The organism is Streptomyces sp. NPDC006476, from assembly GCF_040612015.1.
Lineage (GTDB): Bacteria > Actinomycetota > Actinomycetes > Streptomycetales > Streptomycetaceae > Streptomyces > Streptomyces griseorubiginosus_B.
In genome coordinates, this window is the sequence record NZ_JBEXPK010000029.1 from 56,230 (window position 1) to 113,900 (window position 57,671).

Sequence of the window (57,671 nt, forward strand, 5' to 3'; positions counted from 1 at the left end):
GACGGCGGCGGACCGGACCCTGATCGCCGTGGTGTCCGGCGACCACGAAGGGGTCGTGCTCGGTGAGCAGATCTCCACCGCGGGGGAGCGGCTGGGCGAGCTGCGGCTGGAGTCGGTGAGGATCGCGGCCCGGGACGTGATCGACGCGGACGGGGCCTGGGAGTGGCTGCGGGAGGTGCTGACGACCGGGACCTGTGCGCTCGCGCTCGGACTGGGTGAGCGGGTGCTGGAGATGACCAGCGACTACGCCGGCAAGCGGGAGCAGTTCGGACATCCGATCGCCACGTTCCAGGCGGTGGCGGTACAGGCCGCCGACCGCTACATCGACCTCCGCGCCATGGAGGCCACGCTCTGGCAGGCCGCGTGGCGGATGGCCTCCGGGGCGTCCGGCGCGCTGCCCGCCTCCGGTGACGTCGCCGTCGCCAAGATCTGGGCGTCGGAGGGGGTGCGGCGGATCGTTCAGACGGCACAGCATCTGCACGGCGGGTTCGGCGCGGACGTCGAGTACCCGCTCCACCGGTACCACGCCTGGGCCAAGCACCTGGAACTGTCGCTCGGCCCGGCGGCGGCACACGAGGAGGCACTGGGCGATCTGCTGGCGGCGCACCCCCTGGGCTGACGGCCGCTGGTCCCCTGGGGCTAAAGCACGAACCCGGGTCGGCCCTCGTCCGTCACCACCGGTCGGCCCGCGGCGGCCCACACCTGCATGCCGCCGTCGACGTTCACCGCGTCGATGCCCTGCTGAACCAGATACATCGTGACCTGGGCCGAACGGCCGCCCGAGCGGCAGATCACATGCACGCGGCCGTCCTGCGGCGCGGCCTCCGTCAGCTCGCCGTAGCGGGCCACGAACTCGCTGATGGGGATGTGCAGGGCGCCTTCGGCATGGCCCGCCTGCCACTCGTCGTCCTCGCGGACGTCCACCAGGAAGTCGCTGTCCTTGAGGTCCGAGACCCCGACCGTGGGCACACCAGCTCCGAAACTCATACCCCGACGCTACCCGACGCCGCCCGAGGCCCCCGCCCGGCTACTGCTCGAGCAGCGTCGCCAGCTCCTGTTCCCGCAGGGCGACGTCCGCCAGGAGCTGTTCGGCGATCTCGTCGAGGAGACGGTCCGGGTCGTCGGGAGCGAGCCGGAGCATCGATCCGATCGCGCCCTCTTCCAGCTCCTTGGCCACCAGCGTCAGCAGCTCCTTGCGCTGGGCGAGCCACTCGAGGCGGGCGTACAGCTCCTCGCTGCGGCTCGGGCCGCGCTCCACCGGCGCCGGTCCCTTGGCCCACTCCTCCGCCAGCTCGCGCAGCAGGGCCTCGTCGCCACGGGCGTAGGCACCGTTGACCCGGGTGATGAACTCCTCACGGCGCGCCCGCTCGGCGTCGTCCTGGGCCAGGTCGGGGTGGGCCTTGCGGGCGAGTTCGCGGTAGAGCTTGCGGGCCTCGGCGCTGGGGCGCACCCGCTGCGGAGGGCGTACGGGCTGCTCGGTGAGCATCGCCGCGGCCTCCGGGAACAGGCCGTCGCCGTCCATCCAGCCGTGGAACAGCTCCTCCACGGCCGGCATCGGCAGCACCCGGGCACGCGCCTCGTCCGCCTTGCGACGGTCCTCGGGGTCGCCGGTGCGGGCGGCCCTGGCCTCGGCTATCTGCGCGTCCAGCTCGTCGAGGCGGGCGTACATCGGACCGAGCTTCTGGTGGTGCAGCCGGGAGAAGTTCTCGACCTCGATACGGAAGGTCTCGACCGCGATCTCGTACTCGATCAGCGCCTGCTCGGCGGCCCGCACGGCCCGCTCCAGCCGCTCCTCGGGGCGCGGCGCACCGTCCTCGGGCGTCGGCTGCGTCTCACCGGCGACCCCACCCTGCTCAGCTTCCGGGCTCGTCACCCGACCAGCGTAGGCCACGCCGGGAGCAGCCCGGCCTGCCCTCCGACGGCGACGCCGCGGGGGACGCCGGTGCGACCGGAGAGGAGCACCTCACGGGCACCGCTCACGCGGCCACCACCTCGCCGGACATCACGGCCTCACGCACCCCGCTGGACACGACGCTCCCACACACCCGCCGGACGTCAGTCCCTCCAGACATCACACCCTCACACCCCCATCTCCGCCGCCACTCTCCCGGCCCGAACCGCCGTCACGAAATCGGCGTGGTCGGACTCCGTGCGGTCGGCGTAGGCGACGGCGAAGTCGGCGATCGCCTCGTCCAGTTCCTCGTTCTTGCCGCAGTAGCCGGCGACCAGGCGCGGGTCGGCGCTGTGGGAGTGGGCCCGGGCCAGCAGGGCGCCGGTCATCCGGCCGTAGTCGTCGATCTGGTCGGCGGCCAGTGCCGCGGGGTCGACACTCCCCTTGCGGTTGCGGAACTGCCGTACCTGGTAGGGCCGTCCGTCCACCGAGGTCCAGCCCAGCAGGATGTCGCTGACGACCTGCATCCGCTTCTGGCCGAGCACCACCCGGCGCCCCTCGTGCTCGACGACCGGCGCCTCGAAACCGGCGGTCACCAGGTGCGGCACCAGCGCAGAGGGGCGGGCCTCCTTCACCTGCAGCACCAGCGGCTCACCGCGGTGGTCCAGCAGGAGCACCACATAGGACCGGGTGCCCACGCTTCCCGTGCCGACGACCCGGAAGGCGACGTCGTGCACCGCGTGCCGGGCGAGGAGCGGGAGGCGGTCCTCGGACAGCGTGTCCACGTAACTCTCCAGGGACGCGGCGACGGCGGCCGCCTCCTCGTCCCCCACCCGTCGCAGTACCGGCGCCGCGTCCACGAACCGGCGGCCGCCGTCCTCGTGCTGCTGCGTCGCCTTCGCCGCGAACCGCCCACTGGTGTTGGCCCGCGCCTTCTCGGAGACCCGCTCCAGCGTGCCGAGCAGATCATGGGCGTCGGTGTGCGAGACCAGTTCCTCGTCCGCGATCGCGTTCCACGCGTCCAGCACCGGCAGCTTGGCCAGCAACCGCATCGTGCGGCGATAGGCGCCGGTCGCGTCATAGGCCGCCTTGCGGCACTGGGTCTCGTCGGCGCCGGCCTCCCGGCCCGCGAGCACCAGCGAGGTGGCGAGCCGCTTCAGGTCCCACTCCCAGGGGCCGTACACCGTCTCGTCGAAGTCGTTCAGGTCGATCACGAGGTCGCCGCGCGCGTCGCCGTACAGGCCGAAGTTGGCGGCGTGGGCGTCCCCGCAGATCTGGGCGCGGATCCTGGTCATGGGCGTGCGCGCGAGGTCGTACGCCATCAGGCCCGCCGAGCCGCGCAGGAACGCGAAGGGGGTGGCCGCCATCCGGCCCGCCCTTATCGGGGTGAGGTCGGGGATGCGGCCGAGGTTGGACTCCTCCACCGCGGCGACCGCGGCGGGCCGCCCCGCGTCGAGGTCGAGCTCGGCGTGCGCCCGGCGCGGGACCAGCTTGCGCAGCGCCTTGCCCTCCTCCTTGGGCGAGCCCTCCACCGGCCACTCGGCGAATCCGCGCACCCGCGGCAACCGCCGCGCACCCGACGCCGCTGTCACAGGCGGCACGGTCGCCGACGCCGCTGTCGCCTCCGCCGCTGCCACCGCTCCGCTTTCGGTCACACCGACCGCCTCCCCCGCACTCGCACGACGCACGCCCACCACCGGGCGCCGACGGACATCTAGACGAACCTCAGGACGAACCTCAGGACGAACATCAACTCGTGCCGACCGTACCGCCGGCGACGAGAACGCGTCAGACCCTGTGGACAACTCCGAACCTGTGGAAAACCCCGCCCGGCGACGGCCCGACCGACCCGTGTGATTGTCCTCACCAGGTAATACGCCTCACACCGATCCGGACAACGCGAAGGCCCCCAGGTCTGGAACCTGGGGGCCTTCGGCTGGTGCGCGAGGGGGGAGTTGAACCCCCACGCCCTTGCGGGCACTGGAACCTGAATCCAGCGCGTCTGCCTATTCCGCCACCCGCGCATTGGGTGTGTCCTCCGGCTCCTTGCCCTTGTGGGCTGGCGCCTTCCGACACGCAGAACATTAGCACGCTGGCAGGGGTGGGTTCACATCGCTTTCCCGGGGGCAGCCGCCGACCAGGGAGGTCTTCCGATCCCGGCCGGCGACCGGCCGACGTTCGGAGTCCTTCACTCCGTATCAGGGAGTGCCGGTTCTCGTATCAACCTCGTACCGGTACGGCCCGTCTCCCCAGGAGCCGGACCGGGTCCACAGTCAGGTGCGGGACACTGGTCTGCGGCCGCCTCTACGATCCATGCCAGAACGAGTTCGCGGGAGGAGTTCGAAGGGGAGCCTCGGAGGGAACCTCCGGAGGGAACCGGGGCGGGTGCGACACCCGTCGGCGGGGCCCGCGGGGGGAACCAGCCGATTCACCGGCGCGTGGATACGATCAGTAAGCAGTACCAGGTAAGGCAGCACCCGCCAAGCGGGAAGCAGGACGACAGCGACATCGGAGGAGGTGCCCCATGGGAGTCCTGAAGAAGTTCGAGCAGCGTCTCGAAGGTCTGGTCAACGGCACCTTCGCCAAGGTGTTCAAGTCCGAGGTCCAGCCCGTGGAGATCGCCGGCGCGCTCCAGCGCGAGTGCGACAACAACGCGACCATCTGGAACCGCGACCGGACGGTCGTCCCCAACGACTTCATCGTGGAGCTGAGCACGCCGGACTTCGAGCGGCTCAGCCCCTACTCCGGCCAGCTCGGCGACGAGCTCGCCGGCATGGTGCGCGACTACGCCAAGCAGCAGCGCTACACCTTCATGGGCCCCATCAAGGTCCACCTGGAGAAGGCGGACGACCTCGACACCGGTCTGTACCGGGTGCGCAGCCGTACGCTCGCCTCCTCCACCAGCCAGCAGCCGCCCGCCGGCCCCGCTCCGGCGGCCCCGGCCGCGGGCCGCCCCGGCGGTTACGGCTACCCGCCGGCCGCCGCCCCCGCGGGCGCCCCGCCGATGCCCGCCGCACCGCCGCCCGGCGCCCGCGGCAGCGCTCCCTATCTCCAGCGGCCCGCGACCGCCCCGGCGGCCGGCGGCCGTACCCGCTACTGGATCGAGATCAACGGCGCACGCCATCAGATCTCCCGCCCGACGCTGGTGCTGGGCCGCAGCACCGAAGCCGACGTGCGGATCGACGACCCCGGCGTCTCCCGCCGGCACTGTGAGATCCGGACCGGAACGCCCTCGACGATCCAGGATCTCGGGTCCACCAACGGCATCGTGGTGGACGGGCAGCACACCACCCGCGCTACGCTCCGCGACGGCTCGCGGATCGTCGTGGGCAGCACCACCATCATTTACCGGCAAGCCGAAGGGTGAAGCGGGGGCAATGTCAGAGCTGACCCTCACGGTCATGCGGCTGGGTTTCCTGGCCGTACTGTGGCTGTTCGTGATCGTGGCCGTGCAGGTCATCCGCAGCGACCTGTTCGGTACGCGCGTCACCCAGCGCGGGTCCAGGCGAGAGGCCGGGCGGCAGCAGCAAGCCGCCCGCCAGCAGGCGGCTCCTCCGCAGCAGCGCCAGCAGTCCGGCGGCCGCCAGCGCCGCAACGCGCCCACCAAGCTCGTGGTGAGCGAGGGCACCCTCACCGGCACCACGGTCGCCCTGCAGGGCCAGACCATCACCCTGGGCCGGGCGCACGACAGCACGATCGTGCTGGACGACGACTACGCCTCCAGCCGCCATGCCAGGATCTACCCGGACCGCGACGGCAACTGGATCGTCGAGGACCTCGGCTCCACCAACGGCACGTACCTCGACCGGAGCCGGCTGACGACCCCCACGCCGATTCCGCTGGGCGCGCCGATCCGCATCGGCAAGACAGTCATCGAGCTGCGGAAGTAGTACGACAATGAGCGAGCGGAGCGAGCACGCAGTGGCGGCCCCCACCACGGGCCCCGGCGCGCTCCCGACCGGAGGGTGGGCACCGTGCGGATGTACCCGGAGCCGACGGGCGAGGTGCGCATGAGTCTGTCACTGCGCTTCGCCGCCGGATCGCACAAAGGCATGATCCGGGAGGGCAACGAGGACTCCGGATACGCCGGCCCGCGCCTGCTCGCGATCGCCGACGGCATGGGCGGCGCCGCCGCCGGCGAGGTCGCCTCCTCCGAGGCCATCTCCACCATCGTCGCCCTCGACGACGACGTGCCGGGCTCCGACGTCCTGACCTCGCTCGGCGCCGCCGTACAGCGGGCCAACGACCAGCTGCGCGCCATGGTCGAGGAGGACCCGCAGCTGGAGGGCATGGGCACGACGCTCACCGCCCTGCTGTGGACCGGGCAGCGGCTCGGTCTCGTGCACGTCGGCGACTCGCGCGCGTACCTGCTCCGCGACGGTGTCCTGACCCAGATCACACAGGACCACACCTGGGTGCAGCGGCTGGTCGACGAAGGCCGCATCACCGAGGAAGAGGCCACCACCCACCCCCAACGCTCCCTGCTCATGCGGGCGCTGGGCAGCGGCGAACACGTCGAGCCGGACCTGTCGATCCGCGAGGTCCGGGCCGGTGACCGCTACCTGATCTGCTCCGACGGCCTGTCCGGCGTGGTCTCCCACCAGACCCTCGAGGACACCCTCGCCAGCTACCAGGGCCCCCAGGAGACCGTCCAGGAGCTCATCCAGCTGGCGTTGCGCGGCGGCGGCCCCGACAACATCACTGTGATCGTCGCCGACGTCCTGGACCTGGACACCGGGGACACCCTCGCCGGGCAGCTCTCCGACACCCCGGTCGTGGTCGGCGCCGTCGCCGAGAACCAGAACCACCTGCACCACGACCCCGGGATCATGCAGACGCCCGCGGGGCGCGCCTCCGGTCTCGGCCGCCAGGTGCCTGGGCAGGGCGGAGGAGGCGAGTTCGGGCCGCCCGGATCCGGCGACACCACCGGCTACATCCCGGCCGGCGGCTTCGGCGACTACACCGACGACGACTTCGTCAAACCGCGCAAAAGCCGCAAGTGGCTGAAGAGATCCTTCTACTCGGTGCTCGCGCTCGCCGTCATCGGCGGCGGTCTGTACGGCGGTTACCGCTGGACGCAGACCCAGTACTACGTCGGCACCAACGGCGAGCACGTGGCGCTGTACCGGGGCATCAGCCAGGACCTGGCCTGGGTGTCCCTGTCCAAGGTGGAGAAGGACCACCCCGAGATCGAACTCAAGTACCTGCCGCCGTACCAGCAGAAGCAGGTCAAGAACACGATCGCCGAGGGCGGCCTGACGGACGCCCGGAAGAAGGTCGACGAACTCGCCGTACAGGCCTCCGCGTGCAAGAAGCAGTCCGAGCGGCAGGCGGCCGCGAGCAAGAACAACGCCAAGACCGGTCAGGGGCAGGCCGGTGGCACCACGGGAACCACCAGCACCTCGCTCACGTCCAAGGCCACGTCGTCACCGAGTCCGTCCACGAAGCCGAAGTCCTCCCCGACCCCGAACCCGTCCGCGACCACCGCCACTCCCAGCCCCGGCCCCAGCCTCTCGGAGGAAGAGCAGAAGGTCGTCTCGATGTGCGGTAAGCAGTAGGCAAGCCGTGAGAGGCCCCGTCACACGATGAGCAGTACTACCAACACACCGACGCACCATACGTCCACGATCGGCGCGATCGGAGCGCCCAGCAGACGCAACACCGAGCTCGCGCTCCTGGTGTTCGCCGTCGTCATCCCGGTCTTCGCCTACGCCAACGTGGGCCTCGCCATCGACGACAAGGTGCCGGCCGGCCTGCTGAGCTACGGCCTCGGGCTCGGTCTGCTCGCGGGCGTCGGCCACCTCGCGGTACGGAAGTTCGCCCCGTACGCCGACCCGCTGCTGCTGCCGCTGGCCACGCTGCTCAACGGCCTCGGACTCGTCGTCATCTGGCGCCTGGACCAGTCCAAGCTGCTGCAGTCGCTGCCCAACTACGTGCAGGCCGCGCCCCGCCAGCTGTTGTACACCGCGCTCGGCATCGCGTTGTTCGTCGTCGTGCTGATCTTCCTCAAGGACCACCGTGTCCTGCAGCGCTACACCTACATCTCGATGTTCGGCGCGCTCGTCCTGCTCGTCCTGCCGCTGGTCCCCGGCCTCGGCGCCAACATCTTCGGCGCCAAGATCTGGATCAGGGTCCCGGGTCTCGGCACCCTGCAGCCCGGTGAGTTCGCCAAGATCGTGCTCGCCGTCTTCTTCGCCGGCTACCTGATGGTGAAGCGCGACGCCCTCGCGCTCGCCAGCCGCCGCTTCATGGGCCTGTACCTGCCGCGCGGCCGCGACCTCGGACCCATCCTGGTCGTCTGGCTGATGTCGATCCTCATCCTCGTCTTCGAGACCGACCTCGGCACCTCGCTGCTGTTCTTCGGAATGTTCATCATCATGCTGTACGTCGCCACCGAGCGGACCAGCTGGATCGTCTTCGGTCTGCTGATGTCCGCGGTCGGCGCCGTCGGCGTGGCCAGCTTCGAACCGCACGTCCAGCAGCGCGTGCAGGCCTGGCTCAACCCGCTGCACGAGTACAAGCTCAGCCAGCAGGGCGTGGTCGGCCACTCCGAGCAGTCCATGCAGGCGCTGTGGGCCTTCGGCTCCGGCGGCACCCTCGGCACCGGCCTCGGCCAGGGCCACTCGGATCTGATCCGCTTCGCGGCCAACTCCGACTTCATCCTCGCCACCTTCGGCGAGGAGCTGGGCCTGGCCGGCATCATGGCGATCCTGCTGATCTACGGCCTGATCGTGGAGCGCGGTGTGCGCACCGCCCTCGCCGCCCGCGACCCGTTCGGCAAACTGCTCGCCATCGGCCTCTCCGGCGCGTTCGCCCTCCAGGTCTTCGTGGTGGCCGGCGGTGTCATGGGGCTCATCCCGCTGACCGGTATGACCATGCCGTTCCTGGCCTACGGCGGTTCCTCCGTGCTGGCCAACTGGGCGTTGATCGGCATCCTGATCAGAATCAGCGACACGGCCCGCCGTCCGGCGCCCGCCCCCGCCAGCAACCCCGACGCCGAGATGACCCAGGTGGTCCGCCCGTCATGAACAAGCCCCTGCGCCGGATCGCGATCTTCTGCGGCCTTCTGGTCCTCGCGCTGCTCGCCCGGGACAACTGGCTCCAGTACGTCAAGGCCGACAGCCTGAGGGACGACACGTTGAACCGCCGTGTCACCATCGCCCGCTACTCCACCCCGCGCGGCGACATCATCGTCGACGGCGATCCCATCACCGGGTCCACCACGACGAGCAAGAGCGGCCTGAACGACCTGAAGTACAAGCGCACCTACAAGAACGGCCCCATGTGGGCGCCGGTCACCGGGTTCGCCTCGCAGGCCTTCGGCGCCACCCAGTTGGAGAGCATCGAGGACGGCATCCTCACCGGCAACGACGACCGGCTCTTCTTCCGCAACACGCTCGACATGATCACGGGCAAGCAGCGGCAGGGCGGCAACGTCGTCACCACCCTCAACGCCGCCGCCCAGAAGGCCGCGTACGACGGTCTGAAGGCCCAGGGCGGCAAGGGCGCGGTCGCCGCGCTCGACCCGTCCACCGGCAAGATCCTGGCGCTGGCCTCGTACCCCTCGTACGACCCCTCGAGCTTCGCCGGCAACTCCACGTCCACGGACTCCAAGGCCTGGACCGCGCTGCAGAAGAAGAACAACCCGAACGACCCGATGCTGAACCGGGCACTGCGCGAGACCTACCCGCCGGGCTCCACCTTCAAGGTGGTCACCGCCGCGGCCGCGCTGGAGAACGGGCTGTACACCTCCGCCGACCAGAACACCGACTCGCCGCTGCCCTACATCATGAAGGGCACCACGACCGAGCTGAAGAACGAGGGGAACATCCCCTGCAAGAACGCGACCATGCGCACTGCGCTGCGCGTGTCCTGCAACACCGTCTTCGGCAAGATCGGCGCCGACCTCGGCAACGACAAGATGCTCGCCGAGGCGAAGAAGTTCGGCTTCGACGCGGAGCAGTTCACGCCGGTCCGCTCGGCGGCCTCGGTCTTCTCCGACAACATGAACTCCTCGCAGACCGCGCTGTCCTCGATCGGCCAGTTCAACACCGCCGCGACCCCGCTGCAGATGGCCATGGTCGCCTCCGCGGTCGCCAACGACGGCAAGCTGATGAAGCCGTACATGGTCGACAAGCTGCAGTCCTCCAACCTCGACACCATCGCGCAGACCGACCCGCAGGAGCTCAGCCAGCCCCTGTCGTCGAAGAACGCGCAGATCCTGCAGTCGATGATGGAGACGGTCGTCAAGGAGGGCACCGGCACCAGGGCGCAGATCAACGGCGTCACGGTCGGTGGCAAGACCGGTACCGCCCAGCACGGTGTGGAGAACAGCGAGAACCCGTACGCGTGGTTCATCTCCTACGCCAAGCTCCCCGACGGCAGCGCGCCGGTCGCCGTGGCCGTGGTCATCGAGGACGACCAGGCCAACCGTGACGACATCTCCGGCGGCGGCCTCGCGGCGCCGATCGCGAAGAGCGTGATGGAGGCGGTCATCAACTCCAAGAAGTGACCCCGCTCACGCCCTCCTCACATCGGTGCACGTTGCGATACCGGTCCTGTATCGGGTTACGGGCTTGGCCAGGTCACACAAAGCTAGCCGGGTACGGTAGGCCCGGACGGCAGCCTCCGACCGCACACCCGTGTCGGTCGGGACCGACGGAGAGGGCTGGTAGGAAGCTATGGAAGAGCCGCGTCGCCTCGGCGGCCGGTACGAGCTGGGCCAGGTGCTCGGCCGTGGTGGCATGGCGGAGGTCTACCTCGCGCACGACACCCGGCTCGGCCGCACCGTGGCGGTGAAGACGCTGCGCGCGGACCTCGCGCGGGATCCGTCCTTCCAGGCCCGGTTCCGCCGGGAGGCCCAGTCGGCCGCCTCGCTCAACCATCCCGCGATCGTCGCGGTCTACGACACGGGCGAGGACTACATCGACGGGGTCTCGATCCCGTACATCGTCATGGAGTACGTAGACGGCTCCACGCTCCGCGAACTCCTGCACTCCGGCCGCAAGCTCCTGCCCGAGCGGGCCATGGAGATGACCATCGGCATCCTGCAGGGCCTGGAGTACGCCCACCGCAGCGGCATCGTCCACCGGGACATCAAGCCCGCCAACGTGATGCTCACGCGTAACGGCCAGGTCAAGGTCATGGACTTCGGCATCGCCCGCGCCATGGGCGACTCCGGCATGACGATGACGCAGACGGCGGCGGTCATCGGCACCGCGCAGTACCTGTCGCCTGAGCAGGCGAAGGGCGAGCAGGTGGACGCCCGCTCGGACCTCTACTCGACGGGTTGCCTGCTGTACGAGCTGCTGACGGTACGGCCGCCGTTCGTCGGCGACTCCCCGGTCGCCGTCGCCTATCAGCACGTACGAGAAGAGGCACAGCCGCCTTCCGTCTTCGACCCCGAGATCACGCCCGAGATGGACGCCATCGTCCTGAAGGCGCTGGTCAAGGACCCCAACTACCGCTACCAGTCCGCCGACGAGATGCGCATGGACATCGAGGCGTGCCTCGACGGCCAGCCGGTCGCGGCGACGGCGGCGATGGGTTCCGTGGGCTACGGCGGCTACCCCGACGACCAGCCGACGACGGCCCTGCGCTCCGACGCGGGCGCCGGCGCCACATCGATGCTGCCGCCCATGAACCCGGACGACGGCGGCTTCGGCTACGACGACCGGCCCGACCGGCGGCGCCAGAAGAAGAACAACACCTCGACGATCCTGCTGGTCGTCGCGGGCATCCTGGTGCTGGTGGGCGCGATCCTGATCGGCAGGTGGGTGGTCAGCGGACACGGCACCGGCAACGACACGGTGGCCGTGCCGAGCATCGTCGGCCAGCCGAAGGCGGACGCCGAGAAGCAGCTGACCAACAGCGACCTCAAGGTCGGCACGGTCAAGGAACAGCCCTGCGAGAACCAGTCCAAGGGCAACATCTGCTCCACCGACCCGACACCGGGCAGCAAGGTCAAGAAGAACACCGCGGTCAACCTGGTGGTCTCCACCGGGGCGCCCAAGGTCCAGGTCCCGGGCGTCGTCGGCCTGAGCCTCGACGACGCGAAGGCGAAGCTCGAGGGCTCCGACTACCAGTTCAAGGTCGAGACCAGGACGCGTGAGTCGACGGAGCCGGCGAACCAGGTCCTCGACCAGGACCCGATCGGCGGCAAGGAGGTGGAGAAGGGATCGACGATCACCCTCACCATCGCCAAGGCCGCGGAGACGGTCGCGGTGCCCGACGTCACCGGCAAGAGCTGCGACGACGCAAAGGCCGAACTCCAGCAGAACGGCCTGACCGGCAACTGCGTCAACACGCCCACGTCCGACGACAACCAGGACGGCAAGGCCATCTCGACCAACCCGTCGATCGGCACCCAGGTCAAGAAGAACACCGCGGTGCAGATCAACATCGGTCAGAAGCAGAACAACCAGGTCCAGGTGCCGAACGGCATCGTGGGGCAGAGGCTGAAGGACGTCAGGAACGCCCTGCAGCAGGTGGGCCTCCAGGTCGGCAACATCAACGGCTCCCAGGACGACAACGCCATCGTCATCAGCTCGGACCCGGGCCAGGGCAGCACGGTCGACCAGGGATCGTCGGTCAACCTGACGACCTTCGGCGGAAACGGGAACAACAACGGCGGGAACAACGGCGGCACCAACGTCTTCGGCGGCGTAGGCGGCTGACGGTGCCCTCGGACACGTAAGGGCCCCTGCCGGGAGCGATCCCGGCAGGGGCCCTTCGCATGGTTCAGCCCGCTCGCCTCAGCGCAGTTCCTTCGGCGGAGTCCGCTTGTTGTCGACCTTGTCGACGCGGACCAGTTCGCCCCAGACCACGTAGCGGTAGCGCGAGGTGTACACCGGGGTGCATGTCGTCAGGGTGATGTAGTGGCCGGCCTTGGTCCTGCCGGACTCCTTCGGGACCTGGGCCAGGACCTTGACGTTGTACTTCGAGGTTTCGTCGAGGACGTCGTAGACCTTGTAGACGTACCACTTGTCCTTGGTCTCGAAGACGATCGGGTCGCCGATCCTCAGCTTGTCGATGTTGTGGAACTTGGCGCCGTGGCCGTCCCGGTGGGCGGCGAGCGTGAAGTTGCCCTTCTTGCCCGTCATCGGGAGCGTCGCCTTCACCGGGTCGGTGTAGTAGCCGGCGACGCCGTCGTTGAGGACGCTCGTCGAGGTGCCCTTCTCCACCAGCACCTCGCCGTTCTTCATGGCGGGCACGTGCAGGAAGCCGATGCCGTTCTTCGTGTCCAGCGCGCCCGGGCCGCTCGGCTCGTGGGCCCAGGTGTCGCGGACCTTGTCGCCCTGCTTGTCCGCCTCGCGGTCGGCGACGACGTTCGTCCACCAGAGCGAGTAGACGACGAACAGGCCCAGCAACAGGCCCGCGGTGATGAGGAGTTCACCGAAGACGCTGACCGCCGTGGCGATCCGGCCGGGACCCCGGCGGCGGGCCGGGGTCCCGGTGTACGCGTCCGCGTCGCCCGTGTCCTCTTGTCTGTCGTCGGTGGTCGCTGCCACGTTCCTCTGTCCTATTCGACGAGCGCATCCGGCTTGCCCTTGCTGCGCGGCCGTTCCTCGACCATCTTGCCCCAGACGATCAACCGGTACTTGCTGGTGAACTCCGGAGTGCAGGTGGTGAGGGTGATGTAGCGGCCGGGCTGGGTGAAACCGGACCCCTTGGGGATGGGGTCGATCACGCTCGTGTTGCTGGGCGAGGTCACCGGCAGCGTCGAGGTCATCTTGTAGACGTAGTAGTCGTCCTGCGTCTCCACGACGACCTCGTCGCCCGGCTTGAGCTTGTTGATGTACCGGAACGGCTCGCCGTGCGTGTTGCGGTGGCCGGCCAGCGCGAAGTTGCCGGTCTTCGCGGAGGGCATCGCCGTCTTCAGCTTGCCCTCGCCGTAGTGGCCGACCATGCCCTTGTCGAGCACCTTCTTGTTGCTGACGCCCTCGGCGATCGGCACCACCACGTCCAGCTTGGGAATGTGGAGGATCGCGAAGCCCTGCCCCGGCTCGAACTCCCCGGGCGCGCGCTTTCCGCTGGCCCAGTCGTTCTGCAGGGTGCTGGTCTCCTTGTCGGCCTGCGCGTGGGCGCGGACGTTGGTCCACCACAGCTGGTAGGAGACGAACAGCAGCATCAGGACACCGGTGGTGATGAACAGCTCACCGATCGCCCGGCTCGCGATCACGCCGGCGCTGGGCTTGCGCGCGCGGGCCTGACGCCGGGCCTCCATCCGGGACAGCGGTGCCTGCGCCTCGGACGTCCTGGAAGCAGAAGTCTCAGAAGCCTCAGCAGTATCAGGAGCCGCCGGAACTCCCCCGTGACGCCCGTGACGGCGCTTGGCGGCCTTTCTGCGGGCCGCTCGGCCTCCCGGGGTGACTCCGCCCGCAGCAGCGGCCGTTGAGGCGCCAGACGGCCGCACAGCCGATATCGACTCGCCGGGCGGCGGATCCGGGATCCGCAGCGCCACGGTCTCCTCGTCGATCGGCGGCTCATAGGCCTGCCGCCCCACCGTCCAGTCCTCGAACGCGCCGGAGGCCTCGTGCGGCTCCTGCCCGTACGAGGTGCCGGACTCGCGCTCGGGGCGCAGCGCGGTCACGCCGTGGCCCTGCCCACCACCGGGGCCAGCCCCGCCGACCTCGCCACCGCGCCCTGGTCGCCGCACTCCACCAGCCAGTTGGCCAGCATCCGGTGCCCGTGCTCCGTCAGCACGGACTCGGGGTGGAACTGCACGCCCTCCACGGGGAGTTCACGGTGCCTGAGGCCCATGATGATCCCGTCGTGGGTGCGTGCGGTGACCTCCAGCTCGGCCGGGACGGTGGGCGGCATCGCCGCCAGCGAGTGGTAGCGGGTCGCGGTGAACGGCGTCGGCAGGCCGGCGAAGACGCCCTTGCCCTCGTGCTCGACCAGCGAGGTCTTGCCGTGCAGCAGCTCCGGGGCACGGTCCACGACACCCCCGTACGCCACCTGCATGGACTGCATGCCGAGGCAGACGCCGAAAACCGGGACGCCGGTCGTGGCACAGTGGCGCACCATCTCGACGCAGACGCCGGCCTCCTCGGGTGTGCCCGGACCCGGCGAGAGCAGGACGCCGTCGAAGCCGTCCTGGGCGTGCGCGGTCGACACCTCGTCGTTGCGCAGCACCTCGCACTCGGCGCCCAGCTGGTACAGGTACTGGACCAGGTTGAAGACGAAGCTGTCGTAGTTGTCCACGACCAGAATGCGCGCGCTCACTGGTTGTCCACCGTCACATCGTTGAAGGGAAGCAGCGGTTCGGCCCACGGGAAGACGTACTGGAACAGGACGTAGACGACCAGCAGGACCAGCGCGAGCGAGATCAGCGCCTTCACCCACACGTTCCCCGGCAGATGCCGCCAGATCCAGCCGTACATGCCGTCCCTTCCGTTCCACCCACGGCACCAGTCCAACGCCGTACCGTCACCAGACTAACGGCGCAGCGCGGCCGGTTTGCCTGCCTCCACAGGCTGTGTGGAGTCCAGGTGCCCCCACACGATCAGGCGGTGGCTGTGTCCCCACTCCGGATCGCACGTGGTCAGCGTGAGATAACGGCCCGGACGCGTGTACCCCGACTTACGTGGCACAGGGTCGATCACCTCAACGTCGGTGGGAACGGTTTTGTAGGGGCCTTTGTCGATCCGATACGTGAACCAGGTGGTCCCGTCGGTGAGCACCACGGCGTCGCCCGGCCGGAGCTTCGGGAAGTCCACGAAGGGGTCGCCGTACGTGCGACGGTGGCCGGCGACCGCGAAGTTGCCGACCTGACCGAGCTGCGCGGTGTCCGCGTAGTGCCCGAGGCCCTTCTTCAGGGTGTTCACGGCGGTGTTCTCCAGCACGGGCTTGTTCCACGTGAAACCAAGCCGCGGGATGTACATGATCCCGAAGGGCTTGCCCGGGCTGTAGGGCGCCGGTTTCTTCAGGGCGGCCGCGGTGCCGGCCGTCGTCGTGGGGTGCGCGGTCTGCTTCGACCACTGGTTGTGCAGCACATCGATCTGGTGGCTCATCGCGCCGTCCGCCCGGACACCCGTCCAGAACAGGACATAGGCAACAAAGAGGACTATCAACGCGCCGACGGTGATGCACAGTTCGCTGACGGTCCTGACGACAACGCGCACCGGCAGCTCCCGAGCGGCTCAGTTCACTTCACGGGCTGGGCGTAGTGCAGATCCACTGTGCCCGAGTAGCCGGGAAGAGTCACCGTCCCGTCCTGGGTGACTTTCCAGCCGAGGCCGTACACGTTGACGTACACCATGTAGTTCTGGATCGCCTTCGAGGCCGACATCGCCTGGTTCAGCTTGTCGGGGTCCCCGATCGCCGTGATCTTGTACGGCGGTGAGTAGACCCGGCCCTGGAGGATCAGGGTGTTGCCCACGCAGCGCACCGCGCTGGTGGAGATCAGCCGCTGGTCCATGACCTTGATCCCCTTGGCCCCGCCCTGCCACAGGGCGTTCACCACGGCCTGCAGGTCCTGCTGGTGGATGACCAGGTAGTCGGGCTGCGGCTCGGGATAGCCGGGGAGCTTGGCGGTGGCGTTCGGCGGGGCGTCGTTGAGCGTGACGGTGATCGCCCTGCCCTTGAGCTTCTGCGTGCCTGCGCTCTTCTCCAGGCCGGCGAGCTTCTCGTCCTGCGCCTTGGTGCTGCCGTCGTCGCGCTCGGCGAGCGCCTCGACGTCCCCGCGCAGGGAGGCGTTGGACTCGTCCAGTTCCTTGTTCTTGCGGCTGCGCTCCTGGATGAGGTCCGAAAGCTTCAACAAGGACGTGTCCGTGCGGATATTGGTGCCCTTGGCCGTATTGAAACTGGTGAAGAAAATGAGCCCCGCGAGGGCGAAGACGGCCACCGTGAGGATCCGCACGGGCCGGAAACGGGGCCCCCGGCCAGGACTGGATCCGGCCTGGGGGGAGTCGGCAGAATTGCTCAACGTACCCTTATCTCCTTCGGCACCGCGGAAGCACTACGCTAACGGACGCCCGGGGGAGCTCTGAGAGTCCCCTTGTACGCTGCCCCGGAGCCAGCCCCAGTTCCCTGCGCGGCCACGCAGCGCATCGACAGGAGAGACCCTCGTGCCGAAGTCACGTATCCGCAAGAAGGCCGACTACACGCCGCCTCCGGCGAAGCAGGCGACCAACCTCAAGCTGAACAGCCGCGGCTGGGTCGCGCCTGTGATGCTGGCCATGTTCGTCATCGGCCTCGCCTGGATCGTCGTCTTCTATGTGACCGACGGTTCGCTGCCCATCGACGCGCTGGACAACTGGAACATCGTGGTGGGCTTCGGCTTCATCGCCGCGGGATTCGGCGTCTCCACGCAGTGGAAGTAGCGGTCGACGCGGTGGCTACGGCCGGGTGAACCCGGCTCTGCCCACGGCTATCCGCAGAGTTATCCACAGGCCGGAGAAAAAATCCACAGAGGCCCTGGGGATAAAGAACGACGATCTGTGGATAACCCGTCGGGCGTTGACGCCGGTACGACCATCCCATGACTCTTCGCAAGCCTGTTCGCCCCCTGCCTGACCTGCGTAAACACGGTCAGTGACAGGGGGCACAGCTGTTCCCGTCCGTCATGCACAAGATCCGCCACCCGCTGTGGACAACCGGGCACTTCAGGTGAGCTGAGCCGTCCTGATCAGGGTCAGGACCACGACAACCACCAGGACGAGCGCACAGGTGCCGTACTGGACGAGGGCGCGGTGCCTGCGGGAGGCATGGACCATTCCGTAGCCGGTGATCACACCGGCGACCAGTCCCCCGATGTGGGCCTGCCAGGAGATACCGCCCCAGCCGAAGGTGATGACCAGGTTGATCGCCAGCAGGGCGAGGATCGGCCGCATGTCGTAGTTGAGCCGGCGCATCAGCACGGCGGTGGCGCCGAAGAGGCCGAAGATGGCGCCGGAGGCGCCGAGGGTCGCGGTGGTCGGGGAACCCACCAGATAGGCCAGGGCACTGCCCGCGAGACCCGAGGCGAAGTACACCGCGAGATAGCGGGCACGGCCCAGGGCCGCTTCCAGGGGCCCGCCGAGCCACCACAGGCTCAGCATGTTGAAGGCGATGTGCCACAGCTCCTGGTGCGCGAACATCGAGGTCACCAGGCGGTACCACTCACCCGCGGCGACGCCCTGCGTCGCGTGGTACGGCGCCGGGGGCCACTCCCCGATGAGGACCAGGTGGTCCAGCAGCGAGGGCCGTACGTGCACGGCGATGAACACCGCCGCGTTGATCCCGACGAGGATCTTGGTGAGCAGACGCGGGTCGGCCGCGACGCTGCCGCCGGCGATCGTACGAGGACGGGCCGCGGCCGGCGGATGCCCGGTGCCGGAGTCGCCGCGGGCGCATTCGGGGCACTGGAAGCCGACCGAGGCGTTGACCATGCACTCGGGGCAGATCGGCCGCTCGCAGCGGGTGCAGCGGATGCCGGTCTCGCGGTCCGGGTGGCGGTAGCAGCCGGGCACGCTCGTGGCGTCCTGCGAGCTGCCTGCCGCGTGGTCCATGACATCCCCTAGGTCGTCGTACGGGTGCGTTGCGCAAAAGCACCGCCCCGCCCATCTTTACGGATGAGCGGGGCGTTTGGTTCCTGCCGTGCGGCGACTCAGCCCTCGCGCGTCTCGACGACGACCGACTCGATGACGACGTCGTTGACCGGACGGTCGGTGCGCGGGTTGGTCTGGGCGGTGGCGATGGCGTCCACGACCTTCTGGCTGGCCGCGTCGGTGACCTCGCCGAAGATGGTGTGCTTGCGGTTCAGCCACGTCGTGGGGGCGACGGTGATGAAGAACTGCGAGCCGTTGGTGCCCGGCCCCGCGTTGGCCATGGCCAGCAGGTAGGGCTTGTTGAAGGACAGGTCCGGGTGGAACTCGTCCTCGAACTGGTAACCGGGACCGCCGGTGCCGTTGCCCAGCGGGTCACCGCCCTGAATCATGAAACCGCTGATCACCCGGTGGAAGACCGTGCCGTCGTAGAGCCTGTCCGTGGACTTGGCGCCGGTGGCGGGGTTGACCCACTCACGCTCGCCCTGGGCGAGCTCGACGAAGTTCCGGACCGTCTTGGGGGCGTGGTTCGGCAGGAGCCGGACGTCGATGTCGCCGTGGTTGGTCTTCAGGGTGGCGTAAAGCTGCTCAGCCACGATCTGCCTTCCGTTGTCTTTCCGTAACCCCCCGATCCTCGCACGGTACCCGCCCCACGTCGTCCGGCGCCCGCTTCTCGGCGCGGATCCCGGGTAACCGGATGCGGAAAACCGGTCTTGTACCCCCCGGTACCGGAGCGAAGGGCAGCGATCCGTGGCATTGTCGACGACAAGCTCTCGTTGCCCCGTATTCATCCTCAGATGACCCGGATGCCCGCCCTCGCATGCCTGAGGGTTCGTTGACAGGCATGATCCGTAAAAGGGTGGAAAGTCGAAATACCGTACGCCACCGAGGAGGAGGAACCCGTGACCCGCATCGACAGCGTGCGCGCCGCGACCGGTTCGGCGAAGGACAGCGTGCTGCACGCCGCGGAAGTGGTGGCGCCCTACGCCGACACGGCCAAGGACAGGGCCGCGCACTACGCACACGAGGCACGCGTACGGCTTGCGCCGAAGGTGTCCCTGGCCGCCGACCAGGCACGCGTCCAGTACGACGCACTTGTCGCGCCACGCCTGGAACAGGCCCGCACCCATGTGCCGCCGAAGGTCGACCAGGCCGCCCATGAGGCCGCCGTCCGTACTCGCAAGGCGGCCCGGCAGGCCGCCGACTACTCACGGCCGAGGATCGAGCAGGCGGTCGCCGTGGCCGGGCCCGTCGCGGACGAGGCCGCCGCGCGCGGTGCCGCGGCACTGGCCGCGCTGCGCGGCCAGGTCTCGGCGAAGGAGATCCAGAAGCTGGTCCGCAGGCAGGAGCGGCGGGCCCGGGCCGGCCGCGCGGCCAGGACGCTGCTGGTGATCAGCGCGGTCGCGGGCGGTGCCTTCGCCGCCTGGAAGTGGTGGGACAAGCAGGCCAACCCGGACTGGCTGGTCGAGCCGCCCGCCGCCACCGAGGTGCCCGAGACGAGTCGGCTGACGTCCGTTGACGGCAGCGGACAGGCGGTGCTCGACCCCGAGGTCCAGGCGAAGGAGGCCGAGGAGGCCGCCAAGCACGACGAGGGCCACTGACCTCCTAGGCGCCCGACCACGCCCGTGGGGCGGGAGACTTGCCGGTCTCCCGCCCCACGACTGTGTCCGCCTGTCTCCGCCGCGGACGATGACGTTTGCAACGCCCCGTATGTGCGGACCCTGTGCGGACTCTCTTTACGGAGTGCGTCCTTCCGGTCACCGCGATCCCCTTCGCGCCAGCTCAGGGCAAGGGCTCTCTACCCGCGTCCACCGCCCTTTGCGCCGCACGGGGCGCCGCGGTGACCGCCCATGGATCTTGACGGATGCTCACCTTTGCGCAAACTTTTGCAATGTTATCGAGGAGGGAGCGCCCCCGTGATGCACGTCACCGGCCGAGGAGAGCCGGGAATCACCCCCTTGAGCCCTGCTGGGGGACGCGATCGCAGGGCGCCGGCGCGGCTTTGGAACGCGGCCGACATCGAGGAAGGGTGTCCGCAGCGACGGCGAGCGGCGAACGGCCGGACGGCAGCCTCCGCCCGGTGACGGCCCCGGAGCGTCCTGCGGGCCGTTGCAACGTCGCGGCCGACGGCATGAAAAGACCCCTCCGACCAGGTTTCTCCAGGTCAGAGGGGTTTCGATGTGGAGCCTAGGGGAGTCGAACCCCTGACATCTGCCATGCAAAGACAGCGCTCTACCAACTGAGCTAAGGCCCCGGAAGTGGTGCGTCCGATCGGAAGAACCGCGTACCGACGGGCGCCGGAGACCAGAGTACCGGGTCATCCCGGGGATCTCGCAAAAAGATTGGGGGTCCCCGCAGACGACCACTCTCCGTAAGATGCTCGGCGTGGTTCGCTACAGCGAACCACCGTACTTGGGGAAGCGATGGGGAGACGCAATGGACGCCGCACAGCAGGAAGCCACCGCAAGAGCGCGGGAACTGCAGCGGAACTGGTACGGGGAGCCACTGGGGGCGCTCTTCCGTAAGCTCATAGACGATCTCGGCCTCAACCAGGCTCGTCTCGCGGGGGTTCTGGGCCTGTCCGCTCCGATGCTGTCACAGCTGATGAGCGGTCAGCGGGCGAAGATCGGCAATCCCGCTGTCGTACAGCGGGTGCAGCTGCTGCAGGACCTGGCGGGGCAGGTCGCGGACGGCAGTGTCAGCGCGGCGGAGGCCACCGACCGCATGGAGGAGATCAAGAAGTCCCAGGGGGGATCTGTGCTCAGCAACACCACGACCACGACCAGCAGTTCGGGAGCGCCGACCGTCAAGCGGGTGGTCCGCGAAATCCAGTCGCTGCTGCGGTCCGTGGCCGCCGCGGGCGACATCATCGAGGCCGCGGACACCCTCGCCCCGAGCCACCCGGAACTGGCAGAGTTCCTCCGGGTGTACGGCGCCGGCCGCACCTCCGACGCCGTCGCGCACTACCAGTCCCACCAGAACTGAGCCCGCGGCCCGGTTCGTCGAAGGGGGTTCGGCGGCCGGGCCACGGCAACGAGGGGGAGTCGTATCGCTCATCGAGGGGGAAGCAAGGGGGGTAGCCGAAGGGGGAGGAGCGACGCACAGCCATGGGTGAGGTCTTCGCCGGCCGGTACGAACTGGTCGACCCGATCGGGCGCGGAGGGGTCGGCGCCGTGTGGCGTGCCTGGGACCACCGCCGGCGCCGCTATGTGGCCGCCAAGGTGCTCCAGCAGAGCGACGCGCACTCCCTGCTGCGGTTCGTCCGTGAGCAGGCTCTGCGGATCGATCACCCCCATGTGCTCGCGCCCGCCAGTTGGGCCGCCGACGACGACAAGGTCCTGTTCACCATGGACCTGGTCGCCGGCGGTTCGCTGGTCCATCTGATAGGCGACTACGGTCCCCTGCCCCCCGCGTTCGTCTGCACGCTGCTCGACCAGCTGCTGTCGGGGCTGGCCGCGGTGCACGCCGAGGACGTGGTGCACCGGGACATCAAACCCGCCAACGTGCTGCTGGAGGCCACCGGTACGGGCCGGCCGCGGCTGCGGCTGTCGGACTTCGGCATCGCCATGCGGCTGGGTGAGCCGCGGCTGACGGAGACCAACCTCGTGGTGGGAACGCCCGGTTATCTCGCGCCCGAGCAGATGATGGGCGCGGAACCGGACTTCCCCGCGGACCTGTTCGCCGTCGGTCTGGTCGCGCTGTATCTGCTGGAGGGCGCCAAGCCGGACACGAAGGCGCTCGTGCAGTACTTCGCGGCGCACGGGACGCCGAGCGCGCCCAAGAGCGTTCCCGAGCCGCTGTGGCAGGTCGTGGCGACGCTGCTGCAGCCCGACCCGCAGGCGCGGTTCAGGACCGCTACGGGGGCGCGCAAGGCGCTTGCCGCGGCCAGGGAGCTGCTGCCGGAGCCCGGTCCCGACGACGAGCTGATCGAGATCTTCGACCAGATCGGGCCGCTGCCACCGGGGTTCGCCGCCGAGGGGCCCCTGAAACCGGCGCCCGGAGTCGAGGTCAGGGCGAGCGCCTCCCTCGGCGATGCGTCGTCCACCTCCGGCACGGGTTCTCGTTCCTCCGAGTCCGGCGCGGGCTCTCGTTCCTCCGGGTCCGGCGCAGGATCCGTACCGCCCCGGCCCAGTGCGGGAACCGTTCCGTCCAGTTCCGGCGCGGGTTCTCTGCCGTTCGGAGCAGGTACCGGTTCCGTGTCGTCCGGCCCCGGTACAGATTCCATGCCGTACGGCTCCGGCGCAGACTCCGGGCCGCCTCCTGCCCATACAACCGCCGTACCGTCCGCGGGCGTTGCTCCACCCGTCGACCCGCGCCGGGACACCGGCTCCCAGCCGCAACCGGCCGTCCCCGCTCAGCCGCCCGGCATGTCGGACACCGGCAGCTTCCATCTGCCGCCGCCCCAGGCCACCGTCACCTCCGCCGCTTCCCCCCGAACTCCCGCTCCGCAGGCGCCAGCCGCCCCGCAGCCACCGCCCCACGTACAGGCGCAGGAACAGGGCCAGACACCTCAGGGCGGTCAGCCCTACCCCGCCTACGTCTCCCCCCACGACCCCACGCACGTCCTGTCCTCCCCCCGTGCCGTGCCTCCGGCTCCGCACCAGCGCGACGATGCCTCTACTGCTTCGTACACCGCTCAAGACCGGCAGGTTCCACCTCCCGCGCGGGAAATCGCTCCGCACCTGGTCAACGGCCTCACGCAGGACACCGCGCGCCCCAGCCACCGGGCCGCACGCCGAGCCCGCCGCCCCGGCGGCCCGCCCGCCAAGGTGGCCCTGCCCCTGCTGCTGTTCGCCCTGGTCAGCTACGCGGTCGGCTTCTGGGCCCTGACCCGCGTCTGACGCCTCACGAGGCCCGAACCCGCCGTCGCCCCACGACCGTCCACACCCCGAGCACCACCAGCACCACTGTCCCCGCGCCGATGCCACCCGCGGCGAGTGCCCTCATCGCGGCGCCGCTCCCGCCGCTCCCGCCGTCCCCGGCGGCCGCGCGGTCCTGGGCCGTGACGCCGAAGACGTTCTGCGGGACGGGCTGCCCGGCGTACCCGGGGCCGTCCTGGGCCGCGCCCGTGACCCGGACCCGCAGTGTCAGTCCGAACGGCCCGGTGCCGAAGTCGTCGGCCACCGCGGTGGAGAGGTGGATCGCAAGGTAGTACCAGCCGGCGAAGCGCATGCCGTTGACCTGGTCGGTGGGCGCGTAGCGGTTGGCGTAGGCGACGGGCGGCACCGGGGCCAGGGAGGCCGTGTTCTGGCTGCCGTCGTAGCCGATCTCGATGGCCTCGACGTCGGCGCGCACGGGGTTGTAGAGGGTCATCTGCAGCGCGCCGACCGCGTAACCGCTGCTGTCGCCGCTGTCGTGGCTGCCCAGCTCCGCCACGGCCGAGGGCTGCTGGCCCCAGTCGACGGGGACCTTGTAGAAGAGCGTCTGCCCGGGCGAAATGCCGGCGCGCCAGACGCCCTGCTGTACGGAGACCGCCCGGGCGAACCCCGCGCCGCCCTGGCGCGTGGTGGCCTCGCCGGTGAGTGGGGAGGGGGTGGCGGAGTTCCAGGTCGTGGGCGCGCTGGTCGCGCCGGTCCGGCCGAGGCGCGGCTCGGTCGCGGTGGCCAGTTCCAGGTCCCAGGTGCCGGAGGTCGACCCGTCGGCGTCGGCGCGCTCGACGACCACGTAGTACGGGCCGCCGCCCTCGCACAGGGGCATGCGCGGGGACGTCGTCCGCGCGCCCCAGGCCGTGATGGGACGCGGGCTGCCGGTGATCCCGAAGTTGGCGCTCTCGTAGGAGCAGGAGTTGCCCTGGGAGTTCTGCACCGAGACCTTGATGCCGTCGTTCACGGAGAGCTTGCCGCTGCCGCGCGGTACGGCGGTGACGGCGACGTAGGCGCTGGTGGGGGCGTCGGGTTCGAGGCGGTAGTAGAGCTTCGCGCCTTTGGGGAGGGAGCTGCGGTAGCTCCTGCCGGGGTCGAGGAGGACGGCGTCCGTGGTGCCCGTCGCGCCCTTGACGGTCCGGGCGTCCGCCGCGAACGCGTAGGAGGAGTCCGCCGCCGAGGCGGGCCCCGCCGTCAGCGCCACCGAGACGCACAGCACCGCTCCGGCGGCCGCCACGCGCGCGCGTACCGGAGTCCGGCCGTGCCCCGGTCTCGCGCGCCACCACCCCGTACGCCGCCCCATCACGCGCCACCCCTCGTCGTTGCCCGGACCGTGGGACCGTCGCCCATCCTGCCCCGGGATGCGGCGCGTCATCCGGGCAACGCAAAACCCCGACCGTTCTGACGGCCGGGGTTTTTCAGAATCGGATGTCGGTGCTCACGAACCCGTGGGCACGGAGTCAGTCGCCTCCGTCCACAGATCCTGCTCGGCGCGATCCGCCTGGATCTGGCGGTACACGAGGAGCCCGCCGATGGCGGCCAGTGCGACCAGGAGAAGCTTCTTCACCGCGCGACCTCGTCTTTCCTTGACGTAGGGGACCTCTGGCGCCCGACTATACACACCGACCGATACCGATCGGTGACCTGCGTCCGGCCTCAACTCCCGGTCCCGATACCGCAGTAGAACCGGAGCCGACCGCTCCGATCTGAGGGTGATCACACCTCCACGGACAGCGACTTTGGTCCCTCTTAGGGGATTCTTCTCCACTTTTCTGGCTGTTTGCACCCATCCGGGTGGTGTTCATCCGAAGATCGACGCGCCACGGGCGTCGGTCCACCACTTCCCGGCCCCCATACACATCATGAGGAAAGTACGCAAATCGCCCAACCCGAAAGTGAGGGGCCATGGCCCGGAACCAGGTCATGAAGCTGTGGACCACCATCGTCACCGTCTTCTTCGCGCTGTGTGCGACGCTCGGACTCGCCACCTCGACCGCCACCGCGGCCGTAGCGCAGACCGAGGCGACCGGCAACAGCACGAGCGGCACCGCGCACCACGTGACGATGCCGACACCGTCCCAGCACAGGTCCTGGTTCTTCGCACGAGCCCTGCCCCCCACGATGAAGCAGCGCATCCGGGCCGAGGCCCACGGCAAGTCCCCGAGCTGCCGCCACCGTCCCCGCACGGACGCCGACGCGAGCGCGGAAGCTCTTCTGTCCGAACAGGCCACCGCCCTCTGCGCCCCGGCGGACCTCGCCACGGTTCCCCTTCAGCGCTGAGACACCGCTCCTCTTCGCTGCCGGCCGATCGTCCTCGATACCGGCCGACCCTCTTCGGAACTGAGAATCAACGCCTCTTCTCCCTCCCCGACGCACCCGACGTAACGGCGAACTTGCGTACACACAACCGCCTGTTGAAGACCTCCAGCCGTATGCCGGCCGGAGGTCCTCACGTCGTGGTGCACCCTTGATCGCCCCCTCTGGGCGGCCCGTAGCCTGGGCCCATGCCCCACATCCTCGTCGTCACCGCCGTCCACCCCCCATCGGCCGAGTTATTGGGGGACGCCTACAAGTCTCTGTACGCCCAGGAGCTCCCCGAGGGCTGGGAGTGGCACTGGGTGGTCCAGGAGGACGGCAGGACGGACGCGGTGCGCCCCTGCGTCCCCGACGACGATCGGGTGACCTTTCTCCAGGGGCGGCCCGGCGGTCCGGGAGTCGCCCGGACCATCGCCCTCGCGCACACCGAGGCCGCGTACGTGAAAGTGCTGGACGCCGACGACCTGCTCACGGCGGGGGCGCTGGCGCGCGACCTGGCGGCTCTCGAGGCCGACCCGACAATCGGCTGGGCGACGTCACGCGCCCTTGACCTGCTGCCGGACGGTTCGACCGTCGGCTTTGCCGACGACCCCGACGAGGGCCCCCTCGAGCGCGGGACCGTGCTCGACTTCTGGCGGGCGAACGATTTCCGCGCCCAGATCCACCCCGCGACCCTCTTCGTCCGACGGGACCTGCTGCTGGCGCTCGGCGGGTGGATGGCCCTGCCCGCCTCCGAGGACACAGGACTGCTGCTGGCGCTGAACGGCGTGAGCCGGGGCTGGTTCACCCGCGAGCCGGGGCTGCTCTACCGGAAGTGGGAGGGACAGGTGACCGGCCAGGCGGCGCATGTGGACCCGGCCGAGCGGGCGGCGCGCATGGCGGTGGTGGAGGAGAGGGCACGGGCTCTCGCCTCCCTCGGCTGGAGCTATTCGGCGTCCTGAGCGCCCTGAGCGCCCTGAGCACGTCCCGCCGCCGCGAGCCACTGGGCGACCCGGCGCACGGTCGTCTCGTCGAGCCGGTCCACGACGGCCTCCACGGCCGCCCAGTCGTCCTGAGTGAGGTCGTAGAGTCCCGCCTTGCCCAGGCCTGCCATGATGACCTGCTGCCGTCGGTCGTCCATGCGCTCCGTGAGCCTGCTCGGCTTCTCCGGGCCCGTGGGAGAAACCTCGGCCGTCGCGGCGGGCGCCGTGGCCGTGGAGACGTCGTAGCGCTGCCAGGCTCCGTTCTTCGGGCCCCACAGGCTGACCGTCAGGTCCTCTCCACGCGCGCGTACCGTGTGCGCCATCTCGCCGAGGGCGTACTGGACGGGGGCGCGGTGGGGTGATTCCGCGCACGTCCGCCAGGAGGCCGAGGAGGGCCGGTAGGAGAGCGCGACCCAGCGCGGGGCGCCGGTCGGCTGCGGACTCTCGGGACGTGTCTCCACGGAATCACCCCTTCGGAGGCTGCACGGCAGGGTGACCATAGCTGACGACCCGTCAGATAACCAGGCCGCCCTTCCGCCTGTTCTCTTCACGCCCGACATGTCACCCTGCCCGCGCCTGCGGCCCCCGCACACGGCGACAGCGGCTTCAGGGGCGACAGGTCGAGTGCACGTCCTGACAGGGAGGCGGAGATGAGCGAAGTCGAAGAGGTGGGTACGACGAGGTCCACGGAGTCGCTCAGCACGGCGCACCGCACCCGCGCGCGGAGCGCGTACGACCGCGCCGTAGCCGCATGCCGGCACGCCGGCACGCCGGAGTGGACCAGTCCGACGCCGAGCTCGTGCCGAAGAGCCCTGTCGGGCGGGCCGCCCACGCCCTGCGCCTCTGTGCCCAGTCGCTCGACGCGCTCACCGTCGCCACCGCCGACCCGGCCGCCGACGCCCGCTGCGCACGGAACGCGGCCGCCACGGCCGCACTGGCCGCTCAGGTGGCCCAGGCGGCGGACGGTGACGGATCCCTCGCCGCGCTGCAAGCCGCTCTCGCCGCCTCGCGGGCCGCGGCGGTCGCGGCCGGTGGAGTAGCGGCGGGCCGAGACATCGCACTCAATGCGGCTGCCGACAAAGCGGAAGAACTCGCGGTGGTCGCGGCTTGCGAGGCGGGGTGGATGTGAAGCGGACACCCAGGACCAGGCCGTGTTTCACGTGAAACCGATGTTTCACGTGAAACATCGGCGGGCGCATCCCCGGATGCCCGCGCCGTTCGGCGCCGGTCCCTCCCCTCGTGGGGACCGGCGCCGAACGCCACGGATCTCTCGGACTCAGCCGGCCGGGTCGGCGCCACCCTCCGGGTCTCCCGATGAAAGCTGGCCGAGAACCGATGGCGCCAGGCGCTGCCCCTCCGAACGCTGAGCCGATGGCCTGCGTGGACGAAGCGTGATGCGTTGGCTACCCGGTCGGGATCCTGCCAGTTCGGCGCGCCGTCGAGGAGATTCCGGTCACCTTCCGCTCTCTTAAGCCGCAGGTCAGCCGTATAAAGTGAGTTTTCCGGTCCGGATGTCAAACGCGGGGGAGGTTAGGGGTGGAGGCCTTTAGTCCCGACTCAGGGGCGCGTACAGCCTTCGCGGAACGGCTCGCGCTGCTGTACAAGGAGGCCGGTAATCCTCCCCTCGCGCGGGTCGCCGAGGCGGTCGTACAGCTGCAGCGGGTCGACGAGCGAGGGCGGCCCGTGCGGGTGTCCGCCCAGCGGATCAGTGACTGGCGACGGGCGAAGAACGTGCCGGCTCAGTTCGCCGCCCTCGCTGCTGTGCTGCACATCCTGATCCCCCAGGCCCGCCGAGCGCGGCCCGCTCCGGTGTCCGCGGGGCTGTACGACATGACTCAGTGGCAGCGCCTGTGGGAGCGCGCCGTGGCCGACCCGGCCGGGGAGCGGCCAGCCACACCGACAGCTGCGGAGGAAGGGCCGCCGACCGAGGCTCCCGCCGTCACCGGGGTGTGTCCGTACCGGGGTCTGGCTTCCTATCGCGAGCAGGACGCCCGCTGGTTCTTCGGCCGGGAACGGAGCACCGATTCTCTCGTCGACCAGCTCCGCACGGTGGAGCGGACGGGCGGCCTGATCATGCTCGTCGGCGCTTCCGGGGCGGGGAAGTCCTCCTTGCTGCACGCCGGCCTGGTGCCCGCGCTGCAGAACGGCGTACTGAGGGACGAGGGCATCGGTACGACGACGGTCGTCCAGTTCGTGCCGGGGGCGGACCCCCTCGGGGAGCTGACCGGACGAATACCCGAACTCGCGGACGTCCTCACCGCGGCGGAGCCGGGAACCGAGGAGTTCACCCGGGACGTGCGCGAGGCAGCCGCGGTCTGGGGCAAGCGAGAGAGCTCCGGCATGAGCCGCCCGGTCGTCATCGTCGACCAGTTCGAGGAGGCTTTCACCCTCTGCTCGGACGAAACGGCCCGCCGCGTCTTCGTGCAGACCCTGGACGCCGCCTGCTCACCCGCGGGCCCCGACGAAGCGGCGCCCGTCCTCGTGGTCCTCGGCATCCGTGCCGACTTCTACGAGCAGTGCCTCTCCCATCCCGAGCTGGCCGACGCACTCCAGCACCGGCACATGGTGCTCGGCCCGCTCACATCCGCGGAGCTGCGCGAGGCGGTCACCGGTCCCGCCAAGGCCGTCGGACTGGAGCTGGAGCCGGGGCTGGCGGAGCTGATCGTGCGCGAGGTGAGCGCCGACGGGCCCCGCGGGGCACATGACGCCGGTGTGCTGCCTCTGCTGTCCCACGCCCTGCTCGCCACCTGGCAGCGGCGCAAGGCGGGGCGGCTGACGCTGGCCGGCTACCGGGCGGCCGGCGGCATCCAGGGCGCGGTGGCGGCGACCGCCGAGCGCGCCTGGTCCGGTCTGGACCCGGCAGCCCGAGCGGCCGCGCGACTGCTGCTGCTGAGGCTGGTTCGGCTGGGCGAGGACACCCAGGCCACCCGGCGGCGCGGGACGCGGCGCCAGCTGGCGCGGGAGTCGACGGACCCCGCAGCGACGGAGGAGTCGCTCGAGGCTCTGGTGCGCGCCCGGCTGGTGACCCTGGACGCGGAGACCGTCGAGATCACCCATGAGGCGCTGCTGCATGCCTGGCCGCGGCTGCGGGACTGGATCGACGAGGACAGGAACGGCAACCTGCTGCGCCAGCAGCTGGAGGAGGACGGCCGGGCCTGGGAGGCCTCCGCCAGGGACTCCTCGCTGCTGTACCGGGGCTCCCGGCTGGAGCAGGCCCGCGGCTGGGCCAGATCGGCGGGCGACACCTTTCTGACCCGCAGCGCGATGGACTTCCTCACCGCCTCCGTGCGACTGCGCAAGCGCACCCTGCTGATCAGCCGCGCCGCCGTCTCGGCGCTGGTCGTGCTCGCCGTCGTCGCCGTCGGCTCCGCCGTCGTCGCCCGGCAGCAGCGCGACGACGCCGTCTTCCAGCAGGTGCTCGCCGAGGCCGACCGCGTCCAGGCCGCGGACCCATCGCTGTCGGCCCAGCTCGACCTGGTCGCCCATCGACTGCGCGGAGATGACAAGGGCACGCGCAATCGTCTGATCTCCATCGTGAACGCGCCCCTGGCCACCCCCCTCCTCGGCCACACCGGCGCCGTCTACCTGACCACGTTCAGCCCGGACGGACGGTTGCTGGCCACCGCCAGCTACGACCACACGGTCCGGTTGTGGGACGTCAGCGACCGGACCCGGCCCAAGCCGCTGGGCAAGCCCCTCACCGGCCACACGAGCTGGGTGAGCAGCGCCGTCTTCAGCCCGGACGGCCGCACACTGGCCAGTGCCGGGGACGACGGCACCGTACGGCTGTGGGACGTCAGCGACCCGCGCCACCCGCACTCCCTGGGCCCTTCGGTGACGGGACACGACGGCACGATCTTCCTGGCCGCCTTCAGCCCCGACGGGCACACGTTGGCCACCGCAGACGAGGACCACACCGTACGGCTGTGGAACGTGACCGACCCTCGCCGCCCGGTCTCGCTCACCACGCTGAAGGGGCACACCGACTCGGTTCGTTCGATCGCGTTCAGCCGGGACGGCAGGACCCTGGCGTCCGGCGGCGACGACAACACGATCCGTCTGTGGGACGTGAGCAACCCGCGGGCTCCGCGCTCCGTGGGCACGCCCCTCACTGGCCACACCCAGACCGTGCACTCCGTCGCCTTCAGCCCCGACGGCAGGACTCTCGCCAGCGGCAGCTCGGACGACACGGTCCGGCTGTGGAACGTCACCGACCGGGAGCACGCGAGCTCCCTCGGTGAGCCTCTGATCGGCCACACCGGCCCTGTGTGGTCCGTGGCCTTCAGTCCGGACGGCTCGATGATCGCGGCGGGCAGCGCGGACAGCACGGCGAGCCTGTGGAACGTCAGCAATCCCGCCTACCCCTCGCAGGTCGGTGAGCCGCTCGCGGGCAGCAGCGGTGAGATGTACGCCGTCGGCTTCAGCCCCGACGGGCGGACACTGGCCACCGGCAGCGGGGACAGCAAGGTCCGTCTGTGGTCGATACCGGCGTCGGACATGATCGGCCGGATCGGGGCGTTCAGCCGGGACGGGAAGGTGCTGGCCACCGCCGCGGAGGACGGCAGGATCCGGCTGTGGAACGTGACCGAGCCGGCGCGCCCCGTTGCGCTGGGCGAGCCCTTCGCGACCAAGGACCGCACCCCCCGCTCGATGGTGTTCTCACCCGACGACCGCACCCTCGTCGCGCTGACGGGAACCACGAACTCGGTCCAGCTGTGGAACGTCGCCGATCCCGCACACCCCGTCCCGTACGGCCCGGCCGTCGAACTGCTGACCCGGTACGCCGGCGCCGACGCGCTGGCCCTCAGCCCCGACGGGCGCACGCTGGCGGTCGACCACGACGACCGGACCATCCAGTTGCTCGACATCGGCGACCCGGCCCACCCCCGCCGGCTGGGCAAGCCCCTCACCGGCCACACCGGCTACGTCAACGCCCTCGCCTACAGCCCCGACGGCCGCACCCTCGCCAGCGGCAGCGCGGACGGCACCGTACGGCTGTGGAACGTCACCGACCCCCGGCGGCCGCGCCTGACGGGCTCTCCGCTCACCGGGCATCTGGGCCCCGTCAACACGCTCGCCTACAGCCTGGACGGCCGCACCCTGGCCAGTGGCAGCGACGACGACACGGTCCGCCTGTGGAACGTCACCGACCCGTCCCGGGCGAGGATCCTGGGCTCCCCGCTCACCGGACACACCGAGGCGGTGGTGTCCCTGACGTTCAGCCGGGACGGCCGCACCCTGGCGAGCGGCGGCAACGACAACACCGTGCGGCTGTGGAACGTCGCCGACCCCTCGGACGCGGCGCCCATCGGCCAGTCGATGAGCCCGAACGCCAAGACCGGCAACTTCCTTGCTTTCAGCCCCAGAAGCCATCTCCTCGGCATCTCCAGCGGCGCCGACACGGTCCGCCTGTGGAACCTCGACGTCGACGCCGCCGTACGCCACATCTGCTCCACCACCCGGGGCGTACTGACGCCGCAGAAGTGGCACGAGTACTTGCCGCGGCTGTCGTACGACCCTCCGTGCGCGGAGGACTGAGAGCGGAACCCGGTGATCCGGATCACAACTCTCGGTTCGCCCCGAGCAGTTGGCTCCCGCCGGACAACCGACCTTGTTACCCTTGGCCATAGCCCGACCGCTGGTGCATCCCCCGTCGCCAGCGGTCGGGCGTTTTCGTACCCGCCCCCGGTCGGTGTCACCCGGGAACGGCTTGGTGTCACCCGGAGACGCGAAAGACCCCCGGCCCGAATGGACTGGGGGTCTTTTGCCTGGTGGGGCTAACAGGATTTGAACCTGTGGCCTCATCCTTATCAGGGATGCGCTCTAACCAACTGAGCTATAGCCCCGCCGCGCTCTGCGGTGTGTGTCCCGCGCGCTGACTCCTGAAGATTAGCGCACGACGTGGGCAGTCCCAAAATCGATAGTCCCGCTCCGCTGAGCGGGGCCCTCACTCGTCCTCGGCGAGCGTCAGCTCGACGCCTCCCACGAAGCCCGCGGACAGGTTGTAGATGAACGCGCCGAGGGTCGCGAGCGCCGTCGCGAGGACGACGTCGATGACCGCGATGATCGACGTGAACATCAGGACATGCGGCAGCGACAGGAAGGACTGCAGGTCGAAGCCGTTGGACTCGTTGGAGCCGGTCGCCTCCGAGATGGTGCCGCCGACGGTCGAGAACACGCCCATCGCGTCCATGACCATCCACAGCACGGCGGACGCCACGATCGTGCAGATGCCGAGCGCGATGGAGAGCAGGAAGCTCACCTTCATCACCGACCACGGATCGGCCTTCGCCACGCGCAGACGTGCCTTGCGGATGCGGGGCGTGGTGCGCGCGCCGGTGCGAGGACGGCGTACGGCGCCGGTGGCCGACTGCGTCTGGCTCGGGTAGGCCTGCGGCGGGTGGTACGGCCCGGCGGGCTGCTGCGGCTGCCGCTCGCCGGGGAGCGGCGAGGCCGACTGCTGCGGCGGAGCCGGCTGGGCCGGAGGCTGGTGCTTGGTCTGGCCCGCTCCGGCCGGCTGCTGAGCCTGCGCGCCCCGGGTGTCCGTCACAGTTCCCCCCTGTGATCCATGCGCGTCGGCGGAGGGCGGACTGGTCGGTTCCACCTCCACCTTGCGCAGTTGAGTCGTGTGCGGATCGGACGCACGCGCGGCGGAGCCACGGCCGCCGCCGTCCGTTTCCGTACCCGTGGGGGTACCGGCCGATCCGGCGCCCGTGGCTCCGCTCACGATGACTCTCTCCTCGTGCTACTCGGCCGAGGGCGCCTCACCCTCGTCCGTGCCGGTGGTCACGGCACCCTCCGCGGTCTCGTCCACGGCCACGTCGCCGTCGACTTCCTCCGCCTCACGTCCCGCCTCGGCGTTACGAGCGATGCCGACGACGGCATCGCGCTTGCCCAGGTTGATCAGTTGGACGCCCATGGTGTCACGGCCCGTCTCCCTGACCTCGTTGACTCGCGTACGAATCACACCGCCCGACAGTGTGATGGCGAGGATCTCGTCGGTCTCCTCGACCACCAGCGCGCCGACGAGCGAGCCGCGGTCCTCGACGATCTTGGCGGCCTTGATACCCAGACCGCCGCGACCCTGGACGCGGTACTCGTCAACGGCGGTCCGCTTCGCGTACCCACCGTCTGTGGCAGTGAACACGAACGTACCGGGTCGAACAACATTCATCGAGAGCAGCTGGTCTCCCTCACGGAAACTCATGCCCTTGACACCCGAGGTGGCACGGCCCATGGGCCGCAGTGCCTCGTCGGTGGCGGTGAACCTGATCGACTGTGCCTTCTTGCTGATCAGAAGCAGATCGTCCTCGGCCGAGACGAGTTCGGCACCGATCAGTTCGTCATCGGAACCGTCCTCCGTCTCCCGGAGGTTGATGGCGATGACACCGCCGGAACGGGGCGAATCGTAATCCTTCAGAGGCGTCTTCTTGACCAGACCGCCCTTGGTGGCCAGCACCAGGTAGGGCGCCGCGTCGTAGTCGCGGATGGCGAGGATCTCGGCGATCGCCTCGTCCGGCTGGAAGGCGAGCAGGTTCGCCACGTGCTGGCCGCGCGCGTCACGGCCGGCGTCGGGAAGCTCGTACGCCTTCGCCCGGTAGACCCGGCCCTTGTTGGTGAAGAACAGCAGCCAGTGGTGCGTGGTGGAGACGAAGAAGTGGTCGACGATGTCGTCTTCCTTCAGCTTCGTGCCGCGCACGCCCTTGCCGCCGCGCTTCTGGGCTCGGTAGTCGTCCGTCTTGGTGCGCTTGACGTAGCCGCCGCGCGAGACGGTGACGACGATGTCCTCCTCGGCGATGAGGTCCTCGATGGACATGTCGCCGTCGTAGGGCACCAGCATGGTCTTGCGGTCGTCGCCGTACTTCTCGACGATCGCGGCGAGTTCCTCGCTGACGATGCCGCGCTGGCGGACCGGGGAGGCCAGGATCTCGTTGTACTCGTTGATCTTCGCCTGGAGTTCGTCGTGCTCCTGGACGATCTTCTGCCGCTCCAGGGCCGCGAGGCGGCGCAGCTGCATCTCGAGGATGGCGTTGGCCTGGATCTCGTCGATCTCCAGGAGGTCCATCAGGCCCGTGCGCGCGATCTCGACGGTCTCACTGCGCCGGATCAGCGCGATGACCTCGTCGATGGCGTCCAGGGCCTTCAGCAGGCCGCGCAGGATGTGCGCCCGCTCCTCGGCCTTGCGCAGCCGGAAGCGCGTACGGCGGACGATGACCTCGATCTGGTGCGTCACCCAGTGCCGGATGAACGCGTCCAGCGACAGGGTGCGCGGCACGCCGTCGACCAGCGCCAGCATGTTGGCGCCGAAGTTGGTCTGCAGGTCCGTGTGCTTGTAGAGGTTGTTCAGGACGACCTTGGCGACCGCGTCCCGCTTGAGCACGATGACCAGGCGCTGGCCGGTGCGCGAGGACGTCTCGTCGCGGACGTCCGCGATGCCGCCGATCTTGCCGTCCTTGACCAGGTCGGCGATCTTCTGCGCGAGGTTGTCGGGGTTGACCTGGTAGGGCAGTTCCGTGACCACCAGGCACTGGCGGTTCTGGATCTCCTCAACCTCGACGACCGCTCGCATGGTGATCGAGCCGCGGCCCGTGCGGTAGGCCTCCTCGATGCCCTTGCGGCCCACCACCAGGGCGCCGGTGGGGAAGTCGGGGCCCTTGATGCGCTCGATCAGGGCGTCCAGGAGCTCCTCGTGCGAGGCCTCCGGGTTCTCCAGGTACCACTGGGCGCCGGCGGCGACCTCACGCAGGTTGTGCGGCGGGATGTTGGTGGCCATGCCGACCGCGATACCGGCCGAGCCGTTGATCAGCAGGTTCGGGAAACGGGCGGGCAGGACGGTCGGCTCCTGGGAGCGGCCGTCGTAGTTGTCCATGAAGTCGACGGTTTCCTCGTCGATGTCACGGACCATCTCCATCGACAGCGGCGCCATCTTGCACTCGGTGTAGCGCATGGCCGCCGCCGGGTCGTTGCCCGGAGAGCCGAAGTTGCCGTTGGAGTCCACCAACGGCATCCGCATCGACCACGGCTGCGCGAGACGGACCAGCGCGTCGTAGATCGAGGAGTCGCCGTGCGGGTGGTAGCTGCCCATGACGTCGCCGACGACACGGGCGCACTTGTAGAAGCCGCGCTCGGGGCGGTAGCCGCCGTCGTACATGGCGTACAGGACCCGTCGGTGGACGGGCTTGAGACCGTCCCGGACGTCGGGCAGCGCGCGGGACACGATGACGGACATCGCGTAGTCCAGGTACGAGCGCTGCATCTCCGTCTCGAGCCCGACGGGCTCGATGCGCATCACGAGGTCGCCGCCCTCTTCAGGGGTGACAGGAGTGTTCTCGTCGGCCATTGCTGGTGAAGATCCTTCCTGGTGCGGTCAGCTGAGACCGACTCAGATGTCGAGGAAGCGGACGTCCTTGGCGTTGCGCTGGATGAACTGGCGCCGGGCCTCGACGTCCTCGCCCATCAGCACCGAGAACAGGTCGTCGGCCTGGGCGGCGTCATCGAGGGTGACCTGGCCGAGCACGCGGTGCTCCTGGTCCATGGTCGTCACGCGCAGCTCCTCGGCGTTCATCTCACCGAGGCCCTTGAAGCGCTGGATGGTGTCTTCCTTGATGCGCTTGCCGCGCTGCCGGCCGAGCTCCACCAGGGCGTCGCGCTCGCGGTCGGAGTAGGCGTACTCGACCTCGTCCCGGCCCCACTTGAGCTTGTAGAGCGGGGGACGCGACAGGAACACGTGTCCGGCCTCGACCAGCGGGCGCATGAAGCGGAACAGGAAGGTCAGCAGCAGGGTGCTGATGTGCTGGCCGTCGACGTCGGCGTCCGCCATCAGGATGATCTTGTGATAGCGCAGCTTCTCGATGTCGAAGTCCTCGTGAACTCCGGTGCCGAAGGCCGAGATCAGCGCCTGGATCTCCTGGTTCTGCAGGATCTTGTCGATCCTGGCCTTCTCGACGTTGAGGATCTTGCCGCGGATCGGGAGGATCGCCTGGTACTGCGGGTTGCGGCCGGACTTGGCCGAGCCGCCGGCGGAGTCACCCTCGACGATGAAGATCTCGCACTTGGTCGGATCGTTCGACTGGCAGTCCGAGAGCTTGCCCGGCAGCGACGCCGACTCCAGCAGGCCCTTGCGGCGGGTCAGGTCACGGGCCTTGCGGGCCGCCACGCGCGCGGTGGCCGCCTGGATGCCCTTGCGGATGATGTCCGCCGCCTCGACCGGGTTGCGGTCCAGCCAGTCGTTGAGGTGCTCGTAGACCGCCCGCTGCACGAAGGTCTTGGCCTCCGTGTTGCCGAGCTTGGTCTTCGTCTGGCCCTCGAACTGCGGCTCGCTCAGCTTCACCGAGATGATCGCGGTCAGACCCTCGCGGATGTCGTCACCCGTGAGGTTGTCGTCCTTCTCGCGCAGCAGCTTCTTGTCGCGCGCGTACTTGTTGATGAGCGAGGTCAGGGCCGCGCGGAAGCCCTCCTCGTGCGTGCCGCCCTCGTGCGTGTGGATGATGTTGGCGAAGGAGTACACGCCCTCGCTGTAACCGCTGTTCCACTGCATCGCGACCTCGAGGGACAGGCTCTTGTCCTTGTCCTCCGCCTCGAGGTCGATGACGGTGTTGTGCACCACGTCTCCCTTGCGGGAGTTGAGGTACTTCACGAAGTCGACGATGCCGCCCTCGTAGTGGTACGTGACGGTCTTGACCTCGGCCTTCTCGTCCGCACCGGCCTCGTCGGCACCGGAGGTCGCCTTCGCCGACTCGCGCTCGTCAGTGAGTTTGATCGTCAAACCCTTGTTGAGGAACGCCATCTCCTGGAAGCGCCGCGAGAGCGTCTCGAAGGAGTACTCGGTGGTCTCGAAGATGTCCGGGTCGGCCCAGAAGGTGACCGAGGTGCCGGTCTCCTCGATGGCCTCGTGCTTGGCCAGCGGCGCCGTCGGGACGCCCAACTTGTAGTCCTGCGTCCAGCGGTGACCGTCGGTCCTCACCTCGACGGCGACCTTCGACGACAGCGCGTTCACGACGGAGACACCCACGCCGTGCAGACCGCCGGAGACCGCGTAGCCGCCGCCGCCGAACTTGCCGCCCGCGTGCAGCACGGTCAGCACGACCTCGAGGGCCGGCTTGCCCTCTGAGGCGACGATGCCCACCGGGATGCCACGACCGTTGTCGACGACGCGCACGCCGCCGTCCGGGAGGATCGTGACGTCGATGGTGTCCGCGTAGCCGGCCAGTGCCTCGTCGACCGAGTTGTCGACGACCTCGTACACGAGGTGGTGCAGCCCCCGCTCACCGGTCGAACCGATGTACATACCGGGGCGCTTGCGGACCGCGTCCAGCCCCTCGAGGACGGTGATGGCGCTGGCGTCGTACGAGGCGGTGGCCTCGCCGTTCGACGAGGTCACCGCGCCGTTCTCGCCGGCGTCGGTGGACGGGATGTTCTCGTTGGGGTTGCCGGAATCGGCCACGAAGCGCCCTTTCTGGCACAGCACGAGCCGGGCTCGTCGGCGGGTTGCCGGAGCGGCTGCGGCATGTTGCGTCGGTAAGCCTTGATCAGCGTTGCTCAGCTTTTCCCGGGCGGTCCCCACGAATGGGGCGGGATTAGCTTCCAGTCTACCGGTAGCGCCGACAGTGATGGGGGTTTGCCGGTACCTGAGTCCTCATGTGGCGCCCTCAACCGGTCTCGTCCGACTCCCCATATGCGGAGCGGGGCTCCAAGAGGCTCACGCAGGCACTCAGCGCTTTCGGCTGTCAACCCCTGGCTACTTGGGAGTCAGGTCGCGATTCGCAACCGCGTGCGGTCGTACGACAAGGCGCCCCCCGGCGGTACGACGGCACCGCCGCGGGGGGCCCGGATGTGAGGTCTGTCACCCGTAGGTATCGCCGGGTCCGGTGCTGCCCGGGGCGCGCAGGGGACCGTAGCGACGGGAGGGGCCACTGGGGCCGTTCACCTTGATCACCCTCACCGCACCGTGCCCCAGGTCCTCGTTGAGCCGGGCGACCAGGGTGGGGGCCAGCAGGCGCAGGTTCGTCGCCCAGGCCGTGGAGTCGCAGCGCACGAAGAGCACCCGCTCGTCCTCGTCGTACTTCTCCGGTACGCAGTGCTTGGCCACGTCCTCGCCGACGATCTGCGGCCAACGGCCCATCACCCCGCCCACCGCGGCCGGCGTCTCCCAACCCCGTTCGGTGATCAGCCGGTTGATCGCGGCGCCCAGCGCCATGGGGTCGCGTCCGTCGGCGCGCGCGCCGGAGCGCAGTCCCCCGCGCCGCGCCTGCTTCTTCTGCTGCGCCGCGTCCCCCCGCGCGCGTGCCGCTTCCTTCGCCGCCCTGAGCGCCACGCGCGCGAGGTCGACGCCACTGGGCTCGGCGGGCTTGTCAGGGGTGGGTTCCCGGTCCGTCATACGCGCTCCACCGTCCCGTCCGCCACGGAGAACCGGGTACCCGCCAGCACGTGCGGTACGTCGTCGTCTACCGCGGCCGTCACCAGCACCTGCTCGCCGGGCGCGACCAGTTCGGCCAGCCGTTCCCGGCGGCGGGTGTCCAACTCGGCGAAGACGTCGTCGAGGACCAGCACCGGTTCGTTGCCCTCGGCGCGCAGCAGGTCGTAGGAGGCCAGGCGCAGCGCCAGCGCGTACGACCAGGACTCGCCGTGCGAGGCGTAGCCCTTGGCCGGCAACTGGCCCAGTTTGAGCAGCAGATCGTCCCGGTGCGGTCCCACGAGGGTGACGCCCCGCTCGATCTCCTGCTTGCGCGCCTCGACGAGCGCCGCCGTCAACTGCTCGTACAGGTCCTCGCGCGTGTGTGCCTCACCGGGTGCCGACGGCTTGTAGTCGAGGGCGATCGGGCCGCCGCCGGGGGCCAGTTGCTCGTAGGCCTTGTCGGCGAGCGGCTGGAGCGCGGCGATCAGGTCGAGGCGCTGTGCGAGCAACTCGGCGCCCACGCGGGCGAGATGCTGGTCCCACACGTCCAGGGTGGACAGATCCATGGAACGGCCACCGTGCCGCCGGGCGAGGGCGGCCGACTTCAGCAGGGTGTTGCGCTGCTTGAGCACCCGCTCGTAGTCGGAGCGGACGCCGGCCATGCGCGGGGAACGGGCGGTGATCAGCTCGTCGAGGAAACGACGCCGCTCGCCGGGGTCGCCCTTGACCAGGGCGAGATCCTCGGGCGCGAACAGCACGGTCCGTACGATGCCGAGCACGTCACGAGGTCTGACCTGCGAGGACCTGTTGATGCGGGCCCGGTTGGCCTTGCCGGGGTTCAGCTCCAGCTCGACCAGCTGCTGCCGCTCGCCCTGCCTGACCTGTGCCCGGATCACCGCACGGTCGGCGCCCACGCGCACCAGGGGGGCGTCGGAGGCGACCCGGTGGCTGCCGAGGGTGGCGAGGTAGCCGACCGCCTCGACGAGGTTGGTCTTGCCCTGGCCGTTGGGGCCGACGAAGGCGGTGACGCCCGGGTCGAGCGGGACTTCGACCCGGGCGTACGAGCGGAAGTCGGCCAGCGACAGATGCGTGACGTGCATGGTCGGTCGCCGACCTCCCCCAGGTTGTGGACTGCTCGCGCAGCCCTGTGGATTACTTCGTCTCGACCGCGTGGCCGCCGAACTGGTTCCGCAGCGCCGCGATCATCTTCATCTGCGGAGAGTCCTCCTGGCGCGACGCGAACCGCGCGAAGAGGGAGGCCGTGATCGCCGGGAGCGGCACGGCGTTGTCGATGGCTGCTTCCACAGTCCAGCGTCCCTCGCCGGAGTCCTGTGCAAAACCCTTCAGCCTGTCCAGGTGCTCGTCCGCGTCGAGGGCGTTGACCGCCAGGTCCAGCAGCCAGGAACGGATGACCGTGCCCTCCTGCCAGGAGCGGAAGACCTCGCGCACGTCCGTGACGGAGTCGACCTTCTCCAGCAGCTCCCAGCCCTCGGCGTAGGCCTGCATCATCGCGTACTCGATGCCGTTGTGGACCATCTTCGCGAAGTGGCCCGCGCCGACCTTGCCGGCGTGCACCGCGCCGAACGTCCCTTCGGGCTTGAGGGCGTCGAAGACCGGCCGCACCTTGGCGACGTTCTCCGCGTCGCCGCCGTACATCAGCGCGTAGCCGTTCTCCAGGCCCCAGACGCCGCCGGAGACACCGCAGTCGACGAAGCCTATGCCCTTGGCCGCGAGCTCCTCGGCGTGCTTCTCGTCGTCCGTCCAGCGGGAGTTGCCGCCGTCCACGACGACGTCGCCCGGCTCAAGAAGCTCGGCCAACTCGTCGATCGTCGACTGGGTGGGGGCACCGGCCGGGACCATCACCCAGACCACGCGCGGGGCCGCGAGGCTCTCCACAAGCTCTTTCAGGCTGTGGACATCCGCGACGTCCGGGTTGCGGTCGTATCCGACGACGGTGTGGCCCGCGCGGCGGATCCGCTCGCGCATGTTGCCGCCCATCTTGCCGAGGCCGACGAGACCGAGCTCCATCAGTGTTGATCCTTAGGTTGCTGTGTGGCGTGTGAGGCACCTGTTCGTACCCACGTCCGAGCCTAAACCCGGACGCTCACGCACAGCTGTGGGCATACACGCTCAGATGTACGCCCCGACCTGCGGGTTTTCCCAAGGCCGGGAAGACCTTCTCCACGGCCTGTGGACAACTCCCGCCGCGTCAGCCGCTCAGCCGGACCGGCATGATCAAGTACTTGTAGGCCTCGTCCGCCTCCGCGTCCAGGGCCGGCTTGCCGCTCAGCAGGGCGGGCTTCGTGGACGTGGTGAAGGAGAGCTGGGCGACGGGGGAGTCGATCGCGCTCAGGCCGTCCAGCAGGAAGGTCGGGTTGAAGGCGATCGAGATGTCGTCGCCCTCCAGCTGCGCGTCGACCCTCTCCACAGCCTGTGCGTCGTCGCTGGAGCCGGCCTCCAGGATGAGCACGCCCTGCTCGAAGCTGAGCCGCACCGGGGTGTTGCGCTCGGCGACCAGGGCCACGCGCTTGACGGCCTCCACGAACGGGGCGGTCTCGATCACGGCGATCGAGTTGAACTCCGTCGGGAACAGCGTGCGGTACTTCGGGAGGTCGCCCTCGAGAAGACGGGTGGTCGTGCGCCGCCCGGCGCCCTCGAAACCGATCAGGCCCTCGCCCGCGCCCGAGCCGGACAGCGCCAGGGTCACGCTGTCACCGCTGGTCAGCGCCTTGGCCGTGTCCAGGAGCGTCTTGGCGGGCACCAGGGCGACCGCGGAGGCCTCCGGGTTCTCCGGCTTCCACAGGAACTCGCGGACCGCGAAGCGGTAGCGGTCGGTGGAGGCAAGCGTGACCGTGTCGCCCTCGATCTCGATGCGCACACCGGTGAGGACGGGCAGCGTGTCGTCACGGCCGGCGGCGATGGCCACCTGGGCGGCAGCGGAGGCGAAGACCTCGCCCGGCACGGTGCCCGTCGCGTTCGGCATCTGCGGCAGGGACGGGTACTCCTCCACAGGCAGGGTGTGGAGTGTGAACCGCGAGGAGCCACAGACCACCGTCGCCCGTACACCGTCTGTGGAAATCTCCACCGGGCGGTTGGGGAGCGCGCGGCAGATGTCGGCGAGCAGGCGGCCGGAGACGAGGACCGTGCCCTCCTCCTCGACCTCCGCCTCCACCGACACCCGCGCGGAGACCTCGTAGTCGAAGCTGGACAGGCTCAGGGCCCCGTCCTCGGCCTTCAGCAGGAGGCCGGCGAGGACAGGCGCCGGCGGACGGGCCGGGAGGCTGCGTGCCGCCCAGGCCACTGCCTCCGCGAGTACGTCGCGTTCCACCCGGATCTTCACTGTTGCCGCCTCCTGCTGTTGCCGGCGCTTCTACGGCCTGCCTGGCTTCGTCGTCTGTCTCGGTGTCGTCGGCCCCTGTGACGGGAAGGACACCGGGGAACAGTCTGACGCACGGCACTGACAGTAGGTGCCCGTCGGGGTCAAGTCGTGACGAGGGGCAGCCGGGAGCCGGACGGCGAGTTGTGCACAGGACCCTCTTCGAAACGAACTTCTCGCTCTCTCTAGTCGGGAGTAGTAGTAGGGGCTGTGGATACCGTGGATAACCCCGTTTTCCCAGCTCAGAGGCGAGATTTTGTCCACTGGCCCTGTGGGCGGAGGCGGTGGACAACTCCGGGGTTCTGTGGAGAACGGAAAGTTCTGCACACCCCGTGCACAGCCTGAGGCGACTTCTCCCCAGTGCCGTCCCCAGCTTTACCCACGTTTCCCACAGCCCAACCCGGCACCTTCGTGTGACGCCTTTCACTCGACGCGGTGATCAGGCGCGTCACGTTGCCGAACAGTGGACAGGCATGTGGAGAAGTGGCGATTCGCTGGGGACAACAGGGCCCGACCTGTGGGTTGCCGGTGGACAACTCGATGCACAGCCTGTGGATCTTCCGGCTGTCCACAGTCTGTGGAGATCCTCCGTCCACGAATCCACAGCCACCTGAACTGGGGTGATCGTCTTTCGACAGGCTGCCTGTGGACCGTGATCTGGACAACTTCGCAGTCCCCAGGATGTGGACGGGAAAAAGTCAGCGGATCTGTGGAGAGAGGCCGTAACCCGGCGGTTAATCGAACACCGGGTGTCCGCGGGACGACGAAGGGCGCCCCCGGGATCGGTCCCCGGGGGCGCCCTCGACGGCGTGAGTGCGGCTGGATCAGCCGTTCTTGATGCGGTTCGTCAGTTCCGTCACCTGGTTGTAGATGGAGCGTCGCTCGGCCATCAGATTGCGGATCTTGCGGTCCGCGTGCATGACGGTCGTGTGGTCGCGGTTGCCGAACTGCGCGCCGATCTTCGGCAGCGAGAGGTCGGTCAGCTCACGGCACAGGTACATGGCGATCTGCCGGGCGGTGACCAGGGCCCGGCCGCGCGAGGTGCCGCACAGGTCCTCCACCGTCAGCCCGAAGTACTGCGCGGTCTCCGCCATGATGGCGGAGGCCGTGATCTCGGGAGCGGAGTCCTCGCCGCCGGGGATCAGGTCCTTGAGGACGATCTCGGTCAGACCCAGGTCCACCGGCTGCCGGTTGAGCGAGGCGAACGCCGTCACCCGGATCAGCGCGCCCTCCAGCTCGCGGATGTTGCGCGAGATGCGGGAGGCGATGAACTCCAGTACCTCCGGCGGGGCGTTGAGCTGCTCCTGCACCGCCTTCTTGCGCAGGATCGCGATGCGCGTCTCCAGCTCGGGCGGCTGGACGTCGGTGATGAGACCCCACTCGAAACGGTTCCGCAGCCGGTCCTCCAGCGTGACCAGCTGCTTGGGCGGCCGGTCGCTGGAGAGCACGATCTGCTTGTTGGCGTTGTGGAGCGTGTTGAAGGTGTGGAAGAACTCCTCCTGCGTCGACTCCTTGTCCGCGAGGAACTGGATGTCGTCGACGAGCAGGATGTCCATCTCGCGGTAGCGCTTGCGGAAGCTATCGCCCTTGCCGTCGCGGATGGAGTTGATGAACTCGTTGGTGAACTCCTCCGAGCTCACATATCGCACGCGCGTGCCCGGGTAGAGGCTGCGCGCGTAGTGCCCGATGGCGTGCAGCAGGTGGGTCTTGCCGAGGCCCGACTCCCCGTAGATGAACAGGGGGTTGTAGGCCTTCGCCGGTGCTTCGGCGACGGCAACCGCGGCCGCGTGCGCGAAGCGGTTGGAGGCGCCGATGACGAACGTGTCGAAGAGGTACTTCGGGTTCAGGCGCGCGGTGGGCTCACCGGGACCGGTGGCCGGCGCGGGCTTCGCGGCCAGCGGGCCGGGGGCGCCGGTGGTGGGCAGATTGGGGCCGACGGGGCCGCCGCGGTGGACGTGCCCCGAGCCGGACGGCGGCTCGGGCAGCTCCCGGCGGGGGGCGCGGTCGTACTCGCTCCTGCCGTCGCGGTCGTAGTCCGGGCGCGGCTGCTCGTAGTCGGGGCGCTGGCCGTCGTAGGGCGGCCTTTCCATCGACTGCGGACGGTAGTCCTGGGACGGCGGGGCGTAGGAGTCCTGCGGGGAGCCGTAGGACTCCTGCGACGGAGAGGCGTAGGGGTCGCGCTCCGGAAATCCGAGGCGCTGCTGCTGCCAGCTGTACTCGTCCTGGGAGGGGCGCGGCCAGGCCCCGGGCTCGGGACGCTGGTACTCGGAGGGGTAGGCCGGACGCGGGCTGGGGAGCTGGTCCGCGCGCGGGGGCGGCAGCTGGTCGCCCGGGCCGCCGGGCAGCTGCTCGGCGCGGGTCTGGTGGCGATCGTCGGCGCGGTGGCGGCCGTATCCCTCGTACTGGTTGTCGTAGGAGCCGTCGTACTGGCCCGAGGGCAGTTCCGGTTCCTCGTAGCGCGGCTGGGAGCGGACCGGGGGCGCCGGCGGGGCCGGGGGTTCGCCGGCGGAGTCGTCGACGGTGATCGCGATACGGATCGGACGGCCGCACTCGCGGCTCAGCGTCTCGCTGACGATCGGCGCGAGGCGCCCCTCGAGCACACCCTTCGCGAACTCGTTCGGTACGGCGAGCAGGGCGGTGTCCGCGACGAGCGCGAGCGGCTGGCAGCGCCGGATCCAGTGCTCGTCCTTCGTCTCCACACCCTGCCCGCGCCCCTCGCCGAGAAGCTGCTCCAGTACTCGTGGCCACACTGCGGCAAGATCGGCAGGTACGTCAGCCACAGGGCACGCTCTCTCACGAGTCCCACGAACGTGTGGTTGTGGGACGGGTCGGGATTCAAATGGGGTGGAGCCAAGGACAAGGGGTCAAGGGAACGAATCGGAGTTCAGCCACGGTAGTCAGGGCGACGGGTGCGGTTCAAGTTGTTGTCCCCAGGCTGTGGATAGTGTCTCTCCGTCACTCCTGGTTTGACCGGATGGCGTAGCCGCGCGTACCGTAACCAGGTCGAGTTGTCGATGGCTGCTGCCGCCTGCCTCCGAAGGGCACAGATCGCTGAAGGTGATCGGGAAGCGGTGCACTCGGGCGTAACTGCGAGCTACTCGTGGGCGCACGGTGACAGCCAGGACGGCACCCGCAACCACCGATTTGATTTCTGGAGCCCCCGAGTGAGCAAGCGCACCTTCCAGCCGAACAACCGTCGTCGCGCGAAGACCCACGGCTTCCGGCTGCGTATGCGCACCCGTGCCGGCCGCGCGATTCTCGCGTCCCGCCGTAGCAAGGGTCGCGCCCGTCTGTCCGCCTGATCCCGGTCAGGTCATGCCGTCGTGCTGCCCACCGAGAACCGGCTGAGGCGGCGCGAGGACTTCGCGACCGCGGTACGACGAGGGCGCCGGGCCGGCCGCCCGTCCCTCGTCGTCCACCTTCGTAGCGGTGCCACGGACCCGCACGTGCCTGGGGAGAGCGCTCCCCCGACGCGTGCGGGTTTCGTCGTGAGCAAGGCCGTGGGCGGAGCGGTCGTCCGCAACAAGGTGAAGCGCAGGCTTCGTCATCTGATGCGCGATCGAGTCGCCCTGTTTCCCCCCGGTAGCCTGGTAGTCGTACGAGCGCTGCCCGGTGCGGGCGACGCCGACCATGCACAACTGGCCCGAGACCTGGATGCCGCCCTGGAGCGGCTGCTGGGAGGGGGCGCGCGATGAAGTACCCGCTGCTGGCTCTGATCAAGCTGTACCAGTGGACGATCAGTCCGCTGCTCGGACCGGTGTGCAAGTACTACCCGTCGTGTTCCCACTACGGCTACACGGCCATCGACCGCCACGGCGCCATCAAGGGCACGGCGCTCACGGCCTGGCGCATCCTGCGGTGCAATCCGTGGTCGCTGGGCGGTGTGGACCATGTCCCTGAGCGCAAGCGCCCGCGGTGGCACGAAATGCTGCGTGACGCCTGGCGCGCACGCAGGGGCGGGCCCTCCGCCGCCGAACCGGTCACCGAAGAGAATCCTGTTTCGAGCACCGAAGAGAATCCTCCTTCGAGCCCGGCCGCAGAGACCTCGTCCCATGCCCAAGGAGCATGATTAGTGGACACGATTGCCAGCCTCTTCAGCTTCATCACGACACCCGTCTCATGGGTCATCGTCCAGTTCCACAAGATGTACGGCGCCATCTTCGGCCCCGACACCGGGTGGGCCTGGGGCCTGTCGATCGTGTCCCTGGTGATCCTGATCCGTATCTGCCTGATCCCGCTCTTCGTGAAGCAGATCAAGTCGACGCGGGCCATGCAGACGCTCCAGCCGGAGATGAAGAAGATCCAGGAGCGCTACAAGAACGACAAACAGCGTCAGTCCGAAGAGATGATGAAGCTGTACAAGGAGACGGGCACCAACCCGCTCTCCTCGTGCCTTCCCATCCTGGCGCAGTCCCCGTTCTTCTTCGCCCTGTACCACGTGCTCAACGGCATCGCCTCGGGCAAGACCATCGGCGTCATCAACGACTCGCTGCTGGCCAGCGCCCGTAAGGCGCACATCTTCGGGGCGCCGCTCGCCGCGAAGTTCAAGGACGGCGCCGCCACCGTCCACGCCCTGGGCGCCACGGTCACCGACGTACGGGTCGTCACCGCGCTCATGATCGTCCTGATGTCGGCCTCGCAGTTCTACACGCAGCGCCAGCTGATGACGAAGAACGTCGACACCACGGTGAAGACGCCGTTCATGCAGCAGCAGAAGATGCTGATGTACGTCTTCCCGGTCATGTTCGCCGTCTTCGGCATCAACTTCCCGGTCGGTGTCCTCGTCTACTGGCTGACCACCAACGTGTGGACCATGGGCCAGCAGATGTACGTCATCCACAACAACCCCACCCCGGGTTCCAAGGCCCAGGCCGCCTACCTGGAGCGCCTCAACAAGCACGTCACGCAGCACGGCAAGGTCCGTCGCCGCAGCGAGAAGACGATCGTCAAGGCGATCGTCGCCAAGGGCCGCGACCGCAACGAGTTCGAGCGCAAGTTCATCAACGGTCTGAACAAGGCGGGCCTCGCGGCCCAGGCCGACGGCACCGTGGTGAAGAGCGACAGCGCCGTGGCGGTCCAGACCGAGGACGGTACGCCGACGACGACCGGCACCGCCGCCCCCAAGCGCCAGCAGCCCAAGCGTCAGACCAAGGCCCAGCGGCAGACCGGCGGCGCCAAGCCGGCCGGTGAGACCACCTCGCTGAGCAAGTCCGACGAGCCTGAGGACGCCAAGCCTGCCGCCCCTGCCAAGAAGGCCGCGCAACAGCCCGGCGCCGGCACCCGCAGCAAGGCCCAGTCCGGGCAGCGCAAAGGCCCGCAGCGCCCCAAGTCCCCGTCCAAGAAGTAAGAAGGAGCCCATCCCGTGACGGAAGGCACCACCTCCGCCGCTGCCGAGGGTGCAGACACCCTGACCCGCCTGGAGCAGGAGGGCGAGATCGCGGCGGACTACCTCGAGGGTCTGCTGGACATCGCCGATCTCGACGGCGACATCGACATGGACGTCGAGGCCGACCGCGCCGCTGTCTCGATCATCAGCGACGCGGGGAGCCGAGACCTGCAGAAGCTGGTCGGCCGTGACGGCGAGGTGCTGGAGGCGCTGCAGGAGCTGACGCGCCTGGCCGTCCACCGGGAGACCGGGGACCGCAGCCGGCTGATGCTGGACATCGCGGGCTACCGGGCCAAGAAGCGTACCGAGCTGTCCGAGCTGGGTGCCAAGGCGGCCGCCGATGTGAGGAACACCGGCGAGCCGGTGAAGCTGCAGCCGATGACGCCGTTCGAGCGCAAGGTGGTGCATGACGCGGTCAAGGCCGCGGGCCTGCGCAGCGAGTCCGAGGGCGAGGAGCCGCAGCGCTTCGTCGTCGTGCTTCCCGCCTGATCGGTCCCCTACGTCCCTCCGGCCCCGTCTGTTGCGCAGACGGGGCCGGTCCTTGTCAGCCTGATAGTTCTGGTGGTCGGCGCCGGGTGCGCCGGTGCGGTACGGAAGGACGGTCCCCGTGACGGAGGCAGCGGAGCTCCCCCCTGCGCCCGAGCATGCGCGTGAGGTGTTCGGCGATCGCTTCGCGGACGCGGTGCGCTATGCGGAGCTGCTCGCCGAGGCGGGCGTGCAGCGGGGGCTGATCGGCCCACGGGAAGTGCCCCGCCTGTGGGAGCGGCATCTGCTGAACTGCGCGGTGCTCTCGGAGGTCGTACCCGAGGGCGTCACCGTGTGCGATGTCGGATCCGGGGCCGGCCTGCCGGGCATTCCCCTGGCGCTCGTCCGAGAGGACCTGAAGATCACGCTGCTGGAGCCCTTGCTGCGGCGGACCACCTTCCTCACCGAGGTCGTGGAACTGCTGGGGCTGGAGCATGTGACGGTCGTCCGCGGCCGTGCCGAGGAGGTCATGGGCAAGCTCACTCCGGTCCATGTGGTGACGGCGCGAGCGGTGGCCCCGTTGGACCGGCTGGCCACCTGGGGAATCCCGCTGCTGCGCCCCTACGGCGAGATGCTGGCGCTCAAGGGGGACACCGCGGAGGAGGAGCTCAAGAGCGCCGCCACAGCGCTCAGCAAGCTCGGTGCCGTGCAGACCTCCATCCTGCATGTGGGTGAGGGATTGGTGGATCCCTTGTCCACGGTCGTCCGGGTCGAGGTCGGGGAGAGCCCCGGCGGTGTGCGGTTCGCGGCCAAGCGTGCGAAGGCTGCTCGCACCGGTCGCGCGCGTCGACGCCGCTGATCCGTCCTGACGACGAGACGTACTCCACACAAGCTGCCAAACCTGCGCACGCCGGAGTGTCGCGACAGTTCGATCACGGCTGCTGTGCATCGTGTTTCACGTGAAACGTCGCTCACTGCTGCACGGCATCATCAGCCGGGGCCGCGCTGCGGCCGAACCCCGCGACCGAAAGCCCCTAGGTTCACTCGATGAGGGTGTGGAGTTGTCCACAGAGGTGGATTTCTCCACAGAACAACAGGCCTCACTGGTTCACAACCCCGAAGACATGGGAGGCTCTGTTCATTGCGAGCCTGAAGTCGAGGAGAGTGAATCCTTGCGGTCCGACGCCAACATCGCGGGACCGATGACCGATCCGGTCCCCGGTCCCCGTACCGAGTCGATGGGGGAGGATGTTTCACGTGAAACACCGCCCCCGATGGACGACACTCCGATCGGTCGTGCTGCCCAACTGGCGGTGGAGGCGCTGAATCGCGCCGGCGAGGGCCTGCCACGGCCCGAGCAGACCCGCATCATCGTGGTCGCCAACCAGAAGGGCGGCGTGGGGAAGACGACGACTACGGTCAACCTCGCCGCATCGCTGGCCGTGCACGGTGGCCGTGTCCTCGTGGTCGACCTCGACCCCCAGGGCAACGCGTCCACGGCCCTGGGAATCGACCACCACGCCGAAGTGCCGTCCATCTACGACGTGCTGATCGACAGCAAACCGCTGGCCGAAGTCGTCCAGCCCGTCCCCGATGTCGAAGGACTCTTCTGCGCGCCCGCCACCATCGATCTCGCCGGTGCGGAGATCGAGCTGGTGTCCCTGGTGGCACGGGAGAGCCGACTGCAGCGGGCGATCCAGGCGTACGAGCATCCGCTGGACTACATCCTCATCGACTGCCCGCCTTCACTCGGTCTGCTGACGGTCAACGCGTTGGTCGCCGGCGCGGAGGTGCTCATCCCGATCCAGTGTGAGTACTACGCGCTGGAGGGTCTGGGGCAACTGCTGCGCAACGTCGACCTGGTGCGGGGGCACCTCAACCCCGCCCTGCATGTCTCGACGATCCTGCTCACCATGTACGACGGCCGGACGCGACTCGCGTCGCAGGTCGCGGAAGAGGTGCGCACCCACTTCGGCGACGAGGTGCTGCGAACGAGCATTCCCCGCTCGGTCCGCATCTCCGAGGCGCCGAGCTACGGACAGACAGTGCTGACCTATGATCCGGGGTCCAGCGGTGCCTTGTCCTATCTTGAGGCGGCACGAGAAATCGCTCTGAAGGGTGTCGGCGTCAGCTACGACCCGACGCAGGCCCATATCGGCGCCCAGAGCAACCCGAGCATGGTGGAGGGGATTCAGTGAGCGAGCGACGGAGGGGTTTGGGCCGTGGTCTCGGCGCACTGATCCCCGCGGCCCCGACGGAGAAGACGCCGGCCCCGGCTGCGGCTTCCGCGTCCCCCGCATCGGTTCCGGTGCTGACGACCGACCGCGGAGTGGCCGCGGCGAAGGTGGCCACGCTGCCGCCTGTTTCACATGAAACCGAGGAGCCGTCGCTGTACGGCGCCGCGGAGACGCCCGCGCCTCCCATGGGCGCCCACTTCGCGGAACTTCCCCTCGACTCCATCAGCCCGAACCCGCGCCAGCCGCGTGACGTCTTCGACGAGGACGCGCTGCAGGAACTCGTCACCTCCATCAAGGAGGTCGGCCTCCTCCAGCCGGTCGTCGTTCGGCAGGTCGGCCCCGCGCGCTATGAGCTCATCATGGGTGAGCGGCGCTGGCGGGCCAGCCGTGAGGCCGGTCTCGAGGCGATTCCGGCGATCGTGCGGGCCACGGAGGACGACAAGCTTCTCCTGGACGCCCTTCTGGAGAACCTGCACCGCGCGCAGCTGAACCCGCTGGAAGAGGCCGCGGCCTACGACCAGCTTCTGAAGGACTTCAACTGCACGCACGACCAGCTGGCCGACCGCATCGGTCGCTCCCGCCCTCAGGTCTCCAACACCCTGCGTCTGCTGAAGCTCTCGCCGGCGGTCCAGCGGCGGGTCGCCGCAGGCGTCCTCTCCGCCGGTCACGCCAGGGCGCTGCTGTCTGTCGAGGACTCGGAGGAGCAGGACCGACTCGCCCACCGGATCGTGGCCGAGGGTCTCTCCGTCCGGGCCGTCGAGGAGATCGTGACCCTCATGGGCTCGCGGCCGCAGACGGCTCAGCGCTCCAAGGGCCCGCGGGCCGGTGCCCGGGTCTCCCCGGCGCTCAGCGACCTGGCGACCCGGCTCTCGGACCGCTTCGAGACGCGGGTGAAGGTCGACCTGGGGCAGAAGAAGGGGAAGATCACGGTCGAGTTCGCCTCCATGGAGGACCTCGAGCGAATCCTTGGCACGCTCGCCCCGGGCGAGGGTCCGGTCCTGCAGAAGGGCCTGGTGGAGGGTGACTCGGAGGAGTCCGAGGCCTAGGCAGTCCGAGGCAGGCCGAGTCGTCTCGCTCGGCCGGTGAACGAGGCGGGCCGTGTCCGGTGTGTACGGACACGGCCCGCTCTTTGCTTTCAGGCGGTATCGATGGAATGGCTGTGTGGATACGATGCGTTCAGGTATGGCGCGCATCCACCTGGCAGTACCTCTGAGAGGGGGGCAGGGGCCATGCGAACGATGAGCCGCACCGGACTGGTGGGCGCGGGCCTTGGACTCGGCGCGGTCGGCGGCTTCGTCGGCAGCCTGCTGAGAGAACGGAGCGCTCTGACGGCCGCTCGCGACGCTGCGGGCGAAGGAAGCGAGGAACAGCCTTCATGGGGCGTCGGCTCGTACCGCTCACGCTGGACAACCTTCAGGACCTTCCCAACCGTTGCCGCTCGTGTGTCTTCTGGGAACTGGACCCCGTCAGCGGTGAGGCCGCGATAAAGGCGGGCACGGCCGCGCTGGAGAAAGAGGCATGGATCTCGGCCGTCCTGCTGGACTGGGGATCATGCGGCCGGGTCGTGTACGTCGACGACGTTCCGGTGGGCTTCGTGCTCTACGCACCGCCCGCTTACGTCCCCCGCTCCACGGCGTTTCCCACGAGCCCCCTTTCGCCGGACGCGGTACAGCTGATGACCGCGTTCATCATGCCGGGATACCAAGGGCAGGGGCTGGGCCGGGTGATGGTCCAGACGGTCGCCAAGGATCTCCTGCGCCGGGGCTTCAAGGCCATCGAAGCCTTCGGAGACGCTCGGTGGAAAGAGCCCGCCTGTGTGCTGCCGGCCGACCACCTCCTGGCGGTGGGCTTCAAGACCGTACGACCGCATCCCACGTACCCGCGCCTGCGGCTGGAGCTGCGGACGACGCTCTCCTGGAAGGAAGACGTGGAGATGGCGCTCGACCGGCTCCTGGGGGCCGTACAGAAGGAGCCTGCGCTCCGTCCTCTCTGACGGTCTGACGGGCCGTGTCAACGCGAAGGGGCCGACCCGTCCGGGTCGGCCCCTTCCTGTTTCACGTGAAACGTCACTCAGCGATGAAGTCCTCGAGGTCGCGGACGATCGCGGCCTTCGGCTTGGCGCCCACGATGGTCTTGGCGACCTCGCCGCCCTGGTAGACGTTCAGCGTCGGGATGGACATGACGCCGTACTTGGCGGCCGTACCCGGGTTCTCGTCGATGTTGAGCTTGACGACCTCGATCTTGTCGCCGTACTCCTTGGCGATCGCCTCGAGCGACGGGGCGATCTGGCGGCACGGACCGCACCAGGCGGCCCAGAAGTCCACCAGGACGGGCTTGTCGCTCTTGAGGACGTCCTGCTCGAAGGAGTCGTCGGTCACGTTCTTCAGGTCGGCCACTGCGGGGGCTCCTTTTACTGGTGTGCGGTGGGGCGGAAGGGGGTCAGACGGCGGTCTTCTCGGGCTCGGCCTGCTCCTCGTCCGCCAGGGCCGCGAGGAAACGCTCGGCGTCGAGAGCGGAGGAGCAACCGGTGCCGGCGGCGGTGATCGCCTGGCGGTAGATGTGGTCGACGACGTCACCGGCGGCGAACACACCGGTCACGTTGGTGCGGGTCGAGGGAGCGTCGACCTTGAGGTAGCCCTCCTCGTCCAGGTCGAGCTGGCCCTTGAAGAGTTCGGTGCGCGGGTCATGGCCGATCGCGATGAACAGGCCGGTGACCGCCAGGTCGCTCAGCTCGCCGGTCTTGAGGTTGCGCAGCTTCAGACCCGCCAGCTTCTGGTCGCCCTGGATCTCGGCGACCTCGCTGTCCCACACGAACTTGATCTTCGGGTCGGCGAAGGCGCGGTCCTGCATCGCCTTCGAGGCGCGCAGGGTGTCCCGGCGGTGGACGATCGTCACGGACTTGGCGAAGCGGGAGAGGAAGGTGGCCTCCTCCATCGCGGTGTCGCCGCCGCCGATCACGGCGATGTCCTGGTCCTTGAAGAAGAAGCCGTCACAGGTGGCACACCAGGAGACACCGCGACCCGACAGAGCGTCCTCGTTCGGCAGGCCGAGCTTGCGGTGCTGCGAGCCGGTGGTGACGATGACGGCCTTCGCCTTATGCACCGTACCGGCGGTGTCCGTGACGGTCTTGATCTCACCGGTCAGGTCGACGGAGACGACATCGTCCGGGACGAGCTCGGCGCCGAAGCGCTCGGCCTGGGCGCGCATGTTGTCCATGAGCTCAGGGCCCATGATGCCGTCCTGGAAGCCGGGGAAGTTCTCCACCTCGGTGGTGTTCATGAGCGCACCACCGGCGGTGACGGCGCCCTCGAAGACCAGCGGCTTCAGCGACGCGCGCGCGGTGTAGAGCGCCGCCGTGTAGCCGGCGGGCCCGGAGCCGATGATGATCACGTTACGGACGTCGCTCACGGCTAGTTTCCTCGTCTCTGGTCTGCGTCGTCGGACCGGCGGGAGCGCCTTTCGGAACTCTCACCCCACCCAACGGATCCTAAGGGGCGCGCATTCCCGCTGTGTCCGGGCACACGGGGCATCGCGCCGGAGCACGTGAAGACGCGACACCGTACGGGATACCACGGGAGACGCAGGCGAAGCCTCGGCGCTACGGCCGGGTGTAGGACTGCCTCAGCAGAACCTTGGCCTTCGTCGGCGGATGGGACACACACGCCGTGTCGACGAGGTACGCGTTCACCTTGGTGCTGTCCGACGGATCGGAGAGAACGACGAGCAGGGCGTGGGTGTGCTTGTAGGTGCCCTCTTCGGTCGCCAGCGCCACATCATCGCGGCCGATGCCGCTCTGGATGCAGGGAGGCACCGAGGGCGCACGGTCGAGCTTGGGCGAGACGATGCCAGGGTCACTCTGCACGCCCACGCTGCTGTGCGGAGCGGACGAGCCGCGCCCCTGGGTCTGTGCCTTGGCCAGGAGGTCGGTCACCTGCTTCTCCAGCCTGCTGTCGGAGAAGGTGTCCGCCGTCGCGGTCTGCCGGCCGCCGGCTTCCGTGCTGGAGGGCTTGCCGTCGTCGAGGGTGGCGATCAGTACGGATCCGAGTCCCAGCGCGGCGATCGCGAAGACGCCGCCGAGAACGGCGATCCTGCGGCGTCCCGCCCTCTTGCGGTTCTTACGGCCCGGACCGGTCGTCGAGGTCCGTGCCCGCCCGGAGGGACGATCCGCGGTTGCCGATGTTTCACGTGAAACATGAGCGCTGTCGTTGGTGTCAGGTGCGGTGGCGCCCAGGAGGGCCTCTGTGGCGAGGGCGGCGTCGATGCGACCGGCGACGTCGGCGGGCATCTGCGGCGGTCCGGGGAGCGTGCCGAGCAGTCCCCTGATCTCCTCGAGGGACGCGTAGACGTCCGCGCAGAGTTCGCACGCGTCGAGATGCTGCCGTATGTCGGCGGTACGGGCCGCGGGAAGGAGTCCCTCGGTGAGGTCGGAGATCTCGGCGACGTCCGGGTGCCCCGTCCTGTCCGTCGTGGATGTCACGCTCGCCCACCTCCGCCCTTCACAGCAGCTGAATCGCTTGGCCCGGTATCACGTGGACCGGCAGTCGGCGGCCCCGCTGCCGGTGGGACGGATGTCCCCTGAGTCCGGTTCCGCCTCTCACCCTGTTCTTTTCCTGTACCGGAGCTTTCCGGCCGGAGATGGGCGAGCAGTGGCAGGAGTCTCGCTCTGCCACGGGCGCAGCGGCTCTTGACGGTTCCCGTCGGGACGTCGAGCATGGCGGCGGCTTCGGCGACGGGGTATCCCTGCATGTCCACGAGGACGAGGGCGGCACGCTGGTCGGGCGGGAGGGTGCCGAGCGCCTCCAGCAGCTGGCGGTGCAGGTCGTTGCGCTCCGCGGGAGCCGACGCTTCCTCGTGCGGCTCCAGCAGTTGCTCCAGCCGTTCGGTGTCGTCGACCGGAGCGGTCTTGCGCGAGGCAGCCTTCCGGGCGCGGTCGAGACAGGCGTTCACCGTGATGCGGTGGAGCCAGGTCGTGACGGCCGACTGTCCGCGGAAGGTGTGGGCGGCCCGGTAGGCCGACACGAGCGCGTCCTGGACGGCGTCGGCGGCTTCCTCACGGTCGCCCAGCGTCCGCAGCGCCACGGCCCAGAGACGATCCCGATGCCGCCGTACGAGCTCACCGAAGGCGTCCGGGTCGCCCTCTACGTGACGGGCGAGAAGGTCCTGATCGCTTGCGTCGCCATATGCGTTCCCATCTGCCATCGGACCCCCTCCCGTGTACGACGTGCTCAGCCTGTGAACTTCAGGTCGGTGATGGCCTGCTTGTATCCCGCGTCGCTGTACGAGTCTCCCGGCGCGTACGGCAGGGCCGTGAACCAGACGAGCACGTACCGGCTCTTCACCGGCTTGGTGACCTTCACCGTGGCGCTCGTTCCCGTCGTCGTCACCGACCCCATTTTCGTCATCGACGTCAGCGGAACCGACGAACTCGTGGAACTGGTCGCGTACAGCGTGACGGTCGTGTGGTTGCCGCCGAACAGAAGCCCTATCGAGGCGGCGGACACCTCCCGCTTCGAGCCGAAGTCGTAGACGATACCGACGCCGGGCTTGAAGAGGGGGTTCATGTTCGGACCGTCCTTGTAGCTGGCGGTGCGCCAGTACGTGGAACTGTCTTGGTCGTAGGTCTTGTCGACGTCGTTGGGGTGCTGTGCGTCGCCCTTGGCGACGTATTCCTGCGCTCCCTGGATGGCGAGGGTCTTGACCGGTTTCGGCGCCTTGTTGTTCTTGTCGTTGCCGTCCGTCGTCTGGGTTTTGTTGGTGTCGTCGGACTTGTTGCCGCTGTCCATGAGGACTTCCGCGAGCTGCCAACTGCCCAGCCCCAGCGCGGCGATGAGCAGCGCCGACACGGCCCACTTCAGTGCCTTGCCGGTGCGGCTCTGCAGCGGGGCCGGTGGTGACGGGACGGGCTGGGTGGCGCCTGGGTGCGGTGCCGGACGGCCGTAGGTGCCCTGCTGGTAGGTCGTGCGCTGATACTCCGGCGGGGCGGTGAACGCCGGCTCCGGCGGGCGGATGCGCGGCATCTCGCCGATCGCCTTCACCAGCTCCTCCGGCGTCGTGCAGGGGGACTCGTGCCGGGAGGCGGTCGCCCCGTCGTTGGCCAGCGCGCGCATGCTGAGTTCGGACAGGCCGCGGTGCACGCCCGCCCGCACCTGGTCCGGCGCGATCAGGCCGACGTCCTTGGGCAGCCCGGACAGACCGTAGGCGTCGCTCTCGTACGGCCAGCGCTGGGTGAGTGCCGCGTACAGCAGCGCGCCGATGGCCTCGGTGTCGGTGCGCTGCGGGGTGGCGGAGCTGATGCCGCGCAGCGCGGCGTTCACGGCGAGGCCACGGATGCGCCACTGGCCGGTCGACGTGCGCAGCACGGCGTTGGGGTTCAGGCGCAGATGGGCCAGGCCCTCACGGTGCGCGGCCGCCATGGCGGAGGAGATCTGACTGACCATCTGGTACGCCTCGTACACCTCGAGCGGGCCCGGGGCGAGGAGGGTGGTCAGCTCGACGGCGTCGGGAAGCCACTCGTGGACGACGTAGACGAGGTCGTTCTCCTCGACCGCGTCCAGCACCTGCACAAAGCGTGGATCACCGAGCAGCGCCGAGGAACGGGCCGCGGCCAGTACGGAACGTGCCCGCGCGTGGTCCGCGGGCAGGATGTGGACGCCGACGGCGCGGCGGAGTTTCTCGTCCACCGCGCGCCAACTGCTGAATCCGTCCAGACGGGTGACGCACTCCTCCAGGCGGTACCGTCTGGCGAGTTTGTGACCGCTGTGCAGCTCGGGCGCTGAGGCCTCCCCGGAACCTTCGGTCCCGCCACTCCCCTGTGCCTCGTCGATCTCCGTGTCCCGCTCCCGGTTCTGGGCCACCCCGTCGGCCGTGGACTGGTCCGCCTGTGCGGTCAGCGGCTCGTCGCCGCTGTTGTCTGCCACGTCGACGGCAGCCGTGCTCCGTTCCGCCACCGTCGTCCCTGCCTCCCCATCCGTTGCGCGCCGACCGCCATCCGTGCGCGCCGTCCGACGCCGAAACCAATTGTGCCCACAGTCCGCCGCTATGCACGACACACGGTGGCGGACGATGGTTGTGCGCGTACCCCCGCGTCAGCGCCCCAGACGCCCGCGGACCATGCCGACCAGCGAGTTGAGCTCCTCGATGCGCATCTTGCGAGCGGCGAGGAAGAAGGTCCCGAGCAGGACCGCCCCACCGACCAGCAGCGACGCGAAGGATCCGACGACGCCCTGGCCGAGCGCGTGGCCGATTCCGTAGCA

Annotated in this window: 52 protein-coding genes and 3 tRNA genes (2 of these 55 only partly in view); 24 read left to right on the forward strand and 31 right to left on the reverse strand. The window is 69.2% G+C overall.

The window, feature by feature from the left end; genetic code table 11:
• Positions 1–619, forward strand: the 3' portion of a protein-coding gene (locus ABZZ74_RS29565) for an acyl-CoA dehydrogenase family protein (protein ID WP_356770026.1). The gene continues 515 nt to the left of window position 1, outside the view; only the last 619 of its 1,134 coding nucleotides appear in the window; its start codon lies beyond the left edge, outside the window; the stop codon is at positions 617–619.
• A 20-nt stretch (positions 620–639) separates the two neighbouring features.
• On the opposite strand, the gene ABZZ74_RS29570 is transcribed toward ABZZ74_RS29565, so the two are convergent.
• The 4 genes from ABZZ74_RS29570 to ABZZ74_RS29585 form a co-directional block, all read right to left on the reverse strand.
• Positions 640–969 carry a rhodanese-like domain-containing protein gene (locus ABZZ74_RS29570; protein ID WP_208785366.1) on the reverse strand — a complete coding sequence of 110 codons (330 nt, stop codon included), beginning with the start codon at positions 967–969 and terminating at the stop codon, positions 640–642.
• Positions 970–1,027: 58 nt separating this feature from the next.
• Positions 1,028–1,873 carry a J domain-containing protein gene (locus ABZZ74_RS29575; protein ID WP_356770028.1) on the reverse strand — a complete coding sequence of 282 codons (846 nt, stop codon included), beginning with the start codon at positions 1,871–1,873 and terminating at the stop codon, positions 1,028–1,030.
• Positions 1,874–2,079: 206 nt separating this feature from the next.
• Positions 2,080–3,492 carry a DUF2252 domain-containing protein gene (locus ABZZ74_RS29580; RefSeq protein WP_356770120.1) on the reverse strand — a complete coding sequence of 471 codons (1,413 nt, stop codon included), beginning with the start codon at positions 3,490–3,492 and terminating at the stop codon, positions 2,080–2,082.
• A 336-nt stretch (positions 3,493–3,828) separates the two neighbouring features.
• Positions 3,829–3,915, reverse strand: a tRNA-Leu gene (locus tag ABZZ74_RS29585).
• A gap of 500 nt (positions 3,916–4,415) precedes the next feature.
• Here ABZZ74_RS29585 and ABZZ74_RS29590 point away from each other — a divergent pair.
• The 6 genes from ABZZ74_RS29590 (at position 4,416) to pknB (ending at position 12,567) form a co-directional block, all read left to right on the forward strand.
• Positions 4,416–5,258 (forward strand): DUF3662 and FHA domain-containing protein, encoded by an 843-nt coding sequence (locus tag ABZZ74_RS29590; RefSeq protein WP_133048392.1) that lies wholly within the window; start codon positions 4,416–4,418, stop codon positions 5,256–5,258.
• A gap of 10 nt (positions 5,259–5,268) precedes the next feature.
• The gene (locus ABZZ74_RS29595; RefSeq protein WP_356770030.1) at positions 5,269–5,781 is read left to right on the forward strand and encodes an FHA domain-containing protein; all 513 of its coding nucleotides are present in this window, start codon (positions 5,269–5,271) and stop codon (positions 5,779–5,781) included.
• Between the two features lie 90 nt (positions 5,782–5,871).
• Positions 5,872–7,449, forward strand: a complete 1,578-nt coding sequence (locus tag ABZZ74_RS29600) for a Stp1/IreP family PP2C-type Ser/Thr phosphatase (RefSeq protein ID WP_356770121.1) — start codon at positions 5,872–5,874, stop codon at positions 7,447–7,449.
• Between the two features lie 27 nt (positions 7,450–7,476).
• On the forward strand, positions 7,477–8,919 hold the full coding sequence (locus ABZZ74_RS29605) for an FtsW/RodA/SpoVE family cell cycle protein (protein ID WP_356770032.1): 1,443 nt from the start codon (positions 7,477–7,479) through the stop codon (positions 8,917–8,919).
• On the forward strand, positions 8,916–10,403 hold the full coding sequence (locus tag ABZZ74_RS29610) for a penicillin-binding protein 2 (protein WP_356770034.1): 1,488 nt from the start codon (positions 8,916–8,918) through the stop codon (positions 10,401–10,403). Before ABZZ74_RS29605 ends, ABZZ74_RS29610 begins: the two co-directional genes overlap by 4 nt.
• 169 nt (positions 10,404–10,572) lie before the next feature.
• Entirely contained in the window at positions 10,573–12,567 is a 1,995-nt protein-coding gene (gene pknB, locus ABZZ74_RS29615) for a Stk1 family PASTA domain-containing Ser/Thr kinase (RefSeq protein WP_356770036.1), read from the forward strand.
• 78 nt (positions 12,568–12,645) lie between these two features.
• Here the strand turns inward: pknB and ABZZ74_RS29620 are convergent, their stop codons facing one another.
• From ABZZ74_RS29620 to ABZZ74_RS29645, 6 genes are read right to left on the reverse strand one after another with little or no spacing between them, the layout of a single operon-like run.
• Positions 12,646–13,401, reverse strand: a complete 756-nt coding sequence (locus tag ABZZ74_RS29620) for a class E sortase (RefSeq protein WP_356770038.1) — start codon at positions 13,399–13,401, stop codon at positions 12,646–12,648.
• Between the two features lie 11 nt (positions 13,402–13,412).
• Complete coding sequence (locus ABZZ74_RS29625; protein WP_356770040.1) at positions 13,413–14,483, reverse strand: class E sortase; 1,071 nt, start codon at positions 14,481–14,483, stop codon at positions 13,413–13,415.
• A complete protein-coding gene (locus ABZZ74_RS29630) occupies positions 14,480–15,118 on the reverse strand; it encodes an aminodeoxychorismate/anthranilate synthase component II (RefSeq protein WP_356770042.1) in 639 nt (212 codons plus the stop codon). The genes ABZZ74_RS29625 and ABZZ74_RS29630 overlap by 4 nt, the downstream gene beginning before the upstream one ends.
• Positions 15,115–15,276: a hypothetical protein gene (locus ABZZ74_RS29635; protein ID WP_133048383.1), complete on the reverse strand. Its 162-nt coding sequence runs from the start codon at positions 15,274–15,276 to the stop codon at positions 15,115–15,117. Before ABZZ74_RS29635 ends, ABZZ74_RS29630 begins: the two co-directional genes overlap by 4 nt.
• Before the next feature lie 54 nt (positions 15,277–15,330).
• On the reverse strand, positions 15,331–16,017 hold the full coding sequence (locus tag ABZZ74_RS29640; protein WP_356770044.1) for a class E sortase: 687 nt from the start codon (positions 16,015–16,017) through the stop codon (positions 15,331–15,333).
• A gap of 23 nt (positions 16,018–16,040) precedes the next feature.
• Positions 16,041–16,820, reverse strand: coding sequence for a DUF881 domain-containing protein (locus ABZZ74_RS29645; protein ID WP_356770046.1), 780 nt, complete (start codon positions 16,818–16,820; stop codon positions 16,041–16,043).
• Between the two features lie 142 nt (positions 16,821–16,962).
• On the opposite strand from ABZZ74_RS29645, the gene crgA reads away from it, so the two are divergent.
• On the forward strand, positions 16,963–17,217 hold the full coding sequence (gene crgA / locus ABZZ74_RS29650) for a cell division protein CrgA (protein WP_356770048.1): 255 nt from the start codon (positions 16,963–16,965) through the stop codon (positions 17,215–17,217).
• A 282-nt stretch (positions 17,218–17,499) separates the two neighbouring features.
• Here the strand turns inward: crgA and ABZZ74_RS29655 are convergent, their stop codons facing one another.
• Both ABZZ74_RS29655 and ABZZ74_RS29660 read right to left on the reverse strand, forming a co-directional pair.
• Complete coding sequence (locus tag ABZZ74_RS29655; RefSeq protein ID WP_356770050.1) at positions 17,500–18,384, reverse strand: rhomboid family intramembrane serine protease; 885 nt, start codon at positions 18,382–18,384, stop codon at positions 17,500–17,502.
• Between the two features lie 98 nt (positions 18,385–18,482).
• A complete protein-coding gene (locus ABZZ74_RS29660) occupies positions 18,483–19,016 on the reverse strand; it encodes a peptidylprolyl isomerase (protein ID WP_208781654.1) in 534 nt (177 codons plus the stop codon).
• Between the two features lie 306 nt (positions 19,017–19,322).
• On the opposite strand from ABZZ74_RS29660, the gene ABZZ74_RS29665 reads away from it, so the two are divergent.
• A complete protein-coding gene (locus ABZZ74_RS29665; protein ID WP_356770052.1) occupies positions 19,323–20,021 on the forward strand; it encodes a DUF5324 family protein in 699 nt (232 codons plus the stop codon).
• Positions 20,022–20,601: 580 nt separating this feature from the next.
• Here ABZZ74_RS29665 and ABZZ74_RS29670 read toward each other — a convergent pair.
• Positions 20,602–20,674, reverse strand: a tRNA-Ala gene (locus ABZZ74_RS29670).
• 182 nt (positions 20,675–20,856) lie between these two features.
• Here ABZZ74_RS29670 and ABZZ74_RS29675 point away from each other — a divergent pair.
• Together ABZZ74_RS29675 and ABZZ74_RS29680 are read left to right on the forward strand one after the other, a co-directional pair.
• Positions 20,857–21,405 carry a DNA-binding protein gene (locus tag ABZZ74_RS29675; protein ID WP_133048376.1) on the forward strand — a complete coding sequence of 183 codons (549 nt, stop codon included), beginning with the start codon at positions 20,857–20,859 and terminating at the stop codon, positions 21,403–21,405.
• A gap of 122 nt (positions 21,406–21,527) precedes the next feature.
• Complete coding sequence (locus ABZZ74_RS29680; RefSeq protein ID WP_356770054.1) at positions 21,528–23,261, forward strand: protein kinase; 1,734 nt, start codon at positions 21,528–21,530, stop codon at positions 23,259–23,261.
• Positions 23,262–23,265: 4 nt separating this feature from the next.
• Here the strand turns inward: ABZZ74_RS29680 and ABZZ74_RS29685 are convergent, their stop codons facing one another.
• Entirely contained in the window at positions 23,266–24,519 is a 1,254-nt protein-coding gene (locus ABZZ74_RS29685; protein ID WP_356770056.1) for a hypothetical protein, read from the reverse strand.
• 201 nt (positions 24,520–24,720) lie between these two features.
• Positions 24,721–24,849 carry a DLW-39 family protein gene (locus ABZZ74_RS29690; protein WP_003999697.1) on the reverse strand — a complete coding sequence of 43 codons (129 nt, stop codon included), beginning with the start codon at positions 24,847–24,849 and terminating at the stop codon, positions 24,721–24,723.
• Positions 24,850–25,187: 338 nt separating this feature from the next.
• Here ABZZ74_RS29690 and ABZZ74_RS29695 point away from each other — a divergent pair, with 338 nt between their 5' ends.
• Both ABZZ74_RS29695 and ABZZ74_RS29700 read left to right on the forward strand, forming a co-directional pair.
• Positions 25,188–25,562 (forward strand): DUF6344 domain-containing protein, encoded by a 375-nt coding sequence (locus tag ABZZ74_RS29695; protein WP_356770058.1) that lies wholly within the window; start codon positions 25,188–25,190, stop codon positions 25,560–25,562.
• A gap of 224 nt (positions 25,563–25,786) precedes the next feature.
• The gene (locus ABZZ74_RS29700; RefSeq protein ID WP_356770060.1) at positions 25,787–26,539 is read left to right on the forward strand and encodes a glycosyltransferase family 2 protein; all 753 of its coding nucleotides are present in this window, start codon (positions 25,787–25,789) and stop codon (positions 26,537–26,539) included.
• Here the strand turns inward: ABZZ74_RS29700 and ABZZ74_RS29705 are convergent.
• A complete protein-coding gene (locus ABZZ74_RS29705; protein ID WP_356770062.1) occupies positions 26,524–27,021 on the reverse strand; it encodes a hypothetical protein in 498 nt (165 codons plus the stop codon). The two genes, ABZZ74_RS29700 and ABZZ74_RS29705, sit on opposite strands and share 16 nt — an antisense overlap.
• Positions 27,022–27,311: 290 nt before the next feature.
• Between ABZZ74_RS29705 and ABZZ74_RS29710 the strand changes: the two genes are divergently transcribed.
• Positions 27,312–27,689, forward strand: a complete 378-nt coding sequence (locus tag ABZZ74_RS29710; RefSeq protein ID WP_356770064.1) for a hypothetical protein — start codon at positions 27,312–27,314, stop codon at positions 27,687–27,689.
• 407 nt (positions 27,690–28,096) lie between these two features.
• Positions 28,097–32,098, forward strand: a complete 4,002-nt coding sequence (locus ABZZ74_RS29715; RefSeq protein WP_356770066.1) for a hypothetical protein — start codon at positions 28,097–28,099, stop codon at positions 32,096–32,098.
• 231 nt (positions 32,099–32,329) lie between these two features.
• On the opposite strand, the gene ABZZ74_RS29720 is transcribed toward ABZZ74_RS29715, so the two are convergent.
• The 9 genes from ABZZ74_RS29720 to dnaA form a co-directional block, all read right to left on the reverse strand.
• Positions 32,330–32,406 (reverse strand) — tRNA-Ile (locus ABZZ74_RS29720).
• Between the two features lie 101 nt (positions 32,407–32,507).
• Entirely contained in the window at positions 32,508–33,287 is a 780-nt protein-coding gene (locus ABZZ74_RS29725; RefSeq protein ID WP_356770068.1) for a DUF3566 domain-containing protein, read from the reverse strand.
• Between the two features lie 18 nt (positions 33,288–33,305).
• A complete protein-coding gene (gene gyrA, locus ABZZ74_RS29730; protein WP_356770070.1) occupies positions 33,306–35,900 on the reverse strand; it encodes a DNA gyrase subunit A in 2,595 nt (864 codons plus the stop codon).
• A 42-nt stretch (positions 35,901–35,942) separates the two neighbouring features.
• The gene (gyrB, locus tag ABZZ74_RS29735; protein WP_356770072.1) at positions 35,943–38,027 is read right to left on the reverse strand and encodes a DNA topoisomerase (ATP-hydrolyzing) subunit B; all 2,085 of its coding nucleotides are present in this window, start codon (positions 38,025–38,027) and stop codon (positions 35,943–35,945) included.
• 375 nt (positions 38,028–38,402) lie between these two features.
• On the reverse strand, positions 38,403–38,936 hold the full coding sequence (locus ABZZ74_RS29740; RefSeq protein ID WP_133048366.1) for a DciA family protein: 534 nt from the start codon (positions 38,934–38,936) through the stop codon (positions 38,403–38,405).
• Positions 38,933–40,054, reverse strand: coding sequence for a DNA replication/repair protein RecF (gene recF / locus ABZZ74_RS29745; protein WP_356770074.1), 1,122 nt, complete (start codon positions 40,052–40,054; stop codon positions 38,933–38,935). Before recF ends, ABZZ74_RS29740 begins: the two co-directional genes overlap by 4 nt.
• 52 nt (positions 40,055–40,106) lie before the next feature.
• Positions 40,107–40,982 carry a phosphogluconate dehydrogenase (NAD(+)-dependent, decarboxylating) gene (gene gnd, locus ABZZ74_RS29750; RefSeq protein WP_356770076.1) on the reverse strand — a complete coding sequence of 292 codons (876 nt, stop codon included), beginning with the start codon at positions 40,980–40,982 and terminating at the stop codon, positions 40,107–40,109.
• Between the two features lie 181 nt (positions 40,983–41,163).
• Entirely contained in the window at positions 41,164–42,294 is a 1,131-nt protein-coding gene (gene dnaN / locus ABZZ74_RS29755; protein ID WP_356770078.1) for a DNA polymerase III subunit beta, read from the reverse strand.
• 860 nt (positions 42,295–43,154) lie between these two features.
• A complete protein-coding gene (gene dnaA / locus ABZZ74_RS29760) occupies positions 43,155–45,110 on the reverse strand; it encodes a chromosomal replication initiator protein DnaA (protein ID WP_356770080.1) in 1,956 nt (651 codons plus the stop codon).
• 384 nt (positions 45,111–45,494) lie between these two features.
• On the opposite strand from dnaA, the gene rpmH reads away from it, so the two are divergent.
• From rpmH to ABZZ74_RS29805, 9 genes are all read left to right on the forward strand, one after another.
• Entirely contained in the window at positions 45,495–45,632 is a 138-nt protein-coding gene (gene rpmH / locus ABZZ74_RS29765; RefSeq protein ID WP_003956500.1) for a 50S ribosomal protein L34, read from the forward strand.
• A gap of 21 nt (positions 45,633–45,653) precedes the next feature.
• Positions 45,654–46,025 (forward strand): ribonuclease P protein component, encoded by a 372-nt coding sequence (gene rnpA, locus ABZZ74_RS29770; RefSeq protein ID WP_356770082.1) that lies wholly within the window; start codon positions 45,654–45,656, stop codon positions 46,023–46,025.
• A complete protein-coding gene (yidD, locus tag ABZZ74_RS29775; protein WP_208780332.1) occupies positions 46,022–46,399 on the forward strand; it encodes a membrane protein insertion efficiency factor YidD in 378 nt (125 codons plus the stop codon). Before rnpA ends, yidD begins: the two co-directional genes overlap by 4 nt.
• A gap of 3 nt (positions 46,400–46,402) precedes the next feature.
• Positions 46,403–47,677 carry a membrane protein insertase YidC gene (gene yidC, locus ABZZ74_RS29780; protein ID WP_356770084.1) on the forward strand — a complete coding sequence of 425 codons (1,275 nt, stop codon included), beginning with the start codon at positions 46,403–46,405 and terminating at the stop codon, positions 47,675–47,677.
• 15 nt (positions 47,678–47,692) lie between these two features.
• Positions 47,693–48,205 (forward strand): R3H domain-containing nucleic acid-binding protein, encoded by a 513-nt coding sequence (locus ABZZ74_RS29785; RefSeq protein ID WP_356770086.1) that lies wholly within the window; start codon positions 47,693–47,695, stop codon positions 48,203–48,205.
• Positions 48,206–48,323: 118 nt separating this feature from the next.
• Complete coding sequence (rsmG, locus tag ABZZ74_RS29790) at positions 48,324–49,040, forward strand: 16S rRNA (guanine(527)-N(7))-methyltransferase RsmG (RefSeq protein WP_356770088.1); 717 nt, start codon at positions 48,324–48,326, stop codon at positions 49,038–49,040.
• Between the two features lie 265 nt (positions 49,041–49,305).
• Positions 49,306–50,379, forward strand: coding sequence for a ParA family protein (locus tag ABZZ74_RS29795; RefSeq protein WP_208780343.1), 1,074 nt, complete (start codon positions 49,306–49,308; stop codon positions 50,377–50,379).
• Positions 50,376–51,464 carry a ParB/RepB/Spo0J family partition protein gene (locus tag ABZZ74_RS29800; RefSeq protein WP_356770090.1) on the forward strand — a complete coding sequence of 363 codons (1,089 nt, stop codon included), beginning with the start codon at positions 50,376–50,378 and terminating at the stop codon, positions 51,462–51,464. Before ABZZ74_RS29795 ends, ABZZ74_RS29800 begins: the two co-directional genes overlap by 4 nt.
• Positions 51,465–51,793: 329 nt before the next feature.
• Positions 51,794–52,411 carry a GNAT family N-acetyltransferase gene (locus tag ABZZ74_RS29805; RefSeq protein ID WP_356770092.1) on the forward strand — a complete coding sequence of 206 codons (618 nt, stop codon included), beginning with the start codon at positions 51,794–51,796 and terminating at the stop codon, positions 52,409–52,411.
• Positions 52,412–52,484: 73 nt separating this feature from the next.
• On the opposite strand, the gene trxA is transcribed toward ABZZ74_RS29805, so the two are convergent.
• The 6 genes from trxA to murJ form a co-directional block, all read right to left on the reverse strand.
• Entirely contained in the window at positions 52,485–52,814 is a 330-nt protein-coding gene (gene trxA, locus ABZZ74_RS29810; protein WP_058924306.1) for a thioredoxin, read from the reverse strand.
• Between the two features lie 43 nt (positions 52,815–52,857).
• Positions 52,858–53,826: a thioredoxin-disulfide reductase gene (gene trxB / locus ABZZ74_RS29815; protein ID WP_356770094.1), complete on the reverse strand. Its 969-nt coding sequence runs from the start codon at positions 53,824–53,826 to the stop codon at positions 52,858–52,860.
• A 190-nt stretch (positions 53,827–54,016) separates the two neighbouring features.
• Entirely contained in the window at positions 54,017–54,895 is an 879-nt protein-coding gene (locus ABZZ74_RS29820; protein ID WP_356770096.1) for a hypothetical protein, read from the reverse strand.
• A complete protein-coding gene (gene sigM, locus ABZZ74_RS29825) occupies positions 54,892–55,617 on the reverse strand; it encodes an RNA polymerase sigma factor SigM (RefSeq protein ID WP_356770098.1) in 726 nt (241 codons plus the stop codon). The genes ABZZ74_RS29820 and sigM overlap by 4 nt, the downstream gene beginning before the upstream one ends.
• A 26-nt stretch (positions 55,618–55,643) precedes the next feature.
• Positions 55,644–57,365, reverse strand: coding sequence for a serine/threonine protein kinase (locus ABZZ74_RS29830; RefSeq protein ID WP_356770100.1), 1,722 nt, complete (start codon positions 57,363–57,365; stop codon positions 55,644–55,646).
• 138 nt (positions 57,366–57,503) lie between these two features.
• Positions 57,504–57,671 carry the end of a murein biosynthesis integral membrane protein MurJ gene (gene murJ / locus ABZZ74_RS29835; RefSeq protein ID WP_356770102.1) on the reverse strand. Its footprint extends 2,088 nt past the window's final position, so only the last 168 of its 2,256 coding nucleotides appear in the window; the start codon falls outside the window, past its right edge; it ends in the stop codon at positions 57,504–57,506.

Coding starts and splice junctions, on each gene's coding strand:
- ABZZ74_RS29680 (WP_356770054.1), top strand. CDS start 21,528: ATGGGTGAGGTCTTCGCCGGCCGGTACGAACTGGTCGACCCGATCGGG.
- recF (WP_356770074.1), bottom strand. CDS start 40,054: ATGCACGTCACGCATCTGTCGCTGGCCGACTTCCGCTCGTACGCCCGG.
- ABZZ74_RS29610 (WP_356770034.1), top strand. CDS start 8,916: ATGAACAAGCCCCTGCGCCGGATCGCGATCTTCTGCGGCCTTCTGGTC.
- ABZZ74_RS29635 (WP_133048383.1), bottom strand. CDS start 15,276: ATGTACGGCTGGATCTGGCGGCATCTGCCGGGGAACGTGTGGGTGAAG.
- ABZZ74_RS29605 (WP_356770032.1), top strand. CDS start 7,477: ATGAGCAGTACTACCAACACACCGACGCACCATACGTCCACGATCGGC.
- ABZZ74_RS29590 (WP_133048392.1), top strand. CDS start 4,416: ATGGGAGTCCTGAAGAAGTTCGAGCAGCGTCTCGAAGGTCTGGTCAAC.
- pknB (WP_356770036.1), top strand. CDS start 10,573: ATGGAAGAGCCGCGTCGCCTCGGCGGCCGGTACGAGCTGGGCCAGGTG.
- ABZZ74_RS29700 (WP_356770060.1), top strand. CDS start 25,787: ATGCCCCACATCCTCGTCGTCACCGCCGTCCACCCCCCATCGGCCGAG.
- yidD (WP_208780332.1), top strand. CDS start 46,022: ATGAAGTACCCGCTGCTGGCTCTGATCAAGCTGTACCAGTGGACGATC.
- ABZZ74_RS29595 (WP_356770030.1), top strand. CDS start 5,269: ATGTCAGAGCTGACCCTCACGGTCATGCGGCTGGGTTTCCTGGCCGTA.
- gyrA (WP_356770070.1), bottom strand. CDS start 35,900: ATGGCCGACGAGAACACTCCTGTCACCCCTGAAGAGGGCGGCGACCTC.
- ABZZ74_RS29695 (WP_356770058.1), top strand. CDS start 25,188: ATGGCCCGGAACCAGGTCATGAAGCTGTGGACCACCATCGTCACCGTC.
- ABZZ74_RS29710 (WP_356770064.1), top strand. CDS start 27,312: ATGCCGGCACGCCGGCACGCCGGAGTGGACCAGTCCGACGCCGAGCTC.
- ABZZ74_RS29600 (WP_356770121.1), top strand. CDS start 5,872: ATGTACCCGGAGCCGACGGGCGAGGTGCGCATGAGTCTGTCACTGCGC.
- ABZZ74_RS29655 (WP_356770050.1), bottom strand. CDS start 18,384: ATGGACCACGCGGCAGGCAGCTCGCAGGACGCCACGAGCGTGCCCGGC.
- ABZZ74_RS29740 (WP_133048366.1), bottom strand. CDS start 38,936: ATGACGGACCGGGAACCCACCCCTGACAAGCCCGCCGAGCCCAGTGGC.
- ABZZ74_RS29675 (WP_133048376.1), top strand. CDS start 20,857: ATGGACGCCGCACAGCAGGAAGCCACCGCAAGAGCGCGGGAACTGCAG.
- gnd (WP_356770076.1), bottom strand. CDS start 40,982: ATGGAGCTCGGTCTCGTCGGCCTCGGCAAGATGGGCGGCAACATGCGC.
- ABZZ74_RS29795 (WP_208780343.1), top strand. CDS start 49,306: ATGGGAGGCTCTGTTCATTGCGAGCCTGAAGTCGAGGAGAGTGAATCC.
- ABZZ74_RS29805 (WP_356770092.1), top strand. CDS start 51,794: ATGGGGCGTCGGCTCGTACCGCTCACGCTGGACAACCTTCAGGACCTT.
- sigM (WP_356770098.1), bottom strand. CDS start 55,617: ATGGCAGATGGGAACGCATATGGCGACGCAAGCGATCAGGACCTTCTC.